This is a genomic window from Rothia nasimurium, from assembly GCF_035916755.1.
In the GTDB taxonomy this organism is placed as follows: domain Bacteria; phylum Actinomycetota; class Actinomycetes; order Actinomycetales; family Micrococcaceae; genus Rothia.
In genome coordinates, this window is the sequence record NZ_JAYWIX010000003.1 from 1 (window position 1) to 57,671 (window position 57,671).

General features: G+C 60.0%; 52 protein-coding genes (1 of these 52 running past the window's edge). 7 read left to right on the forward strand and 45 right to left on the reverse strand.

Annotation, left to right across the window (positions count from 1 at the left end; genetic code table 11):
* Nucleotides 1-32: 32 nt before the first annotated feature.
* The 5 genes from VSX42_RS03610 to VSX42_RS03630 all read right to left on the reverse strand — a co-directional run bounded on the left by VSX42_RS03610 (nt 33) and on the right by VSX42_RS03630 (nt 5,094).
* Nucleotides 33-434 carry a cytochrome c oxidase subunit 4 gene (locus VSX42_RS03610; RefSeq protein ID WP_326503007.1) on the reverse strand — a complete coding sequence of 134 codons (402 nt, stop codon included), beginning with the start codon at nt 432-434 and terminating at the stop codon, nt 33-35.
* A 9-nt stretch (nt 435-443) separates the two neighbouring features.
* On the reverse strand, nt 444-2,144 hold the full coding sequence (gene ctaD, locus VSX42_RS03615) for a cytochrome c oxidase subunit I (protein ID WP_326503008.1): 1,701 nt from the start codon (nt 2,142-2,144) through the stop codon (nt 444-446).
* 10 nt (nt 2,145-2,154) lie between these two features.
* Entirely contained in the window at nt 2,155-3,024 is an 870-nt protein-coding gene (gene coxB, locus VSX42_RS03620) for a cytochrome c oxidase subunit II (protein WP_237205234.1), read from the reverse strand.
* A 233-nt stretch (nt 3,025-3,257) separates the two neighbouring features.
* Complete coding sequence (locus tag VSX42_RS03625; RefSeq protein ID WP_237185683.1) at nt 3,258-3,614, reverse strand: HesB/IscA family protein; 357 nt, start codon at nt 3,612-3,614, stop codon at nt 3,258-3,260.
* Nucleotides 3,615-3,699: 85 nt separating this feature from the next.
* The gene (locus tag VSX42_RS03630; protein WP_326503009.1) at nt 3,700-5,094 is read right to left on the reverse strand and encodes a M20/M25/M40 family metallo-hydrolase; all 1,395 of its coding nucleotides are present in this window, start codon (nt 5,092-5,094) and stop codon (nt 3,700-3,702) included.
* 100 nt (nt 5,095-5,194) lie between these two features.
* On the opposite strand from VSX42_RS03630, the gene VSX42_RS03635 reads away from it, so the two are divergent.
* Nucleotides 5,195-5,764: a DUF3043 domain-containing protein gene (locus VSX42_RS03635; protein WP_326503010.1), complete on the forward strand. Its 570-nt coding sequence runs from the start codon at nt 5,195-5,197 to the stop codon at nt 5,762-5,764.
* Nucleotides 5,765-5,868: 104 nt separating this feature from the next.
* Here VSX42_RS03635 and VSX42_RS03640 read toward each other — a convergent pair whose 3' ends face one another.
* The 12 genes from VSX42_RS03640 to hrcA form a co-directional block, all read right to left on the reverse strand.
* A complete protein-coding gene (locus VSX42_RS03640; protein WP_326503011.1) occupies nt 5,869-6,954 on the reverse strand; it encodes a quinone-dependent dihydroorotate dehydrogenase in 1,086 nt (361 codons plus the stop codon).
* Nucleotides 6,955-7,000: 46 nt separating this feature from the next.
* On the reverse strand, nt 7,001-7,780 hold the full coding sequence (locus VSX42_RS03645) for an isoprenyl transferase (protein ID WP_326503012.1): 780 nt from the start codon (nt 7,778-7,780) through the stop codon (nt 7,001-7,003).
* 3 nt (nt 7,781-7,783) lie between these two features.
* Nucleotides 7,784-8,551 (reverse strand): DNA repair protein RecO, encoded by a 768-nt coding sequence (gene recO, locus VSX42_RS03650; RefSeq protein ID WP_326503013.1) that lies wholly within the window; start codon nt 8,549-8,551, stop codon nt 7,784-7,786.
* 111 nt (nt 8,552-8,662) lie between these two features.
* The gene (gene leuA / locus VSX42_RS03655) at nt 8,663-10,405 is read right to left on the reverse strand and encodes a 2-isopropylmalate synthase (RefSeq protein WP_326503014.1); all 1,743 of its coding nucleotides are present in this window, start codon (nt 10,403-10,405) and stop codon (nt 8,663-8,665) included.
* A gap of 303 nt (nt 10,406-10,708) precedes the next feature.
* Nucleotides 10,709-12,118, reverse strand: a complete 1,410-nt coding sequence (locus VSX42_RS03660) for an LCP family protein (protein WP_326503015.1) — start codon at nt 12,116-12,118, stop codon at nt 10,709-10,711.
* 153 nt (nt 12,119-12,271) lie between these two features.
* Complete coding sequence (locus tag VSX42_RS03665) at nt 12,272-13,354, reverse strand: GTPase Era (RefSeq protein WP_326503016.1); 1,083 nt, start codon at nt 13,352-13,354, stop codon at nt 12,272-12,274.
* 39 nt (nt 13,355-13,393) lie between these two features.
* Nucleotides 13,394-14,671, reverse strand: a complete 1,278-nt coding sequence (locus tag VSX42_RS03670) for a hemolysin family protein (protein ID WP_326503017.1) — start codon at nt 14,669-14,671, stop codon at nt 13,394-13,396.
* Between the two features lie 3 nt (nt 14,672-14,674).
* Complete coding sequence (gene ybeY / locus VSX42_RS03675) at nt 14,675-15,181, reverse strand: rRNA maturation RNase YbeY (protein WP_326503018.1); 507 nt, start codon at nt 15,179-15,181, stop codon at nt 14,675-14,677.
* A gap of 4 nt (nt 15,182-15,185) precedes the next feature.
* Entirely contained in the window at nt 15,186-16,286 is a 1,101-nt protein-coding gene (locus VSX42_RS03680; protein ID WP_326503019.1) for a PhoH family protein, read from the reverse strand.
* Nucleotides 16,287-16,368: 82 nt separating this feature from the next.
* On the reverse strand, nt 16,369-17,127 hold the full coding sequence (locus tag VSX42_RS03685; protein ID WP_326503020.1) for a 16S rRNA (uracil(1498)-N(3))-methyltransferase: 759 nt from the start codon (nt 17,125-17,127) through the stop codon (nt 16,369-16,371).
* Between the two features lie 9 nt (nt 17,128-17,136).
* A complete protein-coding gene (dnaJ, locus tag VSX42_RS03690; protein WP_326503021.1) occupies nt 17,137-18,267 on the reverse strand; it encodes a molecular chaperone DnaJ in 1,131 nt (376 codons plus the stop codon).
* A 46-nt stretch (nt 18,268-18,313) separates the two neighbouring features.
* Complete coding sequence (hrcA, locus tag VSX42_RS03695; protein WP_326503022.1) at nt 18,314-19,306, reverse strand: heat-inducible transcriptional repressor HrcA; 993 nt, start codon at nt 19,304-19,306, stop codon at nt 18,314-18,316.
* 177 nt (nt 19,307-19,483) lie between these two features.
* On the opposite strand from hrcA, the gene VSX42_RS03700 reads away from it, so the two are divergent.
* Together VSX42_RS03700 and VSX42_RS03705 are read left to right on the forward strand one after the other, a co-directional pair.
* Complete coding sequence (locus VSX42_RS03700) at nt 19,484-20,341, forward strand: DUF3097 family protein (protein WP_326503246.1); 858 nt, start codon at nt 19,484-19,486, stop codon at nt 20,339-20,341.
* 159 nt (nt 20,342-20,500) lie between these two features.
* Nucleotides 20,501-20,917 (forward strand): DUF4870 domain-containing protein, encoded by a 417-nt coding sequence (locus tag VSX42_RS03705; RefSeq protein WP_326503023.1) that lies wholly within the window; start codon nt 20,501-20,503, stop codon nt 20,915-20,917.
* Nucleotides 20,918-21,007: 90 nt separating this feature from the next.
* On the opposite strand, the gene hemW is transcribed toward VSX42_RS03705, so the two are convergent.
* Together hemW and lepA are read right to left on the reverse strand one after the other, a co-directional pair.
* Nucleotides 21,008-22,258, reverse strand: a complete 1,251-nt coding sequence (hemW, locus tag VSX42_RS03710) for a radical SAM family heme chaperone HemW (protein WP_326503024.1) — start codon at nt 22,256-22,258, stop codon at nt 21,008-21,010.
* Nucleotides 22,258-24,114: a translation elongation factor 4 gene (gene lepA, locus VSX42_RS03715; RefSeq protein ID WP_326503025.1), complete on the reverse strand. Its 1,857-nt coding sequence runs from the start codon at nt 24,112-24,114 to the stop codon at nt 22,258-22,260. The genes hemW and lepA overlap by 1 nt, the downstream gene beginning before the upstream one ends.
* A 143-nt stretch (nt 24,115-24,257) precedes the next feature.
* On the opposite strand from lepA, the gene VSX42_RS03720 reads away from it, so the two are divergent.
* Nucleotides 24,258-24,983: a type II toxin-antitoxin system PemK/MazF family toxin gene (locus VSX42_RS03720; protein WP_326503026.1), complete on the forward strand. Its 726-nt coding sequence runs from the start codon at nt 24,258-24,260 to the stop codon at nt 24,981-24,983.
* Nucleotides 24,984-25,237: 254 nt separating this feature from the next.
* Nucleotides 25,238-25,501 carry a 30S ribosomal protein S20 gene (gene rpsT / locus VSX42_RS03725; RefSeq protein ID WP_185172890.1) on the forward strand — a complete coding sequence of 88 codons (264 nt, stop codon included), beginning with the start codon at nt 25,238-25,240 and terminating at the stop codon, nt 25,499-25,501.
* Between the two features lie 101 nt (nt 25,502-25,602).
* Here the strand turns inward: rpsT and holA are convergent, their stop codons facing one another.
* The 6 genes from holA to leuS form a co-directional block, all read right to left on the reverse strand.
* Nucleotides 25,603-26,610, reverse strand: coding sequence for a DNA polymerase III subunit delta (gene holA, locus VSX42_RS03730; protein ID WP_326503027.1), 1,008 nt, complete (start codon nt 26,608-26,610; stop codon nt 25,603-25,605).
* 54 nt (nt 26,611-26,664) lie between these two features.
* Nucleotides 26,665-27,594, reverse strand: coding sequence for a ComEC/Rec2 family competence protein (locus VSX42_RS03735; protein WP_326503028.1), 930 nt, complete (start codon nt 27,592-27,594; stop codon nt 26,665-26,667).
* On the reverse strand, nt 27,591-28,901 hold the full coding sequence (locus VSX42_RS03740; RefSeq protein WP_326503029.1) for a ComEC/Rec2 family competence protein: 1,311 nt from the start codon (nt 28,899-28,901) through the stop codon (nt 27,591-27,593). Before VSX42_RS03740 ends, VSX42_RS03735 begins: the two co-directional genes overlap by 4 nt.
* Nucleotides 28,902-29,179: 278 nt before the next feature.
* Nucleotides 29,180-29,854, reverse strand: coding sequence for a ComEA family DNA-binding protein (locus VSX42_RS03745; protein ID WP_326503030.1), 675 nt, complete (start codon nt 29,852-29,854; stop codon nt 29,180-29,182).
* A gap of 438 nt (nt 29,855-30,292) precedes the next feature.
* Nucleotides 30,293-31,201 carry a DegV family protein gene (locus VSX42_RS03750; RefSeq protein ID WP_326503031.1) on the reverse strand — a complete coding sequence of 303 codons (909 nt, stop codon included), beginning with the start codon at nt 31,199-31,201 and terminating at the stop codon, nt 30,293-30,295.
* Nucleotides 31,202-31,326: 125 nt separating this feature from the next.
* Nucleotides 31,327-33,765 (reverse strand): leucine--tRNA ligase, encoded by a 2,439-nt coding sequence (leuS, locus tag VSX42_RS03755; RefSeq protein WP_326503247.1) that lies wholly within the window; start codon nt 33,763-33,765, stop codon nt 31,327-31,329.
* 232 nt (nt 33,766-33,997) lie between these two features.
* Here leuS and VSX42_RS03760 point away from each other — a divergent pair, with 232 nt between their 5' ends.
* Nucleotides 33,998-34,915, forward strand: a complete 918-nt coding sequence (locus VSX42_RS03760; RefSeq protein ID WP_326503032.1) for an alpha/beta hydrolase — start codon at nt 33,998-34,000, stop codon at nt 34,913-34,915.
* A 1-nt stretch (nt 34,916) separates the two neighbouring features.
* A complete protein-coding gene (locus VSX42_RS03765) occupies nt 34,917-36,029 on the forward strand; it encodes a glycosyltransferase family 1 protein (protein ID WP_326503033.1) in 1,113 nt (370 codons plus the stop codon).
* Between the two features lie 50 nt (nt 36,030-36,079).
* On the opposite strand, the gene VSX42_RS03770 is transcribed toward VSX42_RS03765, so the two are convergent.
* The 20 genes from VSX42_RS03770 to mltG all read right to left on the reverse strand — a co-directional run.
* Nucleotides 36,080-38,164 (reverse strand): primosomal protein N', encoded by a 2,085-nt coding sequence (locus VSX42_RS03770; protein ID WP_326503034.1) that lies wholly within the window; start codon nt 38,162-38,164, stop codon nt 36,080-36,082.
* 14 nt (nt 38,165-38,178) lie between these two features.
* The gene (metK, locus tag VSX42_RS03775; RefSeq protein WP_326503035.1) at nt 38,179-39,384 is read right to left on the reverse strand and encodes a methionine adenosyltransferase; all 1,206 of its coding nucleotides are present in this window, start codon (nt 39,382-39,384) and stop codon (nt 38,179-38,181) included.
* A 5-nt stretch (nt 39,385-39,389) separates the two neighbouring features.
* Nucleotides 39,390-40,688, reverse strand: a complete 1,299-nt coding sequence (gene coaBC, locus VSX42_RS03780; protein WP_326503036.1) for a bifunctional phosphopantothenoylcysteine decarboxylase/phosphopantothenate--cysteine ligase CoaBC — start codon at nt 40,686-40,688, stop codon at nt 39,390-39,392.
* Between the two features lie 13 nt (nt 40,689-40,701).
* Nucleotides 40,702-41,088, reverse strand: a complete 387-nt coding sequence (gene rpoZ, locus VSX42_RS03785; RefSeq protein WP_237206602.1) for a DNA-directed RNA polymerase subunit omega — start codon at nt 41,086-41,088, stop codon at nt 40,702-40,704.
* A gap of 156 nt (nt 41,089-41,244) precedes the next feature.
* Complete coding sequence (gene gmk / locus VSX42_RS03790; protein ID WP_326503037.1) at nt 41,245-41,820, reverse strand: guanylate kinase; 576 nt, start codon at nt 41,818-41,820, stop codon at nt 41,245-41,247.
* A gap of 8 nt (nt 41,821-41,828) precedes the next feature.
* Complete coding sequence (gene mihF, locus VSX42_RS03795; RefSeq protein WP_237193816.1) at nt 41,829-42,143, reverse strand: integration host factor, actinobacterial type; 315 nt, start codon at nt 42,141-42,143, stop codon at nt 41,829-41,831.
* Between the two features lie 243 nt (nt 42,144-42,386).
* Nucleotides 42,387-43,229, reverse strand: coding sequence for an orotidine-5'-phosphate decarboxylase (pyrF, locus tag VSX42_RS03800; protein ID WP_326503038.1), 843 nt, complete (start codon nt 43,227-43,229; stop codon nt 42,387-42,389).
* A complete protein-coding gene (carB, locus tag VSX42_RS03805; protein WP_326503039.1) occupies nt 43,229-46,534 on the reverse strand; it encodes a carbamoyl-phosphate synthase large subunit in 3,306 nt (1,101 codons plus the stop codon). The genes pyrF and carB overlap by 1 nt, the downstream gene beginning before the upstream one ends.
* 12 nt (nt 46,535-46,546) lie before the next feature.
* Entirely contained in the window at nt 46,547-47,710 is a 1,164-nt protein-coding gene (gene carA / locus VSX42_RS03810; RefSeq protein WP_326503040.1) for a glutamine-hydrolyzing carbamoyl-phosphate synthase small subunit, read from the reverse strand.
* A gap of 52 nt (nt 47,711-47,762) precedes the next feature.
* Nucleotides 47,763-48,293: a hypothetical protein gene (locus tag VSX42_RS03815; RefSeq protein ID WP_326503041.1), complete on the reverse strand. Its 531-nt coding sequence runs from the start codon at nt 48,291-48,293 to the stop codon at nt 47,763-47,765.
* 18 nt (nt 48,294-48,311) lie between these two features.
* The gene (locus tag VSX42_RS03820; RefSeq protein ID WP_326503042.1) at nt 48,312-49,619 is read right to left on the reverse strand and encodes a dihydroorotase; all 1,308 of its coding nucleotides are present in this window, start codon (nt 49,617-49,619) and stop codon (nt 48,312-48,314) included.
* 21 nt (nt 49,620-49,640) lie between these two features.
* Nucleotides 49,641-50,627, reverse strand: coding sequence for an aspartate carbamoyltransferase catalytic subunit (locus VSX42_RS03825; RefSeq protein WP_326503043.1), 987 nt, complete (start codon nt 50,625-50,627; stop codon nt 49,641-49,643).
* 2 nt (nt 50,628-50,629) lie between these two features.
* Nucleotides 50,630-51,250: a bifunctional pyr operon transcriptional regulator/uracil phosphoribosyltransferase PyrR gene (gene pyrR / locus VSX42_RS03830; protein WP_326503044.1), complete on the reverse strand. Its 621-nt coding sequence runs from the start codon at nt 51,248-51,250 to the stop codon at nt 50,630-50,632.
* A 175-nt stretch (nt 51,251-51,425) separates the two neighbouring features.
* A complete protein-coding gene (nusB, locus tag VSX42_RS03835) occupies nt 51,426-51,836 on the reverse strand; it encodes a transcription antitermination factor NusB (RefSeq protein ID WP_135012288.1) in 411 nt (136 codons plus the stop codon).
* A gap of 5 nt (nt 51,837-51,841) precedes the next feature.
* Nucleotides 51,842-52,405, reverse strand: coding sequence for an elongation factor P (gene efp, locus VSX42_RS03840; RefSeq protein ID WP_326503045.1), 564 nt, complete (start codon nt 52,403-52,405; stop codon nt 51,842-51,844).
* Nucleotides 52,406-52,589: 184 nt separating this feature from the next.
* The gene (gene aroB, locus VSX42_RS03845; RefSeq protein WP_326503046.1) at nt 52,590-53,684 is read right to left on the reverse strand and encodes a 3-dehydroquinate synthase; all 1,095 of its coding nucleotides are present in this window, start codon (nt 53,682-53,684) and stop codon (nt 52,590-52,592) included.
* Nucleotides 53,681-54,301 (reverse strand): shikimate kinase, encoded by a 621-nt coding sequence (locus VSX42_RS03850; protein WP_326503047.1) that lies wholly within the window; start codon nt 54,299-54,301, stop codon nt 53,681-53,683. The genes aroB and VSX42_RS03850 overlap by 4 nt, the downstream gene beginning before the upstream one ends.
* A gap of 2 nt (nt 54,302-54,303) precedes the next feature.
* A complete protein-coding gene (gene aroC, locus VSX42_RS03855) occupies nt 54,304-55,518 on the reverse strand; it encodes a chorismate synthase (protein WP_326503048.1) in 1,215 nt (404 codons plus the stop codon).
* Between the two features lie 101 nt (nt 55,519-55,619).
* The gene (locus tag VSX42_RS03860) at nt 55,620-56,549 is read right to left on the reverse strand and encodes a hypothetical protein (protein ID WP_326503049.1); all 930 of its coding nucleotides are present in this window, start codon (nt 56,547-56,549) and stop codon (nt 55,620-55,622) included.
* Nucleotides 56,549-57,671, reverse strand: the 3' portion of a protein-coding gene (mltG, locus tag VSX42_RS03865; protein ID WP_326503050.1) for an endolytic transglycosylase MltG. It continues 95 nt past the right edge of the window; 1,123 of the gene's 1,218 nt are visible here — the last part of the coding sequence; its start codon lies off the right edge, out of view; its stop codon occupies nt 56,549-56,551. Before mltG ends, VSX42_RS03860 begins: the two co-directional genes overlap by 1 nt.

The window sequence follows — 57,671 nt, forward strand, 5'->3', positions numbered from 1 at the left end:
TTGGGGCCCCACCCTTTGTGCCAGGTAAGGCTTTAGTGGGCGTGGTCGCCGCGGTTGTATTCGTAAACCCAACCCAGAACAGCTGCTGCTGCGAAGGGGACGGCTACGAGTACGATCCACCAGTCGATAGCCAAACCTACAACAACGATGGTGCAAGCAACACCGATGAAGAGGGGCCACCATGACCACGGTGAGTAAAAGCCGTAGTCGCCAGCGCCATCAGCGATTTCACCTTCGAGGTTCTCGTAGGGCATGTCGGGGTGCTTCTTGTCGGTGAAGTTCAGGAAGTACCAGAGGAAGAGACACATCACGGCGGTAGCCAGAATCGCGGGGAAACCGGCCCACTCGGTGAAGTCAGTCATCAGACCGTAGACGATGCCAACGGGAATCAGGAAGACGCCGATGAAACCGAAAATCTTTGCAAGAAGTTTCACAGTGGCCTCCTAGTGTGCAGTTGCCTGGCGGGCTGCTGCAGCGATGTCGTTGTTGGTGGACAGTTCAGGGTGGTGCAGGTCAAGTGCAGGACGCTCTGAACGGATACGGGGCAGGGCGGTGAAGTTGTGACGCGGGGGCGGGCAAGAAGTTGCCCATTCCAGTGAGCCACCGAAGCCCCAGGGGTCATCAACCTCAACACGCTTGCCGTTGCGGGCGGTGGTGTAGACGTTCCAGAACCAGGGAATCATGGAGATTGCCAGAATCATGGAGCCTACAGTTGAGAGCTGGTTCATCCAGGTGAAGCCATCTTCAGGCATGTAGTCTGCGTAGCGGCGGGGCATGCCGTCGACACCGAGCCAGTGCTGGATGAGGAAGGTCATGTGGAAGCCGATAAAGAGCAGCCAGAAGTGGATCTTGCCCAGGCGCTCGTTCAGCATCTTGCCGGTGAACTTGGGCCACCAGAAGTAGAGAGCTGCGAACATACCGAAGACGAGGGTACCGAAGATGACGTAGTGGAAGTGAGCGACCACGAAGTAGGAGTCAGACAGGTGGAAGTCCAGCGGCGGGGTTGCCAGGATAACACCGGTGATACCACCGAAGAGGAAGGTAATCAGGAAGCCAATAACCCAGAGCATGGGGGTCTCAAAAGTGATGGAGCCCTGCCACATGGTGCCGATCCAGTTGAAGAACTTCACGCCGGTAGGAATACCAATCAGCATGGTCATGAAAGAGAAGAAGGGCAGCATGACCGCGCCGGTGACGTACATGTGGTGTGCCCACACGGTCACTGACAGAGCCGCGATGGCGATGGTTGCAAAAATCAGACCCTTGTAACCGAAAATCGGCTTACGTGAGAAGACGGGGATGATTTCTGAAACGATGCCGAAGAAGGGCAGAGCCAGAACGTAAACCTCGGGGTGACCGAAGAACCAGAAGAGGTGCTGCCAGAGGACGGCACCACCGTTTTCGGGGTCGAAGATGTGGCCACCGAGACGGCGATCCATACCGAGGGCGAACAGGGCGGACGCCAGCGGCGGGAAGATCATGATGATCAGGATTGCGGTGATTAGGGTGGTCCAGGTGAAGACCGACATGCGCCACATGGTCATGCCGGGGGCGCGCATGCAGAGGATGGTGGTCAGGAAGTTGACACCACCCATGATGGTGCCGAAGCCCTGAAGAGCCAGGCCGAAGATCCAGAGGTCACCGCCGACAGAGGGGCTGTAGGTGGTGCTGTTCAACGGAGCGTAAGCGAACCAGCCGAAGGACGCTGCACCCTGGGGGGTAAGGAAGCCAGCGATGGCTACCAATGAGCCAAACAGGAAGAACCAGAAGGCCAGGGAGTTCAGGCGGGGGAAGGCAACGTCGGGTGCACCAATCTGCAGGGGCACCAGGACGTTAGCAAAACCGGTGAACAGCGGGGTACCAAACATGAGCAGCATCAGAGTGCCGTGCATGGTGAAGAGCTGGTTGAACTGTTCTTTGGTTTCAAGAAACTGCATACCGGGGGTGAAGAGCTCCAGGCGCATAAGCAGAGCCATGACACCGGCAAAGCAGAAGAAAATAAACGCGGCGATCAGGTACATGTACCCGATGGTCTTGTGGTCGGTGGAAGTCAGCCAGTTGACGATGATTCGTCCCTTGGACTTAGGAACCACCCGCGGGACAACGCTACCGGTTGTCTCAGCTGAATACTCAAGAGTAGTCACGGGTTACCTCTTAGTTGTTGGTGTTCATGTTGGGGTTACGGTTGTATTCGTCACCCAGACGGCCAATGTTGCCTTCATCTTCCAGTGACTGGATGTAGGCGTCGTAGTCTTCCTGGCTGACAACTTCAACGTTGAAGAGCATCTCTGAGTGGTACTCACCGCAGAGTTCGGCGCACTTACCCTGGTAACGAGCGGGCTCGGAACCGGTGGTGAAGTACATGTGGTTGGTCATGCCGGGAATGGTGTCACGCTTCTCAAGGAAGGCGGGAATCCAGAAAGAGTGGATGACGTCACGGGACTTGAGCTGCAGGTCTACGGTTGAGTTGACCGGCAGGTAGAGGGTGGGGAGGGTTTCCTCAACTCCTACGTTGCCTTCTTTATCGAGGCGAGCCTGGACGCCAGCGAAGTAGACGTTTTCGTCGAGGTAGTTGAAGTCCCATGCCCACTGCTTACCGTAAACCTCGATGGTGACATCGGCGGTTTCAGACTTGGGAGCGGTGATTTCGCGCTCGGCACGGTCTGAGAAGGTGAAGAAGCTGACGATCAGGATGATCGGGATAGCGGTGTAGAAAATTTCCAGCGGAGCGTGGTAGCTCACCTGGCGGGGGTAGCCGGTTTCGTACTTGCGACGGCGGTAGGCGATGATGCACCAAAGCATGAGGCCCCAGGTCACAAGACCTACAGCCAATGCGGCGATCCATGTACCAATCCAGAGGTCCATGATGGTATCAGCGTTATCGGTTACACCACGCTGAGTGGGCAGCCAGCCCACTGATGCCTGTTCTGAACAACCGGTCAAGAGCAGCGCTGAAACGGCTGTGGCAGCGGCTACTGCCTTGCCCTTAAGCCCCTTGCTGCTGGTTCGATGCTGCGAACTCACAGACGGCCCTTCCTGTAGCGATGTGCGTGTCACCTGGTGCTGCGTGTGGACAGCATTAACCCAGGTGTTAATTCTTTCAATACGAGCTTACCCTCAAACGGGCGTTTCTGGTGACAACCTGTCAATGAACTGACGTGTCATTACATAAGTATTTCATGTTTGGGTGGGCTGAAACAGAAAAGTGGGGGTATGCCGGAGCATACCCCCACCTGTGAAGCGGTCTGGGCGGACGCTTAGTGGAAGGAATCTCCACAGGCGCAGGAGCCTTGGGCGTTGGGGTTATCGATGGAGAAACCCTGCTTCTGAATGGTGTCTTCGAAGTCGATGGTTGAGCCTTCGAGGTAGGGAACACTCATGCGGTCAACAATGACTTCTACGCCGTCGAAGTCGCGGACGGCGTCGCCATCGAGCACGCGCTCATCGAAGTAGAGCTGGTAAATCAGGCCTGAACAACCGCCGGGCTGCACAGCGATGCGCAGGCGCAGGTCGGTGCGTCCTTCCTGCTCAAGCAGGGAACGAACCTTACCGGCTGCAACCTCGGTGAGGTTAACGCCGTGGGTGGGGAGATCTTCAAGTACTGCCTCAGACATGAGCAATCCTTTCGTGGGTTGTTTTGATGTCAATCTTACGCCTCTTGGGTGCGGGGCGCGAGATGTTCGCAATCAAGTGAATTCCCTAGTTGGCGGTGTGAGCTGCTGCCAGCATGAGGGCTTCAGCCAGGATCGCCTTTTGGAAGTCAGGGATGAAGAGGGATTCGTTGGCGCTGTGGGCGCGGGTGTCGGGGTCTTCGATGCCGGTAATCAGGATATGGGCCTCGGGGTAGACCTCGGTGAGGGTCGCAATGAAAGGGATAGACCCGCCCATGCCGGTGGTGACAGGCTCAACTCCCCAGGCCTCCCCCAGCGCCGCCAGGGCTAGCTGGGCGCCGCTGCCAGAAAGGTTGGCCTGGTAGGGCTGGCCGGAGTCTTCGGCACGGTAAGTCACCTCTGCCCCGTGATAGTTGTGGCGGACAAAGTGCTCGGCAAGCGCCCGGTGGGCTGCATCGGGATCCTGGCCGGGGGCCAGACGAACGCTGATGCGCGCCTTGGCTGTGGCAGCAATAGTGTTTGAGGACTCGGCAATCGAGGTGATGTCCATGCCGATGACGGAGATAGCGGGCTGGGACCAGAGGCGGGAGGAGATGGAGCCCTGACCTGCCAGTTTCATGCTGTCGAGAATGCCAGAATCGGTGCGGAAATCAGCCTCAGGGTATTCAACGTCAGGTTCAGGTGCAGTAACCAAACCTTCAACTGCAACTGAACCTTGAGTATCGTGCAGGGTGGCTAGTAGCTGGATAAGGACGGTATTGGCGTCCAGCAGAGGCCCTCCGAACATGCCGGAGTGAACCGAGTGGCTGCTCACACGTACAGAAATATCACCACTCGCTACACCACGTAGGCCCGCGGTAAGGGCCGGTACACCGGTTTTCCAGTTAGCCGAGTCTGCTACAACGATGTAGTCGCCAGCAAGCTTGTCGCGGTAGGTATGCAGGAAGCTATCAAAGCTGGGTGAACCAGCTTCTTCCTCACCCTCGATAAAGAGGGTAACGCCAACTTTAAAGTCGTCGCCCAGTACTTCACGCGCAGCCTTAAAAGCGGCCAGATGGGCGATGACGCCGGCCTTGTCGTCCGCAGCTCCGCGGCCGTAGAGGCGATCGCCCTTGCGAGTGGCGACAAAAGGCTCGGTCTCCCAGAGGGAGCGGTCGCCAGCTGGCTGCACATCGTGGTGGGCGTACAGCAAGAAGGTGGGTAAACCAGGTGCAGCCGGTGAGTGGGCTACGACCGCAGGCATACCCTGCTGGCCTTCCCCGTAGGTTGCTGAGAGGATCTCAACGCTTTCAAAACCGGCGTCCTCAGCCAGGCTCTTCACCTTTTCAGCACTGCGCTGTACTTCGGTAAGATCAAAAGACTCCCAGGCGACAGAAGGAATGGCGACGAGCTCAGCTAGATGTTCAAGCTGAGCTTCAAAGTTCTCTTCGATGTAGGTTGCTAGAGCCGGGCGGGCAGAAAAATCAAAATCGTGTGTTGTCATACATCTCAGAATACGCTCTGACTGTATATCTACGCACGAACTTGGTTATTCTTAAGGAGTGTTTGGTCGTAATAAGAAATCATCAGAAAATGCTGGTTCTGTGGTTGCCGACGCTACCCCGGTAACAAACGAAACCCCTGAAACCACCCAGCCAGGGTATACCGCGCCCAAGGGGCGTCCTACCCCTTCCCGTAAAGAACGTGAAGCTGCCCGCCGCACTCCCCTGGTTCCCGCAGATCGCAAGGCTGCAAAGAACGCCCAGCGTGAAGCTGACCGTGAGTTCCGGGCAAAGCAGCAGCAGGCCCTGCAAACCGGCGATGAGCGCTACCTGCCCGCCAACGATCGTGGCCCCCAGCGCCGCTACATCCGTGACTACGTTGATGCCCGTTTCAACGTAGGTGACATCATGATTATCGTCATCCTGGCTGTCTTTATCGTGGGCCTTTTCTCCCCCAGCATGCAGCAGTACACCATCTTGCTGATGTGGGGCATGATTCTGCTCTGGGTCATCGACTACATGATTATGTGGCGCGGGCTCAAGAAGAAGTTGACCGAAAAGTTTGGCTCCATTGAGCCCCGCTCCGGCTTCTACGCCTTCAACCGCGTCATGATGCTTCGTCGCTTCCGCCTGCCCAAGCCTCAGGTTAAGCGCGGCGAATACCCCAAGTAAGGACAGAGCGGAGTAAATCCGCTAGCTTTCAACCTTAAATTCAAAGGGGCGCTACCTCTTGCAAGAGGTAGCGCCCCTTTGTGTCATGATCTCACGTGTCTAGTCTAGCGGGTTTTCCGCAATTTCAATAGTCCACGATTAATATGAGTTGCCCACAGGGGGCCTTCGTAGATAAAAGCAGAGTAACCCTGCACCAGATTGGCGCCCGCATCCAGGCGGTCGGCGACGTCCTGAGCGGTGGTAACTCCACCTACCGAGATAAGTGCCAGCTCGTCCCCCACCTCAGCTTTCAGCAGGCGGAGGACCTCAAGGGAACGCTTCTTGAGGGGCTCGCCTGAGAGGCCACCCGCACCAATTTCCTCAACCTTAGCTTGAGGGCTAACCAGGCCCAGCCCATCACGGGCAATCGTGGTGTTCGTGGCAATAATGCCATCTAGCCCCAGACGCAGAGCCATCGCGGCAACGTCCTTAATATCTTCATCGGCCAGATCAGGAGCAATCTTCACAACCAGGGGCACACGGCGGCCCTGCACTACGCGGTCGGCTTCAGCACGTATAGCCTCAAGTAGAGGTTCAAGAGTCTCAATCGCCTGAAGGTCACGCAGCCCCGGGGTATTCGGCGAGCTGACATTCACAGCGAGATAGTCAGCCTGGGGTGCAAGAACCCGAGTGCTCACCAGGTAGTCCTCGATGGCGTCCTCAAGGGCTACCACCTTGCTTTTACCGATATTGACACCAATGACGGGGCGTACCTTACCCCGATATTCGGCTTCAAGATCAGCGCGGGCAGCTGCAACACGAGGCCCAGCTGCTGCCGCACCGTCGTTATTGAAGCCCATTCGATTAATAATGGCCTTATCATCTACCAGGCGGAAAAGACGGGGCTGGGGGTTGCCCGGCTGAGCCTGACCGGTAATCGTACCGATTTCAATATGCCCAAAGCCCAGGTTGCCAAGCGCCGGAATTGCTTTACCGCCCTTATCAAAACCAGCGGCAACACCGAAGGGGGAAGGGAAAGTAAGGCCCATGACCTCGGTAGCCAGTGACGGGTGAGGCGCAAAGTAGCGACCCCCCAGACGAGAAATACCGGTGCGGCGAAGGGTCTGCACCCCCCACATGCCCACATGGTGCGCCTTCTCAGCGTCCATGGGTTTGAAGAAGAGTTTGAACAGGGTTGGGTAGATCCGCATATCGGACCCCTTTCAGCCGCGGCTTTCGCCTAGTGTGGGAGGAAACTTAGGGTTGGGTCACCTTATCAACAGCCCCACCGTAGCGGCGGTCACGGCGGGCGTATTCTTCTACCGCCTGCCACAGCACCGTACGGTCAACATCGGGCCAGAGCACGTTCATAAAGACCATCTCGGCATAGGCACTCTGCCAGAGAAGGAAGTTAGAGAAACGCTGTTCACCAGAGGTGCGGAGGAAAAGATCAACGTCGGGCAGGTCGGGCTCGTCGAGGTATTTCTGGAAGATTTTTTCGTTGATGTGCTTGGGCTTGAGGCGGCCGGCTGCTACGTCCTCGGCAATCAGTGCTGCGGCGTCCGCAATTTCTGCCCTACCCCCGTAGTTGACGCACATGGTCAGGGTGCATAGGGTGTTGTGCCTGGTTTCTTCTTCGCACTTTTCGAGCAGGTTGATGACCGACTTCCAGAGCTTGGGCCGCCGGCCAGCCCAGCGGATGCGAACCCCCCAGCTTTTGAGGGTCTCTAGCTGACGTTCTAGAACCTCAGAAGAGAACCGCATAAGGAAGGCGACCTCGTCGGGGCTGCGGCGCCAGTTCTCGGTTGAAAAGGCGTAGGCAGAAACATAGGGAATACCCATTTCGATAGCACCAGCTACTACATCGAGCAGGGCTGCTTCACCGGCTCGGTGGCCCTCATTGCGGGGTAGGCCGCGTTCGTTGGCCCAGCGTCCGTTGCCATCCATCACCACGGCCACGTGCTGGGGCACGAACTTGCGCGGAATCGCAGGGGCTACGGCTCCGCTGGGGTGGCTGTAGGGCTTCACCGGTGTCATCTACTAGATTTCCTTCTCTAGGGTAGTCAGGGTTTTGAGCGGCCGTTCAAGCTGCCACTGCACATAGTCCATGATATGCCGTTCTGCCCTCTGCCGGAGTGCGGGCGGGTGCTCGTTCAAAACGCCGGGCCAGTCGCCGGTGGCTAGAGCTGCTAAATAGGCCGGTTCTTCAGGAGCCAAGGGACTGAGCTGGGGGAAGTCCCCGGTGCGCGCACACCCGGTACACAGCACCCCCAGGGAGGGGGAAATATAGGTGAGGTTATCCAGACTACCGCAGGCGGCACAGGCACCAATGGCCATGCTCCAGCCCGCCCTGTGCAGGGCTCGTAGCAGGTAGGAATCAAGGACGCGGTGGGGCGGGTAGGTGCCCCGCGCTAGGGCTGAGAGGGCGCCGGCTAACAGCGTGAACTGCTCCTCTAAGCGCTCTTGCTCGTGGTTGAGAAGTTGCTCTGCCACCTCTGCTAAGACAGCCGCGACCGTGTAGCGGGTGTAGTCGTTGATAATCGGCCCCAAATAGGCACGGCGAGTAACAACCTGCGAAATTGTGGCGAGGTTTTTGCCGGGGACCGCCGAAATATCGACCAGCATAAAGGGCTCAAGCCGGGCACCAATCTTTGAGCTACTCTTGCGAACTCCCTTGGCTACTGCGTGCAGAATCCCCCGCTGCCGGGTAGCCAGGATAATAATGCGGTCGTGCTCCCCCAAATCCTGGGTGCGTAAAACAATAGCGCTATCACGAATGGTCTTAGTCGTAGATAGCGCTGAAGTCACGTCTTTATTCTCCCACATTCAGTGTGCCAGGTCTCTACCTTGGTCTGTTATACGGGGCACTGTCAAAAGGTGGGCCGTGCCGGTTGTCCCGGCACGGCCCACACTTATGCTCTACTCAGCAGCGTCGCGCAGTGCGCGGTTCACCGCTGAAATCATCGCCTTGAGTGAAGCACGGGTAGTTGAACTGTCGATACCGACACCCCACAGCACCCTGCTCCCCACCGCTGCCTCAATGTACGAGGCTGCCTGGGCGCTCGCAGCAGAAGCCAGGGTGTGCTCCGAGTAGTCGAGCACGCGGACGTCCACGCCCTCCTTGGCCAAAATTGACTGCAGGGCTTCGATGGGGCCGCTACCCTGACCCACTCGGTTGTAGGTATGGCCAGCAATATTCAGGCCAACCCGCATGGTGGTCTCGCCGTGCTCCTCAGAGTCAATGGAGAGCGATTCAATGCGGTACTTGCCCCAGCGGGCGTCCGCTTCCCTGCTCGGCAGGTACTCATCGGCAAAAATATCCCACAGGGCCTTGCTCTCAACCTCACCGCCCTGGGCATCGGTCTGAGCCTGCACAATAGCAGAGAACTCCTGCTGGGCGCGCTTGGGCAAATCGAGCCCAAAGTCCTTCTTGAGCAGATAGGCCACACCGCCCTTGCCCGACTGGGAGTTCACACGAATCACAGCCTCGTAGGTACGGCCCAGATCCTTGGGGTCAATGGGCAGGTAGGGAACAGCCCAAACCAAATCATCGACGCTCTTACCCTGCTCAGCAGCGTCCTTCTCCATGCGCTCGAAGCCCTTCTTGATGGCGTCCTGGTGCGAGCCTGAGAAGGCGGTAAAGACCAGGTTGCCGCCGTAGGGGGAACGCTCGTGAACGGGCAGCTGGTTACAGTACTCAACGGTTCGACGAATCTCGTCGATATCGGAGAAATCAATTTCGGGGTCGATACCCTGGGTGTACATGTTCAGACCCAGGGTAATCAGGTCAACGTTACCGGTGCGCTCACCGTTGCCAAAGAGGCAGCCCTCGATACGGTCTGCGCCGGCCAGATAGCCCAGCTCAGCCGCAGCTACACCGGTACCCCGGTCATTGTGGGGGTGCAGGGAGAGAATGACGTGCTCCCGGTTGGTCAGGTTGCGGCTGACCCACTCTACGGAGTCGGCATACACGTTAGGGGTAGCCATCTCAACGGTGGCCGGAAGATTGATGATAACCTCGTTGCCCTCTCCAATACCCAGCTCATCGGTGACAGCGTTGCAGACCCGCACCGCGTACTCCAGCTCGGTGCCGGTGAAGGACTCAGGTGAGTACTCGTAGGTGATCTTGGTGTCGCCAGCTAGCTGCTCTTCGTACTTCTTGCAGAGACGGGCACCGGTGAGGGCGATGTCCAAGATACCGTCCTGGTCCTGGTTGAAAACCACGCGGCGCTGCAGCACAGAGGTGGAGTTGTAGAAGTGGACGATAGCCTTGGGAGCCCCGTCGATGGCCTCAAAAGTCTTCTGGATCAGGTGCTCACGGCACTGCACCAGCACCTGAATGGTGACGTCGTTGGGAATGTGGCCCTCTTCGATGAGGGTACGTACGAAGTTAAAGTCGGTGGCTGAAGCTGAGGGGAAGCCGACCTCAATTTCCTTGTAGCCCATCTTGACCAAGAGCTTGAACATGGCTAGCTTGCGCTCGGTATCCATGGGGTCAATCAGGGCCTGGTTGCCGTCACGCAAATCGACAGCGCACCAGCGGGGGGCCTTTGTCATGGTCTTGTCAGGCCAGGTGCGGTCGGGCAGGGAAACCTGAATCTGCTGGTCAAAGGGCACATACTTGTGTGCGGGCATGGGTGAGGGCTTCTGAAAGTTTTTCATCGTGATGACCTTAGATGTTGAGAGCGGTGAGGAAGGGGGGGCGTCCCGGGTAGCACTGACCCGTATCGAAGCTACACCCGGGGCGCTTCGATACGGCAGATAAGGAGTACCAGTGTCATCTCACTCATACTGTCACGGTATCACGCAGAGACGGGGGGGGGCGGCACCCGCCCCCGCCCCCCCACGAGAATGAACCCCGGGGGGGGTGGGTAAATCACGCAACGTCCCCGTTAAGCCCGCGGCGGGGGGGGCGGACCCCCCGGCCCCCCCCCCGTCCACTATATGGAACCGCTGGGTGGGTGCTTAGTAGCTGAAGGACTGCTGGCAGGTTACCTGGTCGGCAGTCTGACCGGTAGCCCCGGCCGCGATTTCAGTGGTAGGAGCGGCGATAGTATCGCTCTCAGCCAGGTCCTCGCCCAGAATGACAGCTATACCCACATAAAGGTCTGAGGGAATCAGCGAGGTGATACCGAAGAGGTCAGCAATAGCCTGAGCCTCAGCGTCGTAGCCGTAGGGGTAGTAAATTGCCGACTCGGTGTAGACCGCATCAGTGGTATCTATCGTGACTGAGGTGAAGCCAGCCTGCTCAATCTTGGGAGCTAGCTCTTCGGCCCGGTTTTCATCACCGGTGGCGTCGGTGACACTCACCCCCAGGGAGTAGGCCAGTTCAACGGCAGGTGCGGACGATTCACTTGCGCTGGCAGTGGCAGCGGGGGCAGGCTCGACCAGGGATTCATCACTCTGAAGTTTGGTGAAGAAAGCCTCTGCATCAGCAGAGAGCTGGAGCTTGTTCTCGTCGTAGACGTAGGGCTCGTTCGGGACGGTTGCAAAGACGACCTTGCTCAGGTCGATGTTGGCAAAGATAGAGCCGATGCTTACCAGATTACCCAGGTTAGTCAGTTCCTTATCGACTGTGACGTTCTGGGTAATAGCTTCAGCGATGTTGAGTAGCATGGCCGGGTTAGTGAGAGTTCCTTCAGCCTGGACCTTCCGCAGCAGGGAGGCCAGGAAGCTCTGCTGAGCCTGGATGCGGGCGGTATCGCTACCGTCGCCGAAGCCGTGACGAGAACGTAGGAAGGCCAGGGCCTGTTCACCCTCAACACTTGAGGTTCCGGCGGGGAGCTTGAGCCCGCTGTAGGTGTCGTCAATCGGCTCGGTCACACAGACCTCAACGCCACCCACGACGCTCGATAGGGCTTTGACGGCGTTAAAGTCCACCAGCATGAAGTGGTCGATAGCCACGCCAGTGAGATTGCTGATTGTGGCCACGGTGCAGCCGGGACCGCCGCGTTCGAGAGACTCGTTAATCTGGGTTTCTTCGGTGGCCGGGTAGACTTCGCCCGTCTCAGCGTCGGTGCACTTGGGAATATCGACCATGAGGTCGCGGGGAAAGGAGATGACGTTGACGTTTGAACGGTCTTCGCTCACCTGAACCAGCATCATCACATCGGAACGGGCCCCGGATGCGGCGTCCTCAGCAGTACCGTAGGCCCCGTTGTTACCGGCACGGGTATCGGAACCAATCACGAGAATATCGAGAGGTCCACTGGCAAGGTTCGACGACAGCTCACCAATGTTCATCTCGGCGGTCTGCACGTTGCTGCGCAAACGCACCAGGGCAAAACCGCTAAAGGCAACCACCATAGCGAGAAGGGCAACGCACGAGAGTGCTATCCACTTGACCCGCTGGGACTTAAGGGGCTGGTTGCTCATATGACGCCCCAGGGGCGTAACAACTCGCTGCGGGGGCTGACCCTGTGGCGCCATAAAAGGTATCTCCGATTCGTCTACGGTACGGGGGTGACCGATTCTTCAGCCCAGCTTAGGGGTAAAACTGGGAGGAAACTCCTGATAAGAGGGGAAAACTTAGAAGCCCAGCTTGCCCAGCGCACGGGGGTCGCGCTGCCAGTCCTTGGCAACCTTCACGTGAATGGAGAGGAAGACCTTGGTACCGAGCAGGGCCTCGATGTTCTTACGGGCAGTTTGACCGATTTCTTTCAGGCGAGTTCCCCGCTTGCCAATGATAATCCCCTTTTGGGAGTCTCGCTCCACAAAGAGATTCACGTGAATATCGAGCAGGGGGTTATCCTCGCTACGGCCCTCGCGCAGTTCCATCTCTTCAACGGTGACGGCTACCGAGTGGGGCAGCTCGTCCTGCACGCCTTCCAGAGCCGCTTCTCGCACCAGTTCAGCTACCAGGGTGGCCTCAGGCTCGTCGGTCAGCTCGCCGGTGGGGTACAGAGGGGGTGAGTCAGGCAGGTAGGAGGAAAGGAGCTTCGCGACCTCTTCTACCTGGTAGTCCTTGACCGCAGAAACCGGGATGATATCTGCCCAGCCGCCACGGCCGTCATTAACGGGAACAGGCGCAGCCTTACCCTTCTCGCGAGTAGCGGCCGGGCCGCTGCCCTTACGGAAGGGAAGCTCCTCCCCCTTCTTCTTGCGTTCCTGACGTTCGCGGCGCTGCTGGCGGGCAGCCCGCTCAGCGCTCATAATCTCGTCGCCCAGCGCCGAAACGGCAAGAAGCTGCTCGGTCAGCTGCTCATGGCCCACCTTATCGGCCTTGGTGACGATAGCTACGATGGGCTTGTTGCCCGAGGCCGCTAGCTGCTGCGCAATGTAGCGGTCACCGGGACCGATTTTTTCGTCGGCAGGAATGCAGAAACCAATGACGTCGACCTCAGAGAGCGTCTGCGCCACCATGTCGTTCAGACGCTCACCTAGCAGGGTACGGGGGCGGTGCAGGCCGGGGGTATCAACCAGCACCAGCTGGAAGTCCTCACGGTGCACAATACCGCGGATGGTGTGGCGGGTAGTCTGCGGGCGGTTGGAGGTAATAGCGACCTTCTGCCCGACCAGCGCATTGGTGAGGGTTGACTTACCGGCGTTGGGGCGGCCTACCAGAACGGCAAAGCCCGCAGTATAGTCGTCGGGGAAGGAAGCAAACTCCATGCAGATACTCCAATGATGGGATTAAGTAATGTCTTGGCTTTACTTTACAGGGTGTTGCAGCGCGGGGTCTGCCCAAACAGAGAGTGTGCCAATCTTATTGCGGCGCCCACGAGAACCAATGGCCTTAATGTGAATGCCCTCAACAACAACTTCGCTGCCGATAATCGGTACCCGGCCCAGATGCTTAGCTAGCAGACCGCCGACCGTATCAACGTCTTCATCATCAAGTTCTAGGCCGAAGAGCTCGCCCAGCTCCCAGATGCTCAGGCGGGAACTAATCTTGAAGGTACCGTCCTCTTGCAGGGTAATTTCGGGCTTCTCGTTGTCGTACTCGTCAGAGATATCGCCGACCAGTTCTTCAATGAGATCTTCTAGGGTTACAAGACCGGCGGTTCCGCCGTACTCATCAACGACCACTGCGACGTGGGTAGACTCACGTTGCATTTCCTTGAGCAGATCCATCACGCGCTTGGATTCTGGCTCATAGCGGACCGGGCGCATGAGAGAGGTAATGCCCAGGCTCTCAAGGTTTGCCCCTGCCTCGCGTGAGGCGGCCAGGGCGTCCTTGAGGTAGAGCATGCCACGCACATCATCAAAGGACTCCCCCAACACCGGCACACGGGAGTAGCCCGACCGCAAGAAGAGGGAGATAGCATCGTCCAGGCTTTCGGTCACGTCAACCGTCACCATATCGGCACGCGGTACCATAATTGAGCGGATGCGGGTCTCATCGAGTTCAAAGATGGACTGCACCATCTCGGCCTCGTCGTCCTCAATAGCCTCAGAAGAGCTGGCGCGGTCAACGAACTCAAGAATCTCATCTTCAGTGAAGATGCCGGTAACCTGCTCGGAGTCCTTGGGGCTGACCTTGCGGGACAGGGCGGTGAGAGCGGACGAGAAGGGGCGGGTCAGCACGCCCAGCCCGTAGACCACCCCGGCCATCGCCGAGAAGACCTGGGTGTGCTTGGTGCGGCCTACCAGGCGGGGGGCGACCCCGAAGAAGGCAAAGACCACAACGGTCATGACCAGCAGGGTGACCAGGATGCTCACCCAGGTGCGGCTGAACAGGTCGTGGACCAGCAGGAAGAAACAGACGACCGAAGACACCTCAGCCAGAACCCGCCAGATACGCAGGGAGCGGAAGTAGGGCTCGGGGTCAGCGAGAATAGCCCGAATACTCTTGTTCTCGGGCTCCTCCCCCAGGCGCTGGGCCTCAGAGCGGGGCAGGTAGGTGTAGGACGACTCAACGGCGGTGAGCAGGTAGCCCACTAGGACTAAGAGTAGGACGGCGCAGGCCAGCAGAGCAGAAGAAAGCACCGGTTAGTGCCTCGTTTCTACAGGTGCCGGGCGCCCCAGGAACTCTTCAAGAATGGTGCGCTGAATACCGAACATTTCAGCCTCTTCTTCCGCCGTAGCGTGGTCATAGCCCAGGCAATGGAGGATGCCATGGGTGGTGAGCAGGCAGAGCTCATCGAGGGTGCTGTGGCCGGCGTCTGCCCCTTGGCGGGCGGCAACGGGCGGGCACAAGACAATATCGCCGAGGACGCCGGTGGCCGGCTCCTCGTCGGTACCGGGGGTCAGCTCGTCCATGGGGAAGCTCATCACGTCGGTGGGGCCGGGCAGGTCCATCCAATCGATGTGGATGCGCTCCATTTCGCTTTCGCCCACAATAGCGATAGACAGCTCGGTATCGGGTGAAACCTTCATGTGAGTAAAGGCGTGGGCTACCAGCTTCTCCAGCACACCGGTATCGACAGCCTCAAAAGACTCACGCACAAAGTCGCTCGCCTCTGCGCCGGGCTCTTCAATATCAAACTCAATATTCACGGGGCTAGGCCTTCTCTTCGGGGGTTACATCGATACCTGACTGCTGTAGTAGCTTTTCGGCCGCAGCCTCAATGGTCTGGCGCTTAACCTTGCGATTGCGGCGGCGCTCCATCGAGGTCTTGGCATCGTCCCACTTATCGTAGGCACTCACAATATCCGAGACCAGGGAGTGGCGCACCACGTCCTCGGCCTGCAGAACCGCGAAATGGATATCGTCAATACCCTCAAGAATCTGGCGAATCTGCTTCAGACCTGAGGCCTGACCACCGGGCAGGTCCACCTGGGTGACGTCACCGGTAATCACCATCTTGGAGCCAAAGCCCAAGCGGGTCAGGAACATCTTCATCTGCTCCACCGTAGTGTTCTGCGCTTCGTCCAAAATAATGAAAGCGTCGTTCAGGGTGCGACCGCGCATATAGGCCAGGGGCGCCACCTCAATTGTCCCGGCCTCCATCAGGCGGGGAATGGTCTCGGGGTCCATCATGTCGTGCAGCGCATCGTAAAGCGGGCGCAGATAGGGGTCAATCTTCTCGTTCAACGACCCGGGCAGGAAGCCTAGGCGCTCGCCAGCTTCAACAGCGGGGCGGGTCAGAATAATGCGGTTGACTTCCTTTGACTGGAGGGCCTGTACCGCCTTGGCCATGGCCAGGTAGGTCTTACCGGTACCTGCCGGGCCGATACCAAAGACCACCGTGTTGGCATCGATAGCATCGACATAGGACTTCTGGTTAATGGTCTTGGGGCGAATATTCTTGCCCCGGGAGCTCAGAATATTCTGGCTGATCGCGGTTGCTGGGTGTGAGAGGCTGGCGGTCATCATGCCCATGATGCGCTTGACCACCTCGCCGGTGACCTGGGTGTCGTTCTCTACCAAAATGGTGAGTTCAGCCAGCAGACGGACGGTGGTGGCTACAGTTTCTGAGGGGCCGGTAACGATGACGTCTAGCCCCTTGGGGCGAATGGCAAGACCAGGGAAGGCCTGCTCAACCAGGGTGATGTTTCCGTCGTGGGGGCCAAGCACCGCGACCATCTCTTCGGTTGACCGGAAGGAAAAGGTGCGGGCAACAGAGAGGGGGCGGCTGCTAGCCGTAGATGAGGTAGTCATAGATGCCCGTGCGGGCTGTCAGAGCTCCTTGAAATACAAAGCGTACGCGGTAGTTCTTACTTTACCTGTAGCAGAACGGGATTTACCAGCGTCCTAGCGCAACGTTGAGGGCAGAAATAGCGGCTGCACCGGCGGTGGAACTGCGGAGGATTTCTGGGCCAAGCAGCACCGTATGGGCCCCGGCTTCTGCGAGCAGGTCGAGTTCTCGGGGGCTGATACCGCCTTCGGGGCCAACGATAAAGTAGACCTCTTTCACCCGATCGGTCAGGTACTTTTCAAGAGCTTGGGTGAGACGGTAGTCTGCCTGCTCGTGGAGAACCAGGAAGAGACCGTCCTCCCCCAGCTCGTGGGCAAGATCGGCTAAATCTGCGGTCGAGTGCTGCTCGTAGACCGGGGGCAACAGGGCCCGGCGGGACTGCTTCGCTGCTGCCCGCACCGTATTCTGCCACTTAGCCCGTGCTTTGACGGCCCGCTCCATCTTCCAGCGCACAATCGATCGGTCGGCGCTCCAGGGCACAATACCGTGGGCACCCAGCTCGGTGGCCATTTCAATGGCCTGGATATCCCTATCCCCCTTAGCCAAGGCCTGCACCAGGTATATCTCTACCCCCACCGTATCTTCGGTGAGCTCGAGGACCTCAAGCACGGGGCCGTCCTGGCCCAGCTCAGTAACCCGGGTGATAGCGCGGTTGCCCTCACCGTCTACCACATCGAGCCCTTCCCCGAGTTCCGGACGTTTGACGAGGGCGTGGTGCCCCTCATCGCCAGTCAGGTGCAGGGTGGCACCTGGCGTCAGGGCAGCCAGCTCGTCAGGTTCGATGTAGTAGACAGCATTGCTCATGGAATCGTCCTATTTGAGGTGATCTTTGAGGCGGGAGAAGAAGCCGCCCTGCTTGTGGGTGACGGTTTCGCTGACCTGCAGGTCTTCGCCGCGAAGCTCGGAGAACTGCTTGAGCAGGCTCTTCTGCTCCTCGGTGAGGTCGGTGGGGGTGCGCACCTCAATCTGCACACGGATGTCGCCGCGGCCGCCGCCGCGCAGATGGGTAACGCCCAGGTCCTTGAGGGTCACCACGTCACCTGACTGGGTTCCGGTGGGAATCTGTACCTGCTGGGGGCCGTCGAAGGTGTCGAGGGTGATAGTGGTGCCCAGGGCCGCAGCGGTCATGGGCACACCTACGGTGGCTACCAGGTCATCGCCGTCCCGGCTGAAGGTGGGGTCGGGGTTGACGCGCAGCTCAACGTAGAGGTCACCGTTGGGACCGCCTGCGGTGCCGGCTTCGCCCTGGCCTGCCAGGCGGATGCGGGCGCCGTTGGTGACGCCTGCGGGAATTTTGATGGTGAGGGGCTTGCGTTCCCGCACGCGGCCTTCGCCGTAGCATTCAGCGCAGGGGTGCTTAATGACGGTGCCGAACCCGCGGCAGGTGGGGCACTCAACGGGCTGCACGACGGTGCCCAGAATTGACTGGACCTGGCGCTGCATATAGCCCTGGCCGTGGCAGGTGTCGCAGGTTTCGGGGTGGGTGCCCTCAGCGGTTCCTTCACCCTTGCAGAGGTCACAGGTAACGGCGGTATCAACGGTGATGGGCTTGTTGGTGCCGAAGACGGTATCTTTGAGGTCAATCTTGACGTTGATGAGGGCGTCCTGGCCCTGGCGGACGCGGCTCTGGGGGCCACGCGGGGTAGAGTTGAAGAAGGTATCGAAGATGTCTTGGAAGCCACCAAAGCCCCCGCCGAAGCCGCCTGCTCCTGCACCGAAGCCACCGGCGGTACCGTTTTCGTTGCCGGTCTGGTCGTAGATGCGGCGCTTTTCGGGGTCAGAGAGCACATCGTGGGCGAGGGAGACGCGCTTGAACTCCTCGGCAGCTTCTTCCGAAGGGTTGATGTCGGGGTGCAACTGGCGGGCCTTCTTGCGGTAGGCCTTCTTGATTTCTTCGGGGCTGGCATCGCGTGAGACGCCGAGGGTTTCGTAGTGACTGCTCACTGGTTCTCTCTTTCGATGGGCTGGTTTAAAGGGGGTAGGCGCAGGGCTAGGCCTGGCCCAAAATCTTGGATAGGTAGCGGGCTACGGCGTTGACCTTGGAGACGGTGCTGGTGTAGTCCATGCGGGTGGGGCCAACGACTCCCACGTGGGCAGCTCCCCCGGGCCCGTAGCTACTGGCGACGACAGAGGTCTCGGCCAGGGATTCGCTGCGGTTCTCAGAGCCGATACTCACGGCAAATCCGCGTTCATCGTGGTCTAGGTCTGTGAGTAGCTTGAGGAGCACAACCTGCTCTTCTAAGGCATCGAGCACCGGGGCGATGCTGCCTCTGAAATCTACGGTCGAGGCGGCAAGGTAGGAGGTGCCCGCAATCAGCACCTGCGATGAGGCCCCCTGGGCTGCGAGTATGCGCAGGGCCTCGGTGAGGGGGCCGAGCAGGTTATTGCCGGGGGTGGACGCCGGTGCTGCGGCTATGCTGTCGAGCGTACGGTTGGCGTAGAGGTCAAGGAGTTGCTGGCGGGCTACTGCAAGCTCTTCGGGGCTGTGGGCAAGGGTGAGGGTACGTTGGTTAACCTGGCCGGAGTCGGTGATAAGGATCAGCAGCACCGTGGCGCTTGAGAGGGAGACCAGCTCGATATGGCGCACGCTGGTAGCCGGGCCGGTGGGGTACTGCACCATAGCTACCTGGTGGGTGAGCGATGAGAGTAGACGCACACTGGTCTTCATCATCTCATCAACGCTTTCGGCGCTATCGAGCAGGGTGTGAATCGCCCGTTTTTCAGCGTCAGAGAGGGGTTGTAGGGACGATATCTGGTCAACGAAAAGGCGGTAGCCTCGGTCGGTGGGGACCCGCCCGGCACTGGCGTGGGGGGCTTGGATGAAACCCTGCTCTTCGAGAGCCGCCATATCGTTGCGGACGGTGGCGCTGGAAACCCCCAGCTGGTGCCGCTCGAGCAGGGTTTTGGACCCCACGGGCTCACGGGTGTGCACGTATTCTTCGACGATGGCTTGCAGAACTTGCAAGCGTCTCGGGTGGTTCACGGCACCTCCTGGGCTCATAGGTCTTCGCTAGGCGGGCGAAGAAGTCTGCGGGGCTATGTTAGCACTTGATGACCTTGAGTGCTAAGTTACCCGTTAACTCTAATACCACTGAACTAGAATCAGAACTCGGTACGCTGATGGCTAATGCCCCTGGATGAGAGAGTGAGAGACACACCGATGGACTACCGCGATACCTGGGGTCAGGCTGACCTCACCTCACACCGCCCTGCCCTGCCCAAGGTGCCTCTTACCCCCGGCATGGTGTTAGAGGACGCCGCCACCGGCTTTGTGGGGGAGGCAGTAACCCTGCGGGTTACGGCGTCCGGCCCCCAGGTGGGTCTCGAAGACCGGCGGGGCCGGATCAAGTTCTTCCCCCTGGGGCCGGGTTTTTTGCTTGAGGGTCGCAGCATTGACCTAACCAAGCCACAGCAGAAGCCTAAGACCGCTACACGGCAGGTTTCGCGGTCGGGGTCGGTTGCGGTGGAAAACGCTCCCGCACGGACGGCCAGGGCCAGCCGTATCTGGGTTGAGGGCGTGCATGACGCTGAGCTCATTGAAAAGGTCTGGGGCCACGACCTACGGGTTGAGGGTATCGTGGTGGAGCCCCTACACGGGGTTGATGACCTTGCCGCAGCCGTTGCAGGTTTTGGCCCGGCCCCCCACCGTAAACTTGGAATTCTGGTAGACCACCTGGTGGCGGGAAGTAAGGAAGAGCGCATAGCGAAAGAGGCCATGGCGGTGGCAGATGCCCGTGATAATGTGCTAATTGTGGGCCACCCCTTTGTGGATATCTGGCAGGCTGTCAAACCCCAGGTATTAGGCCTACAGGCCTGGCCCGAGGTCCCCCGCGGGGAAGACTGGAAGACCGGCATACTGCGGCGTTTCGGCCGGGCGGCAGAGACCCCCGAGGACGTCCGCGCCGGCTGGGATTCCATCCTCAAGAGGGTCAACTCCTACACCGACCTTGAACCAAGACTCTTAGGGCCGGTAGAACACCTCATTGACTTCGTCACCCTGGATGGGCCAGCAGGCTAGAGCGGGTACAGCCGGTGTGACAAATATCGTCCTGCTCCCCCATAAATTCGTAGGCTTCACATATACCGCCCTGCCCCGGCTTTGACTAAAATTGTGACTGGTAGGATTAAAAGCCTGCGCATCACTCATTCGCCCTTCAACCTCAAAAGAGAAGAATTCTTGAAGACCGCATCAGCACCTTCCTCGACCGCCTACAAGGGGTCACCTGCAACCGCTGCACACCTGTCTGTTAGCGCAGACCGAAATATCGCAACCGCTGCACACTTTGGGGGCGTGCTAGGTTGTATTCCCTCGGCCGTCATCTACTACCTCTACCGAGGCCGCGGCCCCTTCACCGAACAGGAATCTCGTGAAGCTCTCGACTTCACCCTGCTGCCCACCCTGGTTCTGGCTGTATCTATCATGCTCAGCAACATTCCGGCTATTGGCTGGCTCTTTGGCCTGATTGCTGCCCTGGCCTGGACTTACCTGGCTATCTCAGCTCTGATCGCCGGTGTAAAGGTAACCCGCGGCAACCCCTACCAGTACAAGGGCAATACCCGTCTTTTCAGCAAGCTCACTCGCCGCGGTAAGTAGGCACCCGGGCTGCTAGAACATGAAGGGGGGCGGTCTGACTCAGCTGAGCCAGACCGCCCCCTTCGTTTCCCCCTGGCAGGGCAAGACTAGTTAGCTGCCAATGTCGGGGAGGAGCTCCCTGGTCACCGCATCGCCCAGCAGGCGCCCCTGGAGGGTGAGCTGCACGCGTCCGCCCGCTCTCGCCTCGGAGTCAATCAAGCCCTGCCTCTGAAGCCAGTTCAGGGACGCCTCGATTCGGGCAGCATCGCCACCCTTCAGCAGGCGGGACATCTCTAGGCCGTCAATGACCCTGACCTGCAGCATGATGTCCTCAAACCTGCGGGTCTGCTCCCCCAAAACCTCACGGGCAGCAGCCGGGCTTTGACCAGCCCGGACTCGGTTGGCATAGGGTACCGGGTGCTTGAGGTTCCACCAGCGGGTGCCGTTCACATGTGAGTGGGCGCCAGGGCCAATTCCCCACCAGTCCTGGTTACGCCAGTAGGCATAGTTATGGCGGGAACGATACTCCGGTGACTTGGCGTAGTTCGACACCTCATACCAGTGGTAGCCGGCCTCATTGAAGATCCGCTCAGCCAGCAGGTACATATCCGCCATGAGGTCCTCGTCGGGCATGGTGTAGTCGCCCCGCCGAATCTGGGCAGCCAGTTTGGTACCCTCTTCAACGATGAGCGAATAGGCAGAGATATGGTCGGGGGCATACGACACCGCAGCTCGCACCGACTGCTCCCACTGGGCCAGGCTCTCCCCCGGCGACCCGTAAATTAGGTCAACCGACACCTGAAGCCCAACCTCTTTAGCCCAAGAAACCACCTTGGGAACATTCGCCGGAGTATGGGTACGGTCGAGCACCTGAAGCACTTCAGGTACCACCGACTGCATACCGAAGGACACCCGGGTAAAGCCACCGGCCTTCAGCGTCTTAAGGTCCTCGCGGGTCACCGAGTCGGGATTAGCCTCGGTTGTTACCTCAGCGCCCTCTTCTAGACCAAACAGCTCAACCGCTTCGTGCAGAATCTTCACAAGGTCAGTGGTGGGCAGCTTGGTGGGGGTGCCCCCGCCAAAAAAGACAGAGTAGAGCGGACGGTCAGCGACACCCGACTCGCGCAAAACCTGCCGGGCAAAGCGCAACTCAGCGATGGCGTCCTTGGCATAGGTACCCAAACCCACCCCGTTGCCGAAATCCTCGGTGGCATAAGTATTGAAGTCGCAGTAGCCACACCGTACCGAGCAAAACGGAACGTGCACGTAGAGAGAAAAATCGCGCTCAACGCCGTGGACGGCAGAATCAGCGGGGATTCTGCCGTCCAAAGGGGCCGGAGCGCCCAGAGGCTGGGCTGGCATTACTTCTTGCCCTTGTCCTTGCCTTCTTCACCGGAAGACAGGGCTGCGATGAAGGCTTCCTGGGGGACCTCAACACGGCCCACCATCTTCATACGCTTCTTACCTTCCTTCTGCTTCTCCAGCAGCTTACGCTTACGCGAAATATCGCCACCGTAGCACTTAGACAGAACGTCCTTGCGCATAGCGCGGATATTCTCACGGGCAATAATACGAGAGCCAATAGCAGCCTGAATCGGCACCTCGAACTGCTGACGAGGGATCAGCTCGCGCAGCTTGCCGGTCATCATCACACCATAGGAGTAGGCCTTATCGCGGTGGGTAATGGCCGAGAAAGCATCAACTTTCTCGCCCTGCAGCAGAATATCAACCTTGACCAGATCGGCTTCTTCCTCACCGTCAAACTTCCAGTCCAGGGAGGCATAGCCGCGGGTCTTGGACTTGAGCTGGTCGAAGAAGTCAAAGACAATTTCGGCCAGGGGCAGGCGGTAGCGCAGCTCCACGCGATCCTGGGAAAGGTAGTCCATGCCGCCCATGGTGCCGCGGCGGGACTGGCACAGTTCCATAATCGCGCCCACAAACTCGTTCGGGGCAATGATGGTGCAGGCCACCATCGGTTCGCGGATGGTAGCTACCTTACCCTCGGGGAACTCGGAGGGGTTGGTTACGCGCTGGGCGGTGCCGTCCTCAGCCACCACATCGTAGATAACGTTGGGGGCAGTAGAAATCAGGTCGAGGTTGAACTCGCGTTCCAGGCGCTCACGCACAATTTCAAGGTGGAGCAGGCCCAGGAAGCCACAGCGGAAACCAAAGCCCAGAGCCGCAGAGGTCTCAGGCTCGTAAATCAGGGCGGCGTCGTTGAGCTGTAGCTTATCGAGGGCGTCACGCAGGGCCGGGTAGTCAGAGCCGTCAATCGGGAAGAGACCCGAGAAGACCATGGGCTTGGGGTCCTCGTAGCCACCCAGCTCTTCTGCGGCAGGCTTGTGGGCACTGGTGACGGTATCACCCACGCGGGACAGGCGGACGTCCTTCACACCGGTAATCAAGTAGCCCACCTCGCCCACGCCCAGTCCGTCGGTCGGCTTGGGCTCGGGAGAAATCACACCGATTTCCAGCAAATCATGCTCGGCGCCGGTAGACATCATCTTGATCTTCTGGCGGGGTTCCAGCTTGCCGTCCACCACACGAACGTAGGTGACCACACCGCGGTAGGAGTCGTAGACAGAGTCAAAAATCATAGCGCGAGCGGGGGCATCAGCCTGCCCCTCGGGCGCGGGCAGCAGCTCAACGATGCGGTCCAGTAGCTCGGGTACACCCTCACCGGTTTTACCCGAAACTCGCAGCACATCCTCAGGCTCAACACCAATCAGGTTAGCCAACTCCTCAGCATACTTATCGGGCTGGGCTGCCGGAAGGTCAATCTTGTTGAGCACCGGAATAATGGTCAGGTCATTTTCCATAGCCAGGTAGAGATTAGCTAGGGTCTGAGCCTCAATACCCTGAGCAGCATCAACCAGCAGCAGGGCGCCCTCACACGCAGCCAGAGAACGGGAGACCTCGTAGGTGAAGTCCACGTGACCGGGGGTATCAATCATGTTTAGGGCATAGTTGACGCCGTCCACCTCCCAAGGCATACGAACAGCCTGGGACTTAATAGTGATACCGCGCTCACGCTCGATATCCATGCGGTCAAGGTACTGGGCCTTCATCTCGCGCGGAGTGACCACGCCGGTGGCCTGCAACATGCGGTCAGCCAGGGTGGATTTACCGTGGTCAATATGCGCAATGATGCAGAAATTACGGATAACGGAAGGGTCAGTGGCCGCCGGTTTGGGCGGGTTGGTCGCCAAGGGTGACACGTGTGTTGGGTCCTTTCACGACTCTCAGAAAGCTCATGGGAGCCTACCGGGTCTCTGACGGTAGAAATCAGTTAACCAGTTTCTCACATTTAGCCGGTGCGTGTCTGCTCGCGCGCCGAGGAGCAGCGATTATTGTAGTGACCATGAAGATCAACATGCGAACCATCCAGCAGGCACTGAACATCGGCCAGCGCATCTACCGAGAATGGAACAAGTACCAGAACCAGAAGAATAAGCAGCAGGGCACCGGCACCCGCCCCTCAAGCGGTGGGAACCAGGCAGGCACACGCACCCAGCAGCGTCCGGACGCCGGCAACGGCAATTTTGGTACGTTCGGCCCCGGCAGTAGCCAGCAGGCACCTGCCAGTCAGTCCACCGGGTCACCCCGCCCGTCGGCCCCCTCCAACCCCTACGCCACCGGCTACCCGGCAGGAAACGGGGCAGCAGCGTCCGCCCCCTCCACCGGAAGCTGGGAACAGGGCGGCTACCCCGGCGACTACTTCGGCTCGGTAGCCTTTGACTACTCCCCCGCTCTCGACGGCGACGCTGACCCCGGCGAAGTCGTCTGGGCCTGGGTCCCCTTCGAAGAGGACTACAGCCGGGGCAAGGACCGCCCTGTCCTAGTCATCGGACGCTCCGGTTCTTACCTGCTGGGGCTCATGCTCACCAGCAAGGATCACTCCAACTCCCGCACCACCGACCCCAACTACCTGGATATCGGCGCAGGTGTATGGGACAAGGAAGGACGCGACTCCGAGGTCAAACTCAACCGGGTCATCCAGCTCAACCCGACCGGCATCCGCCGTGAGGGAGCCATCATGGACCGGGCAACCTTCGACTTCATCGCCGAAGCCTACCGCCGCCGCTAAGAGACTTACTCAAAGGGTTTATACAGGCTCGCGCTCGCTGCGAGCCTGCTCTACCCAATCTGGCAGAGTCTAAGAAATTGTTGCTTATATCTCTGCCCTAAGCTGGGGCGGAGCTGATAAAGTTAACCCTTGTGTGTCCGATGGTCATCGGGCACTGCTGACTGGTTGCCATAGGCATCCCCACGCCGCTCAGTCGATGACCGGTCAGCGCAGCCCTCACCGACCAATTAGACAAAAACAGAAAGTTTTTAATCGTGGCTAACATCAAGTCCCAGAAGAAGCGCATCCTCACCAACGAGAAGGCTCGTCTGCGCAACAACGCAATCAAGTCAGATCTCAAGACCTCCATCCGTAAGGTCAACGAGGCAGTTGAAGCTCAGAACGTTGAAGCAGCAACTGAAGCTCTTCGTGTTGCGAACCGCAAGCTGGATAAGGCTGTTTCTAAGGGTGTTCTGCACAAGAAGAACGCAGCTAACAAGAAGTCCGGTCTGACCGTTCTCGTCAACAAGCTTTCCTAAGTTCTATATTCCGGCCCCTCTAGCCGGCGTCTAAGAGCGAAGTGACGCAAGGCCCCGCTCCCTTTCATGGGAGCGGGGCCTTGTGCTTTCTTGCCCTGTTGCTAGTGGGTTCTGGAGGCCTGGGAAATAGCCAACACGGCTTTTTCTAGGGGGTAGAAAGAGTCAAGATTCTCGCCCTTGAGCTGGGCATCGGTATCGGCCAGCAGGGCTAGGACGCGGGCCAGGTCGGCAGGTGCATACCTGCGGGAATCGCGCTGAGCAGCTTCTACCTGCCAGGGCGCCATCTTGAGGTCGCCCGCCAGCTGGTTGGAGTTACCGCGCACTCCGTGCACTTTGGCAATGTTCCGCATGCGGGCAGCCAGAGCACCCAGGATAGGGATAGGGTCGCTTCCGGTATCGATCGCCTGGCGGAGCAGTTTAATGGCTTCCCTGCTGTTGCCCGCTACCGCAGCATCGCCCACCTTAAAGGCGGTGACCTCGGTACGGCCGCCGAAGTAGCGGTCGATGGTGTCTACAGTGATGGTACCCGGTTCATCTGCAATGAGCTGGCGGGCAGCCGAGGCTAGTTCTGAGATATCACTGGTTGCCGCCGCGAGAGCTGTCGCTGCGGGTGGGTCAATCGAACGCTGGGCCGAGCGGAACTCGTAAATGACGAAGTCCAGCCGGTCGCGTTCATTTTTCAGTGCCTTACACTCGACTACCGGGTAGGACTTATTAGCCTTGATGGTATCAATAAGCTTTTTACCCCTGTTGCCGCCTGCATGGTGCAGCACCACCAGGGTGGAGTCGTGGGGCGCAGCGGCATAGGCAAGAGCGTCTTGCAGAAAGGCGTCGCTCATGGATGCCACCTGGGTGACCTCAATGATTTTGGGTTCGTCGAAAAGGGAGGGGCTGGCAAGGACGTCTAGCTGTCCGGCCCGGTAATCTTTGGCTGAGAGGCTGGTGAGTTCGTAGCTGCCGTGGGCCTCTTCAAAGAGCTGGCGGAGCCGCTGGGTAGCCCGGGAGGCAAAGTATTCTTCGGGGCCGTAGAGCAAAACGAGCGGAGCAAGCGGAACCGATCGCCAGCCGTTATCTGGCCCAGTTGAGCGGTTGCGGGGTGTGCGTGCCATGTATCCTCCTTGGGTGCCTTTCTATCTTGTCAGATAAAGCGCTTTTGTGCAGGTTTAGCCCGAGGCAGTCACTTCAATCCCCCGGTCACTGGTGGTCAGTGCCAGATGCCCCGAAAGGTCTGTGCGGGCAGCGGGGATAGAACTTCGGTTCAGGAAGCTGAGAATACTCTCATGCGGATGCCCGTAGCTGTTACCGGCTCCCACAGGGATGATCGCTAGGGAGGGGCTGGCTGCGATGATCAGGTCGGTGCCACTGCCCGCCGAGCCGTGGTGGGCAATTTTAAGGACGTCAGCAGGCAGCTGACCCGCTGATTCGGCAAGAAGCCGGTGGGCGGCGTCCGCTTCAAGATCCCCCGTGGTAAGCACGGTCAGCGGTCTCTGGCCGGTCTCCCTGGCAGGCAATGACCAGTGGATGACGAGGGAGGAATTGTTGATCCAGCTAGAGGAGCCGGTTGCGCCGGGAATCCGCTGGGCCTGCTCCGGGGGCCAGAGCACCCGGCCCAGGGGCTGACGGGTTACCTCGTGCCGCTCTGCGGTAACAGACTCTGCGGGGAAGGCCGAGCCCGCAGCAAGCCGATAGGTAGCTGTTCCTTGAGTGACCGGGGTTTGCTCCCCCTGTCTGCTGTAATGGGGCGACGTCACCAGCGTCGGCTGGGCGAAGTCACTTTGAACCTGTTGTAGCGCCCCATCGTGGTCGCTATGGGCATGGGTAATGAGCACAGCTTCCAGCTGGTCTACCCCGGCCCAGTCTAGGCAGGACTTGAGCGCCGAGTAATCGTCGCCGGTATCGAGAAGGTAGGCCGACCGCTGGCCGGTGCGGATTAGGTGGGCGTCCCCCTGGCCTACATCGCAGGTAATCCATTGCCAGTGCTCAGGGGCCCGGTGAGAAGCCGGCCAACGGTCGTGCAGCAGGAAAACCGCTAGACCTATCACGAGCGCTAGGAGGGCAAGGTCGACCAGGCTTTTGTTTCTCCTGCGGTTCACGGTCTGCCCCCTAGCAGTCGAGGCAAGCGAGCTGCGGGCAGGGAGTTGAGAGACCTGTCCGCTGAGAGAACTAGCCAGCTAATACCCACAACCCCCAGTAGGGTCAACCCTAGAGTAAGCGGTGAAAGCACTAGGGGTAGCTGACTTGCCGGTAGCTTGTGGCACCAGGCAGCAACCGCTAGCAGCCCCTGGGTAAGAAAGCCACCGATATTCATGAGGACATCGAGCAGGGGGTGGGCTAGCCCCAGGGCGTAGCCAATGAGGGCCAGCAACCCCAGCACGGTAATAGGTGCTACCAAAGGGGTGGCCAGAAGATTAGCTAGAACCGTATAGGGGTAGATGGACTCGGAAAGTATCAGGATAACCGGTGCGCACCAGAGGCTAGCTGCACAGGGTAGAGCTACCAGATCAGCGAGCAGAAGGGGCAGCCTCCTGCTGAGGAGGCGCGAGAGAGCAGGCGCCAGTATCAGGAGGGAAGCTGTAGCCACGACCGAGAGAATAAAGCCGTAGTGGGTGGCAAGGGGTGGCGCTGTCAGAAGAAGAGCCATCACGCAGGTTGAGAGGAAAGCCAGACGGTAGGCTCCGTGGCCGAGAATTAGACCTAGAGCTCCCAGCAGGCCCATCGTCCAGGCTCTGAGTACAGAACCGTCAAGCCCTACCAGCACAACGTAGGCAGATGACGCGGCTACTCCGACTGCTATGAGGGCAGGGCGCCGGGGCCACAGCGGGTAGAGCAGACGGTAGGCGACGATAAAAATCAGGGTAATGTTGGCCCCTGAAACAGCTGTCAGGTGCGTTAGACCGGCCACCCGCAAAGATGAAAGAGCCGGTGCAGGCAGGGAAGAATCATCGCCGTAGGCCATACCCAGGAGCAGGCCAGCCCGTTCGGCACCCAGCTGGTCCACTGCCCTATCGCGCAACCCGCTCTTGAGTTCGAAGAGAGGGGCTACAGAAGCCGGTTGCTCCAGTAGGCTCACAGCTCCCTGCAACCGGTAGTAGGTTCCGCTGACCTTCAACTCCCCTACCGCGCTGACAGTGCTTCCCGGAATAAAAAGTTTATCTATATAGACGGTGAGAGGTACCCGCTGGGCCCAGGCCCTAGTAGCCTGCCTTATTTCCACAGTTTCTACCTGCAACCTATACCCACCCGTCGGAGCAGGCCGGGCCTCAGTTACTTCGGCCATCACACGGATTCCCTGCCCGTTCAGGGCCTGCATCAGCTCCCACTGTTGAGGGTAGCCCTGGGCCTGAAGGACAACAGTCTGTAAGGCAGCGAGCAGGCAGGTTAGCGCCAGAGTATATGACACAGAGACCGGTACCTGGGCCCATGAACCTTTTACCTTCGCAATACTTTTCCGAACTATAAGCTGGGCGCCGCACCAGGAGCCCAGGGCAAGGCAAGCGAGCAAGGCTCCGGCCCACATTACCCACCAAGAGCCGGCAAGAATCCACAGGGCGGTAAAACACCAGAGACCCACAGCAGGTACCACAAGACGGGCATCGGTCAGACGCGGTTGCACCCGCCGATGTTCGGCCCGTTCAGCTTGAGCCTGTTGCCAGCTCCGTCCAACAACCAGAACCCTTTTCATACCGTCACCAGCGGGCGGAGAGCTTCCAGAGTGGCTGGCCCAATGCCCGACACCTGATCCAGCTCATCCACCGAGCTGAAACCCCCGTACTGCTCCCGCCAGCTAATAATCGATGCAGCCAGCACCGGGCCGACCTTCGGCAGGGTCTGAAGCTCTTCGGCGCTTGCCGTATTGATATTCACTAGCCCGGCGGCGTCCGCACCCCGGCCTGTTCCGTGGCCCGTCTCCGCCGAACCATGAGCGGCCTCTGCGGCACTCGCCGAGTTAGGCGGTGCCTCGCCCTGTACCGGAATATAGATCTGGCTCCCGTCACTAGCAGGGGCTGCCAGGTTAATCGCCGACGTATCCGCATCATCCCTGAGCCCGCCGGCAGCTGTGACCGCATCATTTACCCGGCTCCCAGAATCCAGCTCGTAGACTCCCGGAGTCTGCACCGCACCGGCAACATGAACCACCACAGGCGCACTTCCCCCATGAGCGGCAACTGAAGCAGCGTCCGCCCCGGTGCTCAACCCCTGCCCTGCCTCAACGCCCGGCACCGGGCTGCCCCCATCAGCCGGCACCACGTCACCCCCAGAAGGAGCCACAGGAACCGCCGACACAGACGAGCCGCCACCAGAAAAAACCACAGGCCACAGAGCAACCAGACCCAAGACAAGAGCAAGAATCACCAGAGCACCCGTAGGTACTCGCCACCGGGTCACCGAAGCCTGCGGACCAAGACCGGGAGCCTCTGAATCGGAAGACGCCAAAGCACGCTCAAGAAGCGCCCGATGTCGGGGACTCCGGGAGGCGCTCGCAGGAGCAGGGCCGTGGCGCCTGCTGCGCAAGAGATAATCGGTCTGACTCGGTTGATCTGCATAGGTATCGGCAGGTTCAACCGAAACAGACGGTAGGGTATCAGCGGGGTACCTAGAGTTCTGAGACATGGCCCCAGGCTAAGAGCTTCCGATCGTCTAGGCCAAGGCCGACGGCGCCTGTGGATAAAGCCTCTCCCACCGTCCTGCGGAAAATAGCCCCAGAAACCTCACAGGCGGTGCAGCTGAGTCACAAGATGACGCGACCCAGGCCCCTATCCACAGGGTCTCTGCACCATCTTGAAAATAACTCTAGAAAATAACGGCGGACAGGGCCCCTAAGCCCGCATGGGCAGAGAGCACCGGGGGCAAGGGCGTTACCACAGCCCCAGAGGCGATAGATCCCAGGGCCTGTTTAAACTCCCACGCCTGCTCCTCATTACCGCTGTAATGGATAGCAACCACCTGCCCCTGGCGGCGCAGCAGGTCGGCTGACTCCCTATCCTTCAGCGGCACATCTAGTGGTAATTCACCGGCCCGCTCGGCGCTAGCCTGTTCGGTCAAAGCCGCAAGCCGTTCAATCGCCTTAGCTGTAGTGCGGGGGCGCTCAACGTAGTGCAGTTTGCCATCGAGCACGGTAGCTACGGGCCGAATCTGAAACATCTGGCCCACCATAGCTAGAGCGGGGCTGACGCGTCCGCCCCGCTTAAGGGCCTCCAGGGTAGGAATAAAGAAAAAGAGCTCGGTAGAAGCACAAAGCTCCTCGGCCAAAGCGGTGGCCTGCTCTAAGTCCTGCTCTCGGGCAAGGATGCGGTGCAAGCGGAGCACGGGCTCGCCCAGCCCCATCGCGAGGTTGAGCGAGTCAACCACCACCACCGGCATATCGACCAGCTGCGCCGCTAAACGGGCCGCATCGCAGGTACCCGACAGTTCCCCCGATAAATGAACTGAAATAATCGCAGAGTATCCCTGGGCTGCCAGCTGCTCGTAGGCGTCCACCAGGGTACCCGGCGCAACGCCGGAGGTCAGCACCTGCTCCCCCTGAACATGAGCTAAAGCGATAGCGGCATCTATCTGATCGGCAGGTAGGTCATTCAAAGTGTTGTCGCCCACGGTGACCGGTAGCTCAACCAGACTAAACCCGCCTTCGGTCTTGAGCTGTTCAAGGGTAGTGGCGGGCAGGGCAGCAGATGAATCGGTGACCAGGGCTATAGAACGCACCTCACTACTCTACCGCCTAGCCAAGCCCTTGGAGTGACTCAGTCCATAGCAATCACTCAAAAGATAGAAAAATCGGGTACCCCTCGCTACGGAAGGAGCACCCGATGATACCTATCTAGATCTCACTAGATCACGATATTGACCAGCTTGGGGGCACGCACAATGACCTTGCGCACCTCAGCGTCGCCTAGGGCTCGCTGAACGGCCTCTGACCTCAGAGCCAGGGCTTCAAGGTCGGCTTCAGAAATATCCTTGGCGACCTCCAGACGGTCTTTGACCTTGCCCTTGACCTGCACGATTGCGGTGACGGTATCGTCTACCAGCTGGGCCGGGTCAACTTCGGGCCAACCCGCGGTCAGTACCGGGGTATCGTGGCCGAGTAGGTGCCAGGCGTCCTCTGCGGTGTAGGGGGCGTAGAGGGAGAGCAGGATGGCGATGGTCTCAGCAGCCTCGCGGACGGCCGGGTCAGCAGCACCTGCACCGGAGTCGATAACCTTGCGGGTAGCGTTGACCAGCTCCATAGTCTTGGCCACGGCAACGTTGAACTTGCCGTTCTCTACCAGGGCATCGACGTCGTGGACGGTGCGGTGCACCAGCTTGTGCAGGGCAGCGTCACCGGTTGAGCCCTCCGCCCCAACCTCGCTGGTGACGTCCTGGGCAATGCGCCAGGCGCGAGCCAGGAACTTCTGCATACCTGCGGGGGAAACGTCGGCCCAGTCGACATCGTCCTCGGGCGGGGAGGCGAAGACCATGACGGTGCGGACGGCGTCGACGCCGAACTTATCGAGCTGCTGGCCCAGGTCAACACCATTGCCCAGGGACTTGGACATAGCCTTACCCTGGTTGAGCACCTGGCCCTGGTTCATCAGGGCCTTGAAGGGCTCAGAGTGTTCAATCAGACCCAGGTCGCGGATGACCTTGGTGAAGAAGCGGGCGTAGAGCAGGTGCAGAATCGCGTGCTCAACACCGCCGACGTACATGTCTACCTGGTTCCACTTCTTCATCTGCTCGGGGTCGAAGACCGCCTCATCAAAATTGGGCGAGACGTAGCGCAAGAAGTACCAGGAGGAATCCACGAAGGTGTCCATGGTGTCTGAGTCGCGCTTGGCGTCCTTACCGCAGACGGGGCACGGAACGGTGTTCCAGTCGGTGGCAGCTGCCAGGGGCGACTGACCCTTGGGCGCCAGGTCTTCACCGGCCAGGTTATCGGGGAGCAGGACGGGCAGCTGCTCTTCCGGAACCAGCTGTTCACCGTGCTCTTCACAGTGGATGACGGGAATGGGGCAGCCCCAGAAGCGCTGGCGGGAGAGCAGCCAGTCACGCAGGCGGAAGTTGACCTTGCCGGTGCCCACTCCCTTCTCCTCAAGAGTCTCAATAGCCTTTGAGATGCCGTCAACCTTGTTCAGACCATCTAGCGGGCCGGAGTTGATGTGCACACCATCGCCGGTGGTAGCGACGCCGGTTTCTGCCGGGTCGTCCTCACCGGTGTCGAGAACGGTGATGACGGGAATATCGAACTTGCGGGCGAAGTCCAGGTCGCGCTGGTCGTGGGCGGGAACCGCCATCAGCGCGCCGGTGCCGTAGTCGGCCAGGGCGTAATCTGAGGCCCACAGGGGCAGCTTATCGCCGGTCAGGGGGTTGATGGCGTAACGGCCCAGGAAGACACCGGTCTTCTCGCGGTCGGTGGACTGGCGGTCGATATCCGACAGAACCTTGATCTCTTCGCGGTAGGCTTCCAGGGCTTCCCGTTGGTCATCGGTTACCAGGTCGAGGGCCAGGTCGGCGTCGGCTGCCACGATGAAGAAGGTTGCGCCGTAGAGGGTATCAGGGCGGGTGGTGAACACGTCTACGGTGGTGGCGGGCTTGTTACCGGCAGCCTCAATCTTAAAAGTAACCTCGGCACCTTCGGAGCGGCCGATCCAGTTGCGCTGCATAGCCAGCACGCGGTCGGGCCAGTGGCCCTCTAGCTCCTTCATGTCGTCCAGCAGTTCCTGGGCGTAGTCGGTGATCTTGAAGTACCACTGGTTCAGAGACTTTTTGGTCACGGGGGTGTGGCAGCGTTCGCACTCGCCGTTGACAACTTGCTCGTTGGCCAGCACGGTCTGGTCCTTGGGGCACCAGTTAACCTGGGAATACTTACGGTAGGCCAGGCCCTTCTTGTAGAACTGCTGGAAGAGCCACTGGGTCCACTTGTAGTATTCGGGGTCAGAGGTGTGCAGGCGGCGGGACCAGTCGGTCATGATGCCGTAGCGCTTGAAAGAGCCGGCCTGGGTCTCGATGTTCTTGTAGGTCCACTCTTTGGGGTGGGTGTTGTTCTTGATGGCTGCGTTTTCTGCGGGCAGGCCGAAGGAGTCCCAGCCGATGGGGTGCAGCACATCGTAGCCCTTTTGCTTCCAGAAGCGGGCGGTGACGTCGCCAATGGCGAAGGCTTCGGCGTGGCCCATGTGGAGGTCGCCGGAGGGGTAGGGGAACATATCCGCTACGTAGCGGGTTTCCTTACCTTCTTCGTTGGTGGGTTCAAAAACCTTGGTTTCTTCCCAGTAGGGCTGCCACTTGGCTTCCATGGAGCGGAAGTCCCATGTGGTTTCGTTCTGTTCGGTAGGTTCTACCTCAGCAGTCACCGTGTTTCCTGTCTGTCGAGTGGTGCTTGCGCTTTTTGGGCGCGCACAAGTCAAAGCTGTCAATGGTTTGATTCCTAGTGTACCGCGCTTGGGCTTGCTTTGCCCGGTGGCCGTTTGCCCACTGAGAAGTGGGTAGTGAGGCGGTACAGTGGTGGGGTAGAGAAAAGGAGTCACTATGTCTGCAAGCCCCCACTTGGCCCATGTTTTTGAGCCGGTACCTCAGCAGGTTCCTGCCGGGACGCGCTACGAGGGCTGGGTGGGCGGCACTTATAGCCGCTGGTGGATGTATGGAAAGGCGGACGCGGCTCCCCTGGTTTTGGTGCACGGCTTTAGGGGCGATCACCACGGCCTTGAAATCATTGCCACCGGCCTGAAGGATTTTTGTGTTTATATCCCTGATCTTCCGGGCTTTGGTAAGACTGCCCCGATTGAGGGGGCTGAGCATGCGGTGAGCACCTATGCTGCCTGGTTGGTCGATTTCATTGAGACTGCTGTGGGTAGCCCGGTGCACCTGGTGGGCCACTCTTTCGGGTCGATCGTAAGCTCTTATACTGCCCTGGTGCGCCCCCATCTGGTAGAGCGTTTGAGCCTGATTAACCCCATCTGCCAACCTGCCCTTGAGGGTGACCAAAAGGTGATGAGCCGCCTGGCAGAGCTCTATTACGGTGCTGGAGCTGTCCTACCTGCTCCCCTGGGTTTTGCCCTGCTGCGCTCCCGCCTGGTCACCAGATTGAGCAGTGAGTTCATGATGAAGAATCACGACCCCGCCCTGCGCCGTTTCATCAACGGCCAGCACGATGCCTACTTCGGTGCCTTTGCCTCCCGTGAGGCGGTTCTACAGGCTTACCGGGCCTCTATCAGTACCACCGCAGCTGATTTCACCCCAGCTCTGCCGATGCCGGTCCAACTCATTGTGGCGGAGAAAGACGACCTGGGTACCCTAGAACTTCAGCAGGCCATGGCCCGTAAACTCCAGCGGGGGCGGCTCGATATCATTCCCGAGGTTGGCCACCTGATTCACTACGAAACTCCCCTACGGGCTGCTTTCCTGATTGCCGACTTTCATTCCCAAGGCCTAGAGGAGGGCAAGTAGCATGAAACTCTTTGTTGATGCCCGTTATACCCGCATCGGTTTTCACGACGGGATTAGCCGCTACACTGCGTCCTTACTCTTAGCTCTCAAGGAGCTAGCGGACGCCGGTGACCGGCGCCTGCCCGAAGGCCTGGAGCTCACCATGGTCATTAGCGATCCGCGTCAGCTTGAGATGCTCCCCGACCTGCCGTCCGTGCAGATCTGTGTGCCGACGTCCGCCCTGGAACCCACCGCCGCCCTGCAGCTCAACCGCTACTCCCCCGACGTGGTCTTCTCGCCCATGCAAACCATCGGGCTGGGTGGGCTGGGCAGACAGTTCAAGCTGATTCTGACCCTGCACGATTTGATTTACTACTCCCACCCCACGCCGCCGGGCTTCCTCCCCCTGCCGGTTCGGCTGGGCTGGCGGGCCTTCCACACTACCTACGCGCCCCAGCGCTACCTGCTGAACCGGGCGGACGCTGTCGCTACGGTTTCGCAGACCACGGCGGCTTTGATGCGGGAGCACGAGCTAACCACCAACCCCATCACGGTGATACCCAATGCTCCCCAAGCCAAGGATTTTGTGACCCAGGAGCAGGCGCTCGAATTGGCCCCGGCCCGTACTAAAGACCTGATTTACATGGGCTCCTTCATGCCCTACAAGAACGTTGAAACCCTGCTGCAGGCCATGAAGTTCCTGCCGGACTATCGCCTGCACCTGCTCTCTAAGGCAGCCTCGGCGCGCCTGGAGGAACTGGCACCTCTAGCGGGTGAAAACGTGGTGTTCCACGGGGGAATCAGCGATGAAGACTACCGCCAGCTGCTAGGCACCGCCGCTGCCCTGCTGACCGCCTCGCAGGAAGAAGGCTACGGGCTACCAGTGGTAGAGGCCCAGTCGGCGGGCTGCCCCGTGGTGCTGTCGGATATCCCGATTTTCCGGGAAATTGCCCCCTCAGCCCGCTTTGCTGAGACCAGCTCCCCCTTCGCCTTTGCCCAGGAGGTACGCAATCTAGAAGACCGGCAAGTCCAGCAGACCAGCATTGTGAATGGTCTTGCGGACGCCGCCCGCTACACCTGGCAACAGAGCGCCCTCACCCTGCTGGATTTAGTTTCTTCCCTACATCGGCAGTAGAAGCTGAGCCGCCCCAGGGGCTTGCTCAGCTACCCAGTCACCGAGCAGACCTAGAGAATATCGAGCCCGTCGCAGCGTATCTGTACGGGCTCACTCTTTTTCAGGGCAGCTAGCGAGGCCTTGATGGAGCGCAGGTGGTGGGTGAGCTTGGCTCCCACAGCATAGGGGAAGAAGATAATGGCTCGGTAGAGGTCGCTGTCGGCCTCCCCCTCGTAGTAGCCGGTCGAATCGGCCAAGGGCATGGGGCCGTTGACGCGGGCCTCATCGGGCAGGGTAATAGCCTCCAAAAAGACCTGCACGGCACGCTCACTACCGGTAATGGCAGCGGTGCGGACGGCCGGGGGCAGGCCAATCTCGGCACGCTCGTCCATTTCCCAGAGGGCAAAGCCCATGGGGTCCCAGCGCACCAGGGCTTCAAGAGCTGCCGAGGGGCTGGCCGTGGTGACGACGCGGCCGCCCACGGCAAAGGAGCGCACCAGGGCTGCCGCGTTCAACCAGCGCCGAAGGGCGGTTTCAGGGGCACGCAGGGAATCGAACTGGAGCATCCGGTCAGCATCAAGCAGCAGGGCTGCCGCATAACCGCCCTCAGCTACCGGTTCGCCGCCGGGAGTGGCAATGACCAGGGCTGGTTCTGGGCCGATACGGGATTTGATGTTCTCGCCGCTGGAGGTTATCACCGGAACCCCGGGAAAGGCCCGACCAAGTTCTTCTGCGGTTCGCAGGGCACCGGCGATACCACTACGCCAGCGGTTATACCCGCAGTCAAGACAGTGCCAGTGGTGGGCCAGGTGGCCGCACCAGCCGCACTGGGGGGCACTTCCTCCGGCGGGCTGGGTCAGGGGGCCGCGACAGTTATCGCAGCGGGCGGGCATGCGGCAGCGCTGGCAGGCCAGGGCGGGGATGTAGCCGGCACGGGCCACCTGAATCAGTACGGGCCCCGTAGCCAGGGCGTCCTTGGCTACGGCGAAAGCCTGGTGGGGTATGCGGGCAATTGCCGCCAGGGGGTCGCGGGCCAGCTGGTAGTCATCGCCAGTGGGCATGACCCGGGGAGTAAAAGACCTGACCAGGGCCCTATCCGCCCCCAGGAAACTGGCCCAGCGGGTGCGGACCAGGCGGGCAGCCTCACTAGAGACCGCATAACCCAAAAAGAGGGCCGCCGTCTTTTCTAGGGTGGCACGCAACAAAAGAACGTCACGGGCCTGGCAGTAGGGGGCCCGCTGCTCAACCAGGGAAGAGTCCCCGTCGTCCCAGCAGGCAACCAGACCCAGGTTCGCTACGGGAGCGTAGGCGGCTGAGCGAGTACCGATCACGATACGCACCTGCCCGCTTTGGGCTTTCAGATAACTGCGGTAGCGGGGAGTGGGCTTGTCGTTGGCGGTCAACCGCACAAAAACACTCTCGTCTACAAGCTCTTCGAGGGCGGTTGTGAGCCGGTCAAGACTCTTATGGTCTGGCACAACAGCTAGGGCTCCCCTGCCGGTGGAGGCGGTAGCTACCAGGGCGGACGCCAGCAGCTGCTCCCAGCTCCGTTCAGGGTGGGAGGGCAGCACGGCCATCACCGCCCGGGCCTGATGGCCGGCAAGCAGGTCCTCACAGAACTCTGCCCCCTGGGCGTAATCAGTGAAGCCGTTGAGGTCGGGGCAATCTGGTGTGGGCGCTTCAGCCGGGACTTCGGCCTCTAAAAAAGCTTTTTCAACGCTAGCGACCCGCGGGGGTACAGCTAGGCGGAGCACATCGGACACCAGCCCCGCGTAGCGCTCCGCTAGGGCATCAGCTAACTCAAAGACCTCGGGTGTAACAACGGGCAGGGGAGAAATCACCTTGTGCAGGGGTACCAGGCGGGCGGGGGCGTCCGAATGTTCTACCCTCTCCCGCAACCAGCCGGTGACCTCTCTCCCCCCGAACTTAACCCGCACCCGTACCCCGGGCTGGGCCTCTTCATCAAGGGCCGCTGGCACCCGGTAGTCAAAGAGCCTATCGAGGTGGGGCACATGGGTGTCGATGTGCACGCGAGCAATCGGCAGCTGCACCGCGGCATCCTCGGCTGCCGTGGAGCCGACCAGGTGCGCATCGGGTATGTCGAATCCCTGCAACAAATCTGGTTGCAGGGATTCGGAGGTGGGTGCCGTTGTCATACAGACATTTTAGCTTAGAGGCCTACTGCCGCCTTGAGTTCGCTCACGCGGTTGGTTCGTTCCCAGGTGAATTCGCGCTCTTCTCGGCCGAAGTGGCCGTTGGCTGCGGTCTTGGCGTAGATGGGACGGCGCAGCTCCAGGTCGCGAATGATGGCCAGCGGGCGCAAGTCGAAGACCTCGCGGATAGCCTGTTCAATCTTGAAGATTTCGATCTTTTCGGTCCCGAAGGTTTCAACGTAGATGCCGACAGGGGCAGCCTGGCCAATAGCGTAGGCGACCTGAACCTCGGCGCGGTCGGCAAGGCCAGCAGCAACGATATTCTTGGCAACCCAGCGCATGGCGTAGGCGGCAGAACGGTCAACCTTAGAGGGGTCCTTACCTGAGAAGGCACCGCCACCGTGGCGGGCCATGCCGCCGTAGGTATCCACAATAATCTTGCGGCCGGTCAGACCTGCATCGCCCACGGGACCGCCCTGAACGAAGCGACCTGCGGGGTTGATGATGAACTTGGCCTGAGACGAGTCAAAGTCGAAGCTGGCCAGAACCGGCTCAATCACGTACTGCTGAATATCAGCGGCAAGTTGGTCGAGGTCGTAGTCTGCGGTGTGCTGGGTTGAGACCACAACGGTATCAATCATGACGGGTTTGAAGTTCTCGTCATAACCCAGGGTCACCTGGGTCTTACCGTCGGGGCGCAGGTTAGGAAGGGTGCCGTCCTTACGTACCCTGGTCAGCTGCTCAGCCAGGCGGTGGGCAACGTAAATGGGAGCGGGCATGAGCACTTCGGTCTCGTTGGTGGCATACCCGAACATGATGCCCTGGTCGCCTGCACCCTGGCGATCCAGATCGTCCGCTGCGGTGCCCTGGCGAGCTTCGAGAGAGTTGTAAACACCCGAATTAATGTCGGGTGACTGCTCGCCAATCGATACAGACACGCCACAGAATTCGCCGTCGAAGCCGTGGGTGGATGAGTTGTAGCCGATATTGAGGATAGTCTTACGCACGATACTGGGGATGTCGACGTAACCGTTGGTGGTCACCTCACCCGCTACGTGTACCTGGCCGGTGGTGACCAGGGTTTCAACCGCTACGTTAGAGAGCGGGTCAACGGTCAGCAGGGCGTCCAGGATTGAGTCAGAGATCTGGTCACAAATCTTGTCGGGGTGGCCCTCGGTCACGGACTCACTGGTGAATAAACGAAGATGATTATTTTCAGTCACGGTGTTTACTGTACTTCTCTCGGCCCGGTGAGGCTACTTGGTGAATGATTGTTGAATTCTTGCGCTATATGACGAAGTATTGCGCGGGAGACGTCGAGCTTGCTGCCCTGGAGGGTTACCTCGCGGTCATTCTGCCCCGAGAGCAGGGTAATAGTGTTGCTATCTGCTCCAAACCCCTGGGTTTCGCTCACGGTGTTTACCGCCAGGTAGTCGCAGCCCTTACGGTCTAGCTTGGCGCGGCCGTAGTCTAGCGGGCTGGTAGTGGCATCCCCGGTCTCGGCGGCAAAACCAACGATGGTGTGGGGTGCTCGCTGCTGGTTTTTCTCGCGGTAAAGCACGGCTTCTTTGAGGACGTCGGGGTTGCGCACCAGCTTAATCACAGGATCTTGGCCGGGGTCGTCCGTCTTTTTAATCTTGGTGTCCGCGTACTCTGCCGGCCTGAAGTCGGCCACCGCCGCGGTCATAATCAGGACGTCGGTGGCTACCAGGTGCTCAAACACGGCTTCATGCAGCTGCAGGGCACTTGATACCCGGGTGACCCGGTGCAGGTTACCAGGTATCTCAACCTCCACATGAGCTGCAATGAGGTGTACCTGTGCGCCGAGTTCAGTAGCGGCAGTAGCAAGTGCGATGCCCTGCTTACCCGAGGAACGGTTGCCCAAGAAGCGCACCGGATCAAGGGCTTCACGGGTACCGCCGGCTGTAATGAGCAGGCGCTGCCCAGCCAGGGGCAGCTCACCTGCCTCAACCGACTGGCCCTCCCCCGCGGCGTCCAGGTCCCAGCCCAAAAGAGCAAGAGCCTGAGTAAAGATATCTTCAGGTTCGGGCAGGCGCCCCACGCCGGAGTCGGGGCCGGTCAGACGGCCTACGGCAGGCTCGATCACGTGGTAGCCGTAGGATTTCAGGGTCGCTACGTTGGCCTGGGTAGCCGGGTGCTCCCACATCTGGGTGTGCATCGCCGGTGCCAGAATTACCGGAGCGTGAGTGGTCAGCACGGTTGCAGTCAGCAGGTCGTTAGCCCGCCCAGTCGCTAAACGGGCCATGAGGTCAGCTGTCGCCGGGGCAATAATCACAGCGTCAGCCTGCTCAGCCTGCCGCACGTGATTGACCTCGGGAACCCGCTCAAAGACGTCCACCGACACCGGGTTGCCGCTCAGGGCTTCAAGAGTAGGCTGCCCCACAAACTTGAGGGCAGCCTCGGTGGGCACCGCAATAACCTCGTGCCCGGCCTTACCAAAAAGACGAAGGAGCATTGCCGCCTTATAGGCAGCAATGCCCCCTCCAATGCCAATAACAACTCGCATGAGCTACTGCAGATTAGGCCTGATCTGCATCTTCAGCGTCGACGTATTCAACGAAGGGCTCGTCGATGTAGAAGTCGCCACCGGCCAGGAAGGCGCTGGGCTCATCCTCGTGCAGCAGGGTGCCGTTTTCATCGAACTGGCCATCGGCGATATGGCGGGCCTCAATCAGGCCTTCGTTGATTTCACGCATAGCCACAGAGAGCGACTTCTCGTTGGGCTCAGAATCTACCAGGGGGCCTACGTGATCGTACAGGTTCTCGTGAAGCTGTGAGTAGTAGGCGTTAATCTGGCGAGCACGGCGAGCACCAAAAATCACCAGACCGTACTTCGACTCAGCTTTTTGGATCAGAGCGTCTGCGCTGGGATTGATGATACCTTCATCGTTGTGTGCGTTTGCCACGTAAGACTCCATCTTGACTATGCTTGCTCACCACCGGCTCTACCGGTGGCATAAAACTCTACCTATACTATCGGTCAACCGTTTTTTTGTCACGCAAAAGGGCGGCGGTGCAGAGGTGATATTCCCCTAAACCGCCGCCCTAGCGACCCCCCTGGCTTACCTGCGGTGAGCACCCATGAGGCGCACGATTTCTTCTGCCGCTTCTGCCACGGTTTCGTTAATGACGGTGTAATCAAACTCGGGCTCGGCAGCCAGCTCAATTTTGGCGGTATCGAGGCGGGCCTCCTGCTCCTGGGGAGATTCGGTACCGCGGCCGATGAGGCGGGATACCAGTTCGTCCCAGCTGGGAGGAGCCAAGAAAATGAGCTGCGCTTCGGGCATGGCGTTGCGCACCTGGCGGGCACCCTGCAAGTCGATTTCAAGCAGGACGTGCTTGCCGGCGTCCAGCTGCTTCTGAACCATGGAGCGAATCGTGCCGTACTTGTAGGAGTTGTGCACGGTTGCCCATTCCAACATCTGACGGTTCTCTACCATCGACTCAAATTCTTCATCTGAGACGAAGTAGTAGTGCACGCCGTCCTCTTCGCCCGGGCGAGGGTCGCGGGTGGTGGCGGAGACAGAGAACCACACCTCGGGGTAGTGCTCACGAATGTAAGCAGAAACGGTTCCCTTGCCAACGGCGGTGGGGCCAGCTAGCACGGTTAGTTTAGGTGCGGCGGTCTGTTCAGCCATGGTTTCCCTTATCGGTCGAGAAGATTGATGAGTGCCTTACGCTGGTGGATACCAAGACCACGCAGACGGCGGGACGCAGCAATGTTCAGTTCGTTCAAAATGTTCTCGGTACGAACCTCGCCCACACCCGGCAGGGAGGTGAGCAGGTCGGTTACCTTCAGTCTAGCGACTGCTTCGTCAGTTTCGGCGCGCTTGAGAACTTCTGCAATAGTAATCTGCTTGTTCTTAACGGCGTCCTTGATTTCGGCGCGGGTAACACGGGCCTTCTTGGCCTTTTCGCGGGCGGCTGCGCGCTGTTCTTCGGTGAGGGGCTGAAGAGGCATAATCCTTGTCCTTCTGTGCGAGATGCCGTGTCAGGCAAAAGGGGTGGGGTGTGTTGGAATAAACATGCAACCAAGCAGCTTTGCTCATTCTTGGGGGGTGTTGCTTATCTATTTGCGAACCAACAATTACAAAATAGCATGTCAGAAACGGTTATGGAAGATAGTTACCCGTTGGTAACCTCTTTTAAAGAAAAATGGTGGGAATTTGAAACAAATTCCCACCATTGTTTGTTGGTAAAGACTCTACCGGGCGTTTACAAGCTCGTCACGAGCCTTTTCAGCGGCCTGACGCAGACCCTGAACCGATGGCCCGGCAGCCAGCACACCTCGGCTCGAGTTCACCAGAACCTGGTTCTCAATCCCGGCAAAAACGGTATAGAGGTCATGGGCAGTAGCCCCCTGGGCGCCAAAACCCGGCGCCAGAATGGGCCCGTTGAAGGTTGAGAGGTCAATCTCTAGCTTCTGCAGGGCATCAGCAACAGTGGCACCTACCACCAGACCGCAGGGGCCCATGGCCTCCCACTGGCGCTGGTCGTTCTCAGCCCGGGCCGCGGCGATGATCGATGCAGCGACAGAGGAAGTGCCGCCCACATGCTGCACGGTCTGCCCCTCGGGGTTCGAGGTCAGCGCCAGCACGAAGGTGCCCCGGTCATTGCGATCGGCCAGGTCAAGGGCCGGGCGCAGAGACTCAAACCCCAGGTAGGGGCTCAGGGTCACTGAATCGGTACCCAGCGGTGAGGTCTCCCCCAGCCAGGCGTCCGCATAGGCTGCCATGGTCGAGCCGATATCGCCGCGCTTGGCGTCGGCAACAACCAGAACACCGGCGTCCGCAGCATCCCGCTGCAACTGCTCGAGGGCAGCCAGGCCCGCCGAACCGTGGCGCTCAAAGAGCGCTACCTGGGGCTTGAGGGCTGTGGCTACCTGGCCACAAGCCTCAAGCACGGTCGAGGCAAAGGTGCTTAAGGACGCCACAGTGTCGGGCAACCCCCAGGCATCGAGCAGGGCGGGGTGGGGGTCAATACCCACGCAGAGGGAGCCCTTCTCCCCCATGGCCGCAGCCAGGCGATCACCAAAACCGCGCAACATTAGGCCTCCCGGGCTTTCAGGGCAGCCTCGATGGAGGCGCCGTGTTCCTGCAGACTCATCACATCCCAGCTGTATTCGCGTAGGGCGTTAATACCCTGAACCGTTGCACCGAATTCAGAGACGGTGGTCATCACGGGGCAGCCTACCGAGGTGGCCGCAGCGCGGATCTCGTAGCCATCGCCGCGGGCCTGACCGCCGGAGGGGGTGTTGAAAATCAGGTCGATGTCGCCATCGCGCACCATATCAACGATGGAGCGCTCCCCGCCCTTGGTTTCTGCAATCTTGGGAACGACCAGGGACTCCACCCCGTTGCGGCGCAGAACGTCTGCGGTGCCGCCGGTCGAGACAATCTCGAAGCCCAGCTGCTGCAGCATCTTCACGTAGATGATGGAGTTGCGCTTGTCGCGGTTAGCTACAGAGACGAAGACCTTACCCTCGGTCGGCAGCTTAGAACCTGCAGATGCTTCAGCCTTAGCGAAGGCTGTATCGAAGTGGCGGTCCAGACCCATGACCTCACCGGTTGAGCGCATTTCGGGGCCGAGCAGGGAATCAACCACGATGCCCTCGGGGGTGCGGAAGCGGCTGAAGGGCAGCACAGCTTCCTTGACCGCGATGGCGGTTTCGGCAGGCAGGGTGGCGCCGTCCATGGTAGCGGGCAGGTAGCCTTCGGCCTTGAGGTCGGCAATGGTCTTGCCAGTACCAATCAGAGCCGCTGCTTTAGCCATCTGCACACCGGTTGCCTTTGAAACAAAGGGGACGGTACGGGAAGCACGGGGGTTAGCTTCAATCACGTAGAGAATTTCAGACGCTACAGCGAACTGAATGTTAATCAGACCACGCACGCCCACGCCGGCGGCAATCTTGTAGGTTGCCTCCTTGACCTGCTCGATGACGTCCGGGCCCAGGGTGATGGGGGGCAGGGTGCAGGCGGAGTCGCCCGAGTGAATACCGGCCTCTTCGATGTGCTCCATGACGCCGCCCAGGTAAAGCTCTTCACCGTCAAAGAGGGCGTCGACGTCGATTTCGACGGCGTCCTCAAGGAACTTATCGATCAGAGCGGGCTGGGAGGGCGAAACCTCGGTAGCGTTCTCCAGGTAGCGGGCCAGCTGGGCTTCGGAGTAGACGATCTCCATGCCGCGTCCGCCCAGAACGTAGGAGGGGCGCACCAGCACGGGGTAGCCGATTTCGTCCGCAATTTTCTTGGCGTTTTCGAAGGTGTAGGCGGTGCCGTTCTTGGGGGAAATCAGGCCGGCTTCTTCCAGCACGCGGGAGAATTCGCCGCGGTCTTCAGCAAGGTCGATAGCCTCGGGTGAGGTGCCCAGAATCGGGATGCCAGCGGCCTTGAGTTCCTGGGCCAGCTTGAGCGGGGTCTGGCCACCGAGCTGCACGAAGACGCCCAGCAGGCCACCGGTACGACGCTCAGCTTCAACGATTTCGAGCACGTCTTCCAGGGTGAGGGGCTCGAAGTAGAGGCGGGTAGAGATGTCGTAGTCGGTTGATACGGTTTCGGGGTTGCAGTTGACCATGACAGTCTCGTAGCCGGCCTCGCGCAGCACCATGGAGGCGTGGACGCAGGAGTAGTCGAACTCGATACCCTGGCCGATACGGTTAGGTCCGGAGCCCAGAATCATGATTGAGGGCTTCTCGTGGTGGGCTACCTCGTCCTCCTGGTCGTAGGAAGAGTAGTGGTAGGGGGTGAAGGCCTCAAACTCGGCGGCGCAGGTATCAACGGTCTTGAAGACGGGGCGAATATTCAGGGCGTGGCGGATACCGCGCACCACTGCCTCGCTCATGCCGAGAATCTCACCGATCTGCGCGTCGGAGAAGCCGTGACGCTTGGCCAGGCGCAGGGTGGGCTCATCCAGGGTCTTAGAGGCGGCGATTTCTCCGGCAACCTCGTTGAGGAGCACCAGCTGGTCGAGGAACCAGGGGTCAATGGCGGTTGCCTCGTACATCTGCTCGACGGTAGCACCAGCCAGCAGGGCCCGCTGGACCTGGAAGATACGGTCGGTGGTAGCGGTCTTGCTCTGCTCAATCAGGGTGGCCAGCTCGTCCGCACCGAGTTCAGGGTTATCGAAGCGGAAGGTTGAGCCCTTCTGCTCCATGGAGCGCATGGCCTTCTGCAGGGCTTCGGTGAAATTGCGGCCGAGGGCCATAGCCTCACCGACCGACTTCATGGTGGTGGTCAGGGTGGGGTCTGCTGCCGGGAACTTCTCGAAGGCAAAGCGGGGAACCTTGACCACGACGTAGTCGAGGGTGGGCTCGAAGGAGGCCGGGGTCTTCTGGGTGATGTCGTTGGGGATCTCGTCTAGGGTGTAGCCCAGGGAGAGCTTGGTGGCGATCTTGGCAATCGGGAAGCCGGTTGCCTTAGACGCCAGGGCGGACGAGCGGGACACGCGGGGGTTCATCTCGATGACGATCACACGGCCGGTTGCCGGGTCGATGGCGAACTGGATATTGCAGCCGCCGGTGTCAACGCCGACCTCGCGAATCACGTTGATGGCGATGTCGCGAAGCTTCTGGTACTCGCGGTCAGTGAGGGTGAGGGCGGGTGCTACGGTGATGGAGTCACCGGTGTGCACGCCCACGGGATCGAAGTTTTCGATGGAGCAGACGACAACCACGTTATCGTTCTTATCTCGCATCATTTCCAGCTCGTATTCCTTCCAGCCCAGGATGGACTCTTCGAGCAGGACTTCGCTGGTGGGGCTGTACTGGATACCGGCACCGGCGATACGATGCAGGTCTTCTTCGTTGTAGGCCATACCCGAGCCCAGGCCTCCCATGGTGAAGGAGGGGCGCACTACCATCGGGTAGCCCAGTTCCTTGGCAGCTTCGAGGGCTTCTTCCATGGTGTGCACGATGACAGAGCGGGCAGATTCGCCACCGGCGCGCTCAACGACGCCCTTGAAGGCCTCGCGGTCTTCGCCCAGGTTGATGGCTTCGATGTTGGCGCCGATGAGCTCTACGCCGTACTTTTCGAGAATGCCCTGCTCATCGAGGGAGATAGCCGCGTTGAGGGCGGTCTGGCCACCGAGGGTGGGCAGAATGGCGTCGGGCTTTTCCTTGGCAATAATCTTTTCGATGACCTCGGGGGTAATCGGTTCGATGTAGGTGGCGTCGGCGAACTCGGGGTCGGTCATGATGGTGGCGGGGTTGGAGTTGACCAGAATGACGCGCACGCCTTCTTCTTTGAGAACGCGCAGGGCCTGGGTGCCCGAGTAGTCGAATTCGGCGGCCTGACCAATGACGATCGGGCCAGAACCGATGACGAGGATTGAGTTGAGATCGTTACGCTTCGGCATGGTTCGGTGTCCTTAGTTCTTCTTCTCGAGCATGAGATCGATGAAACGGTCAAAGAGGTAGGCAGCGTCGTGGGGGCCTGCGGCTGCTTCGGGGTGGTACTGCACCGAGAAGGCGGGAATATCGAGGCAGCGGAGGCCTTCAACCACCTGGTCGTTGAGACCCACGTGGGAGACTTCGACGCGGCCGAACTCTTCGTTGGGGGCAGTAACGGCGCCGTCCAGCGGGGCGTCTACGGCGAAGCCGTGGTTCTGGGCGGTGATTTCTACCTTGCCGGTGGTGCGGTCCATGACGGGCTGGTTGATGCCGCGGTGGCCGAAGGGAAGCTTGTAGGTACCGAAGCCCAGGGCACGGCCTAGCAGCTGGTTGCCGAAGCAGATACCGAAGAAGGGGGTGCCGGTACGCAGGACGGACTGCAGGAGCTGAACCTGGTCGTCCGCGGTTGCGGGGTCACCGGGGCCGTTGGAGAAGAAGACACCGTCGGGGTTCAGGGCGGTGATGTCTTCGAGGGTGGCGGTGGCGGGCAGCACATGCACGCGGACGCCGCGCTCGGCAAAGCGCTTCGGGGTCATGGCCTTGATACCCAGGTCGAGGGCAACCAGGGTGGCCTTGACATCGCCGTCCCAGCCCTGGTCAGCGGGCTCTACGATGTAGGCCTCTTCAATAGAAACGGAGTCCGCCAGTTTCTGGCCCTTCATTTCGGCTGCTGCCTGTACCTGGGCAACCAGGTCTGCCAGGGGAAGCTCGGCGTCTGCACCGGTGAAGATACCGGCGCGCATGGAACCGGCGCTGCGCAGGTGGCGGGTCAGGGCGCGGGTGTCGATGCCCTGGATGCCGACGATCCCCTGCTCTACCAGTTCCTCGTCGAGGGAACGCTCTGAGCGCCAGTTGGAGGGGCGGCGGGCGGCGTCGCGCACGGCGTAGCCTGCTACCCAGATTTTGCGGGATTCGGCGTCCTCGGTGTTGACGCCGGTGTTGCCGATATGGGGTGCGGTCTGAACCACGATCTGCCCCGCGTAGGAGGGGTCGGTCAGGGTTTCCTGGTAGCCGGTCATGCCGGTTGAGAAGACTGCTTCGCCAAGGGTCTTGCCGGGGGCGCCGTAGCTTTCGCCGCGGTAGAAGGTACCGTCTTCAAGGACGAGTATTGCTGCACGTAGGGTGGGTGCTGGGTGGGACATTCACACACTTCCTGTTGGTTGGTGTAGTCACCTGCAATCAGCAGGTGGAAACTTAGGGTCGGGCCAGGGTGTCGTGGCCGACGGTTGCCTGGGGCGCGATAGTCGCAACGGCATCGAGGATTGATTTTTTGTCAGCCGCATAGCGGGTGCGGAAGCCGGTATCGACGGGGTTGCCGTTGAGTGACCAGGAGAGGACGGCCAGGCCATCCTTCTCGACGAATTTACCGTTCATACCGGCTTCGGTGCGCACACCGATAATGTCGCTGGCGGGAATCCAGATATCTTGGGAGCCGTTGCGCATGATGATGACAGCGTCCTCGTAGACGAAGAAGACACCGGTTGATTTCACACCCAGGGTGTTGGTGGCGATACGGTCGAGCCAGTCCCCCATGACGGTAGTGGCAACGTAGGTGCCGGGTACCGCGAGCAGGGATTCAGCGTCGTCGTAGCGCTCAGGCACATCGAGCAGGGTGCCGGTGTGAACCTGACGCTGCTTCCTACTCTTCCAGCCCTTCCACATTGCCCAGAAGATGAGGGCGGCAACAAGGGCCAGAATCAGGGTGGGAATTAGCTTGTCAGACACGGGCACTCTCCTAGCGAGTTACTTAGCGGACGGGGTGTTCAGCGCACCGTCGAGAACGGTGGGGTGACCGCCGAAGAAGGTGGCTACGACCGAGCCGGGCACTTCCAAGCCCCGGTAGGGGTTGTTCTTGCCCTTGGTGGCCTGGGCAGCGGGGTCGATGACACGGGTTGCGGCAGGGTCGACTAACACCAGGTGGGCTGGCTCTCCCGCTTCGAGCGGACGTCCCTGGTCGGCTGCGAGGCCGATTTCGGCGGGCTTGGTGCTCATGATGCGGGCAACGTCGGCCCAGGTGATGTAGCCGGTATCAACCAGGGTCTTCTGGATGATAGACAGTGCCTGTTCAAGGCCGGTCATACCGTTGGCGGCGCAGGCCCACTCGCAATCCTTGGATTCAGCGGGGTGGGGTGCGTGGTCGGTGCCGATGATGTCGATGATGCCGTCGGCAACTGCCTGACGCAGGGCCAGCACGTCCTCTTCGGTGCGCAGGGGCGGGTTGACCTTGTAGACGGGGTCGTAGGTGCGCACCAGCTCATCGGTCAGCAGCAGGTGGTGGGGGGTGACTTCGGCGGTTACCTTGATGCCGCGTTCCTTGGCCCAGCGCACGATTTCGACGGAACCCTTGGTTGACAGGTGGCAGATATGCAGGCGGGAACCAACGTGTTCAGCCAGCAGCACGTCGCGGGCAATAATGGATTCTTCAGCAACAGCAGGCCAGCCAGCCAGACCCAGTTCTGCTGACACCTTGCCCTCGTTCATCTGGGCGCCTTCGGTCAGGCGGGGTTCCTGGGCGTGCTGGGCGATGACGCCGTTGAAAGTCTTGACGTATTCCAGGGCTCGACGCATCAGGGCCGGGTCCCAGACGCACATGCCGTCGTCTGAGAAGACGCGCACCTGGGCGCGGGATTCAGCCATCGCACCAATATCTGAGAGGCGCTCCCCTGCCAGGCCCACGGTAACAGCACCGATGGGCTGAACCTTAACCCAGTCGGAGTTCTTACCCAGCTCGTAGACCTGCTCCACCACGCCGGCAGTATCGGCAACGGGGTTGGAGTTAGCCATGGCGAAGACGGCAGTGTAGCCACCCAGGGCTGCCGCACGGGTGCCGGTCTCTACGGTTTCGGCGTCTTCCTGGCCGGGTTCACGCAGGTGGGTGTGTAGGTCGACCAGGCCGGGCAGAGCGATAAGCCCCTGGGCCTCAACAACCTGGGCGGAAGCGTCCTCAAGGTTCTCGCCAATTTCAGCGATGAGGCCGTCTTTGATCAGAATATCGGCGGTCTTCTCACCTAGCAGCGAGGCGCCCTTGATGAGGTAAACAGATTCAGTCATTGTTTCTCTTTCGTCCAGGGCTTAGGAGCCGGGGTAGAAGTCGTTGGCGGAGCCACCGGTCATGAGCAGGTAGAGCACCGCCATGCGTACCGACACGCCGTTAGTCACCTGGCGCAGGACCCAGGAGCGGGGTGAGTCTGCTGCTTCGGCGCAGATTTCGAGGCCGCGGTTCATGGGGCCGGGGTGCAGGATGGCGGTTTCGTGGGCGGACGCGTCGAGGCGGGCAAAGCGCTCGGGAGTCAGCCCCCACAGGCGGGAGTATTCCTCGGATGAGGGGAAGAAGGCCGCGTTCATGCGTTCTTTCTGGATACGCAGCATCATTACCGCGTCAACTCCCGACTCGATGGCGTCGTCGAGGTTGTAGTAAATCTCTGCCGGCCAGTTTTCGATATCTACCGGGAGCAGGGTGGGCGGGGCAACGAACTTGACGGTTGCTCCCAGGGTGTGGAGCAACCAGAGGTTGGAGCGGGCCACGCGGGAGTGCAGGATATCGCCCACAATCGCTACTCGCAGACCCTCTAGGGTGAGACCGCGGGTTATGGTGATGCCCTCAACCTGGGCCTTGAACTGGCGCAGGGTCATGGCGTCCAGTAGGGCCTGGGTGGGATGGGCGTGGGTGCCGTCACCGGCGTTGAGCACGGGTACGTCAATCCAGCCGGCTTCAGCTAGACGCTGGGGGGCACCCGATGCGCTGTGACGAATTACCACGGCGTCGGCGTTGATAGCTGCCAGGGTCTGAGCGGTGTCTTTGAGTGACTCCCCCTTAGAGACAGATGAGCCCTTGGCTGAGAAGTTGATGATGTCGGCCGACAGGCGCTTTTCGGCGGCTTCGAAGGACAGGCGGGTGCGGGTCGAGTCTTCAAAGAAGAGGTTGACCACGGTGCGCCCCTGGAGCACGGGGAGTTTCTTAACCTCGCGCTGGCCGACCTCGCCCATGTAGTCGGCAGTATCGAGAATGTTGAGGGCGTCGTCAAGGGAGAGATCCTTGGTATCGAGCAGGTGACGCACGGCTACTCCCCTCCTTCCTGGGCTGAGGTGGTGGAGTGGGCGGGCTGGGAGATGATTACCTTGTCGTCTTCACCGTCGATGGACAAGAGCAGTACCTTAACCGATTCATGGGTGCTTGTGGGCAGGTTCTTTCCCACGTGATCTGCGCGGATAGGGAGTTGGCGGTGGCCGCGGTCAACCAGCACAGCTAGGCGGACGGTTTCGGGGCGGCCGTAGTCCTTGAGAGCGTCGAGAGCGGCGCGGATAGTGCGCCCAGAGAAAAGTACATCGTCAACGAGGACGACGGTGCGACCCTCTATCCCTGATGCGGGCAGGCGGGTGGGCTCAGGCGTCCGCCCCGGCTTGGAGAGCAGGTCGTCGCGGTACATGGTGATGTCGAGCTGCCCCAGGGAAAAGGCCGGGTCGAAGTCTGCATCGGTCTGGGCAATTTTTTCCGCCAGACGCTGGGCCAGGGGGAAGCCCCGGCGTGGAATACCCAGAAGAACCAGGTTCTGGCTCCCCTTATTGGCTTCTAGAATTTCGTGGGCAATACGAGTAAGGGCTCGTTCGATGTCGGCTGACTCCAGGATCACCCGGTGGGCTCCTGTAGATAGGTCGGTAGATATACCGGTGCTATCGGTCATGTGCCGGCCTCCTTCCCCGCCTCACAGGACGGACTTAAAGGTTGCTGTCACACCTCAATGTATCACGTCAACCCTCACCTCGGCTGAATTTGAGATACATTTCAGTAGGTACCATTTAAATCAGAAAAACCCACCTCGTTGGTGGGTTTTTCTGATTTAAATGGTACCTATAGGCCTAGGCCAGCAGGGTGGGCTTCACCTGGCGCAGGCGGTCGAGCAGGCCATTCACAAACTTGGGTGAATCGTCGGTCGACAGCAGGCGAACCAGGCCGGTAGCCTCTGAGATAGCTACGGCATCGGGAATCTCATCGTTGAAGAGGAGCTCCCAAGCGCCGAGTCGCAGAGCCACACGGTCTACGCTGGGCATGCGGTCCATAGTCCAGTCCTGGGCGTAGGTTTCGATGTACTCGCGGATCTCTTCGTCGTGGTCGCGTACGCCACGAACAATCTGCTCGGAGTAGAGCGAAATCTGCGCTGAGGTGTAGGTGCGGCGGCGAATCAGGACGTCAATGACGTCATCGCCGCGCTGATCGGCCTCAAACAGGACTTCAAGGGCGCGAAGTCTAGCTTTGGTTCTTGAATTCACGGTATTTAGTCGTTGACGCGGCCGAGGTAGTCGCCGGTGCGGGTGTCGACCTTGACCTTGGTGCCGGTTTCGAGGAAGAGGGGAACCTGAATTTCGGCGCCGGTCTCGACGGTTGCGGGCTTGGTGCCGCCGGTAGAGCGGTCACCCTGCAGGCCGGGCTCGGTGTAGGTGATTTCGAGGACGACTGAGGCAGGGAGCTCGACGTAGAGGGGGGAACCTTCGTGCATGGCGATGGTTGCGGTCTGGTTTTCGAGCATGTACTTGGCGGCGTCGCCAACGGTGACCTCTGATACGTTAATCTGGTCGTAGGTCTTCAGGTCCATGAAGACGTAGTCGGTGCCGTCCTGGTAGAGGTACTGATAGTCGGAGCGGTCGACGGTTGCAATCTCGACCTTGGCGCCGGCGTTGAAGGTCTTATCAACTACCTTGCCTGAGGTGACGTTGCGCAGCTTGGTGCGGACGAAAGCGCCGCCCTTGCCGGGCTTGACGTGCTGGAATTCGATAACGGACCAGAGGTTGCCGTCAATCTTGAGAACGACACCGTTCTTGATATCTGCGGTAGTAGCCAACAGACTCTCCTCTAAACTGAAATTTTCAATAAGCGTTGCGGGGTAAACCGTAGACCAGTCTACCGTGTGCTTTGCGGGTTTGAGGAGTTTCTTGGTGAGACTCACACGAGATATTAGGGACCAGATTACTCTCAGTGGTATGTCAAGGCGTGAAGTACTTTGGGAGTAATCTGGTCCCTACTGATTAGGCGGCAATTTCCTGGTAGGTCATAAACAGGATCGAATCGTCGGGTACCTCGTAAATACGGGGCTTGCCCAGGCTCTCCAGCACCACGAAGCGCAGCATGTTGCCGCGGGCCTTCTTGTCGCGGCGCATGGTTTCGAGCAGTTTGGGCCAGCGGTCTGCCGGGTAGGTGGTGGGCAGGTCGAGGGCGGTACAGATAGCGCGGGTTCGCTCAACTGTGGCCTCATCAAGGTAGCCAGCGGCGAGGGACAGTTCTGCGGCGAAAACCATGCCTACAGCTACGGCAGCCCCGTGGCGCCACTGGTAGCGTTCTGCGTGCTCGATGGCGTGGCCCAGGGTATGACCGTAGTTCAGGAATTCGCGGCGGCCCGACTCCTTCAGGTCTTCAGACACCACTTCAGCCTTAACCCGAATGGAGCGCTCGATGAGCTCTCGTACTACCTCAGACTGGGAGTCCCGAATCTTACCGGGGTTCGCTTCAACCAGGTCGAGAATCACCGGGTCTGCGATGAAGCCGCACTTAATGACTTCGGCCATACCGGTGAGCAGCTCGTGCTGCGGTAGGGTACGCAGCACACCCAGTTCGCAGAGGACGGCTGTGGGCGGGTGGAAGGCCCCCACTAGGTTCTTGCCCTCTGCGGTGTTGATGCCGGTCTTGCCGCCGACTGCGGCGTCCACCATGCCCAGCAGGGTGGTGGGGATGTGGATGACGCGGACGCCGCGTAGCCAGGTAGCTGCCACAAAGCCGGCAAGGTCGGTGACGGCACCGCCACCTACGGAAATAATCGCGTCGGTGCGGGTGAAGTCATTTTGGCCCAGTACCTGCCAACAGAAGGCCGCGACCTGAATGTGCTTGCCTTCTTCGGCGTCCGGAATTTCAGCCGAGTAGGCCTCAAAACCTGCTGTGCGCATCTGCTCCATCACCAGCTCACCGGTGGAGCGCAGGGCGCGGGGGTGGATGACGAGGATGCGCTGGGTTCGGTTGCCCAGGATCTCGGGGATAGCACCGAGCAGGTTGTGGCCTACGTAAACGTCGTAGTTTTCTGAAGGCTGGGTGCCGGTGACGGGTATGACGGTGGTGGGCTGGTCGCTCACGCTTGAGCCTTTCGGTTCTTGATGATGAAGTTCTGAATTTCGGCTGCCATGTCAGCTATTCCCCGGCCTCCGCAGGCATCCAGGGTGTAGCTGGCGAGCTCTTCGTAACGGTCCCGCCGGGCCTCAAATATTTCGGTCCATTTTTGTACCGGGTTGGGCTGGAGCAGGGGCCGGGTTTTGCTGTTCTGGATGCGGGGAGCTACGGTTTCAGCATCAACCTTGATGTAGATAACTGTCTCGTCTTTGAGCACCCGTGCCACCTCGGGGGTCATGGGGGCTCCCCCGCCCAGGGAGAAGATGGTGTTACGCCGGGCAGGTGAGGTCAGCACCTCCCGGATAACATCGGCCTCGATACGGCGGAACTCAGCTTCACCATAGTCGGCAAAGATTTGTGACACCTCACCGTATTTTTCGACGATGAGGTGGTCAGAGTCGAGGAACTCGTAGCCGTAGAAGCGCGCGAGGTGCGTGCCTATATAGGACTTACCCGCCGCCATGGGGCCGATGATCACGACCGGGCGGGATTTTTCGATATAGGTTTCTTGCACCTCGCGCACCTGGTTGGGTGCGAGCACCTCGGTCATGTCGATCGCGTGGTCACGTGATCGGGGGGTCATGGTTAGGCGTCCCACCCTGCTACGTTGGATTCCCAGGCCAGGGATTCGGGGATGGCTGCCAGGTAGGAGTCCATGTTGCGGCGGGTTTCGGTGATGGAGTCGCCGCCGAACTTTTCGAGGGCTGCTTCTGCCAGCACTAGGGCGACCATGGCTTCTGCGACGACGCCGGCTGCGGGCACGGCACAGACGTCTGAGCGCTGGTGGTGGGCGCGGGCAACTTCACCTGTGGAGGTGTCGATGGTGGCCAAGGCCTTGGGCACGGTGGCAATGGGTTTCATGGCAGCGCGTACACGCAGCAGATCACCGATAGTCATACCGCCTTCAATACCGCCTGCGCGGTTTGAGACGCGCTGGACGCCGTGCTCACCGGGTACGATTTCGTCGTGGGCGCGGGTGCCGGGGCGCTTGGCGGTTTCAAAGCCGTCGCCTACTTCTACACCCTTGATAGCCTGAATACCCATGAGGGCAGCGGCCAGGCGGGCATCGAGGCGGCGGTCCCAGTGCACGTAGGAGCCGAGTCCCGGGGGGAGGCCGTAGGCCAGAACTTCTACTACACCGCCTAAGGTTTCGCCGTCCTTGTGGGCCTTATCGACGGTGGCGACCATTGCTTCGGAGGTTGCAGCGTCGAAGCAGCGCAGGGGGTCGGCGTCGAGGGCAGCAACATCGCGAGGGGTAGGACACGGGGCGTCGGCGGGGGCTGCTACCTCAGCGATAGCGGTGGTGTGGCTGACCAGTTCTACGCCAAGAGCCTTAAGAATCTGGGCTGCAACGACTCCCAGGGCTACGCGGGTTGCGGTTTCTCGGGCGCTGGCACGTTCGAGGACGGGGCGGGATTCGTCGAAGCCGTACTTCTGCATACCGGCGAAGTCTGCGTGGCCGGGGCGGGGTCGGGTAAGGGCTGCGTTGCGGGCGCGCCCCTCAATCAGGGCGGGGTCAACGGGGTCTGATGACATGACATCAACCCACTTGGGCCATTCGGTGTTGGCAATTTCGATAGCCACGGGCCCACCCTGGGTTTTACCGTGGCGCACCCCGCCCAGGATGCGCACGCGGTCCTCTTCGAACTTCATGCGGGCACCACGGCCGTAGCCGAGGCGGCGGCGGGCTAGAGCATCGCGCACCATCTCGCTGGTGAGTTCGACACCTGCCGGTACGCCTTCAATAATTCCTACCAGGGCTTCGCCGTGGGATTCACCGGCTGTGAGCCAACGTAGCATCTCTAACCTTCTTTACGTTTGCCTGTGGGTCTTGTGTTCTAAGATTTCCAAAAATAGCGGTCGATGGCAAACCACCGCTCCACGATTCGGTACGCCATATCTCAAGGGGTGAGGCCCACCAGCTGGCTGACCGACTCAGGTTCAAAGCTCGTGATAGGAAGACCGACCGCCTGCCGCATAGCAGCTAGCACCTCTTCTTGCCGGGGTAAGGGCAGGGACCTTGAATGGCCGGTAAAGAGCTTAACCTGGTCTACTGCCTGGTACATCAGCATCTCAAGGCCGCTGGTCACGGACCCTCCACGGGCCTCCCACTCCCCCGCTAGAACCGAGGGCCAGGGGTCATAGGAGACATCCAACAGGTAGCCGGCAGATTCACCCTGTTCAGCGGTAGCCAGCAGCCCGTCGGCTGCTCCCGCAGGCAGGGTACAGATGGTCACATCAAATTCCGCGTAGCTTTTTGCGAATCTGTCAATTGGCAGGAAGTCAAGGTGCAGACCCAGGCGGGTGGCAGCGTCCGCAACCCCCTGAGCACGGCTAGCGTCGCGCACAAAGACGCGGACGCCGTCCGCCCCCATAGCGCGCAAGGCGGCAAGGGCGGCGGTGGCGGTACCGCCGCCACCAATAATCGCAGCCCGCGCGGGCTTGCCGACGAAGCCGGCCTGGCGCAGGGCATTGATGATACCCGACACGTCGGTGTTATCGCCCCAGGAGGTCAACAGACCATCAGCATCGTGCCGCCAGTAGACGGTGTTAACAACGCCCACTGCTTGGGCAAAGGGGGTCAGGTGATCCAGGTGCTCTCTGACCGCTGATTTCAGCGGCATGGTGACAGAAAAGCCGCGGGTACCCTGCTTGGGGGTGTAGCGGGCAAAGACGTCGGCTAGCTGGTCCTCGCGGGTGTCCAGCCGCTCGTAGTCCATCTCGATGCCAAGAGCCAGGTAGGCGCCCCGGTGGAGTAGGGGTGACTTGCTGTGCTTAATGGGGTGCCCCAAGACAAAAGCCTTGGGGCACTCGGTAACCTGCTGACTCATTAGGAGCAAACACCCTCGTGAGCTTCACAGAACTCGTTGTAGACTTCCACGTTCTTCAGGTGCTCCTCGTAGGTTTTGGCGAAGAGAGTTTCACCGGTGAAAAGATCAACGGTGACCCAGAAGTAGTAGTCGTTCTTCTCGGGGTTCGCCGCAGCCTTAATGGCAGCCAGGCCCGGTGAACCGATAGGGCCTACGGGCAGGCCCTGGTAGTAGAAGGTGTTGTACTTGTTGCTGGCGTCCTGCTTCTGCTCGTTAGAGATGTGGTAGCTCTGAATACCCAGGCCGTAAGCAACGGTTGCATCGGACTGCAGGAAGCCGCTGGTCTCACCATCGGGGTTGTTCAGCCGGTTCTCAATAGCACCGGCAATCGGGTAGTAGTCAGCTTCGCGACCCTCAAACTCAAGAATTGAGCCGACGGTGATGACGTGGAAGATCTGGTCATCGCCAGATACCCCAGCCTCTTCCAGAGCCTCGAAGGTGTTATCTACCATCATCTGCAGAATCTCTTCAGCACCGGCGTCCTTGGGGAAGCGGTATTCGCCGGGGAAGAGGAAGCCCTCGATGGTGGGGAACTTAGACGGAATGCCAAAGCGGGTGGGGTCGGTGGACAGGGCTTTGAATTCCTGGGCGCTGATACCTGTACCGGTGGCCAGAGCTTCGAAGGTCTTGTCCATACGCCAGGTACGGGCAACAGCCACATAGTTGGTGTTAGCCTCGTCAAAACGCAGGAGCTCGCTGAGGGCAGATGAACTGCTCATTTCTTCCTGCATCTTATACTCACCGGGCTGGAAGTACTGGCCCTGGCCGTTATTGGAGTATTCCTCCAAGAAACGGTCGGCGTTTGCAATAATGCCCTGCTCTTCCAGGGAGTTAGCGATGCTAATAGCCGATGCGCCTTCGGGAATAGTGAAGGTGACTTCGGTGCCGTTGCCCTCGCCCGCGTAATCCTTACGTTCGAACCAGCCGTATCGGGGGGCCAGAATCGATACGATCAGCACCAGGGCTACCGCAAACACAAGGCCTGCAGAAATCACAAAGTTGCGGGAGCGACGGCGGGTGCGGTCACGGTCTGCTGCGGTGTATTCCTCTTCGTCGACGGCGGTGAAGAACCCACCGTTAGCT

Excerpts from the sequence above, each read along its gene's own strand:
- VSX42_RS03625 (WP_237185683.1), bottom strand. The coding sequence starts at position 3,614 with ATGTCTGAGGCAGTACTTGAAGATCTCCCCACCCACGGCGTTAACCTC.
- VSX42_RS03630 (WP_326503009.1), bottom strand. The coding sequence starts at position 5,094 with ATGACAACACACGATTTTGATTTTTCTGCCCGCCCGGCTCTAGCAACC.
- VSX42_RS03640 (WP_326503011.1), bottom strand. The coding sequence starts at position 6,954 with ATGCGGATCTACCCAACCCTGTTCAAACTCTTCTTCAAACCCATGGAC.
- VSX42_RS03645 (WP_326503012.1), bottom strand. The coding sequence starts at position 7,780 with ATGACACCGGTGAAGCCCTACAGCCACCCCAGCGGAGCCGTAGCCCCT.
- leuA (WP_326503014.1), bottom strand. The coding sequence starts at position 10,405 with ATGAAAAACTTTCAGAAGCCCTCACCCATGCCCGCACACAAGTATGTG.
- VSX42_RS03660 (WP_326503015.1), bottom strand. The coding sequence starts at position 12,118 with ATGAGCAACCAGCCCCTTAAGTCCCAGCGGGTCAAGTGGATAGCACTC.
- VSX42_RS03665 (WP_326503016.1), bottom strand. The coding sequence starts at position 13,354 with ATGGAGTTTGCTTCCTTCCCCGACGACTATACTGCGGGCTTTGCCGTT.
- VSX42_RS03680 (WP_326503019.1), bottom strand. The coding sequence starts at position 16,286 with ATGACTACCTCATCTACGGCTAGCAGCCGCCCCCTCTCTGTTGCCCGC.
- VSX42_RS03685 (WP_326503020.1), bottom strand. The coding sequence starts at position 17,127 with ATGAGCAATGCTGTCTACTACATCGAACCTGACGAGCTGGCTGCCCTG.
- VSX42_RS03700 (WP_326503246.1), top strand. The coding sequence starts at position 19,484 with ATGGACTACCGCGATACCTGGGGTCAGGCTGACCTCACCTCACACCGC.
- hemW (WP_326503024.1), bottom strand. The coding sequence starts at position 22,258 with ATGCCAGCCCAGCCTCTGGGCGCTCCGGCCCCTTTGGACGGCAGAATC.
- VSX42_RS03720 (WP_326503026.1), top strand. The coding sequence starts at position 24,258 with ATGAAGATCAACATGCGAACCATCCAGCAGGCACTGAACATCGGCCAG.
- holA (WP_326503027.1), bottom strand. The coding sequence starts at position 26,610 with ATGGCACGCACACCCCGCAACCGCTCAACTGGGCCAGATAACGGCTGG.
- leuS (WP_326503247.1), bottom strand. The coding sequence starts at position 33,765 with ATGGAAGCCAAGTGGCAGCCCTACTGGGAAGAAACCAAGGTTTTTGAA.
- VSX42_RS03760 (WP_326503032.1), top strand. The coding sequence starts at position 33,998 with ATGTCTGCAAGCCCCCACTTGGCCCATGTTTTTGAGCCGGTACCTCAG.
- VSX42_RS03765 (WP_326503033.1), top strand. The coding sequence starts at position 34,917 with ATGAAACTCTTTGTTGATGCCCGTTATACCCGCATCGGTTTTCACGAC.
- VSX42_RS03770 (WP_326503034.1), bottom strand. The coding sequence starts at position 38,164 with ATGACAACGGCACCCACCTCCGAATCCCTGCAACCAGATTTGTTGCAG.
- coaBC (WP_326503036.1), bottom strand. The coding sequence starts at position 40,688 with ATGCGAGTTGTTATTGGCATTGGAGGGGGCATTGCTGCCTATAAGGCG.
- gmk (WP_326503037.1), bottom strand. The coding sequence starts at position 41,820 with ATGGCTGAACAGACCGCCGCACCTAAACTAACCGTGCTAGCTGGCCCC.
- mihF (WP_237193816.1), bottom strand. The coding sequence starts at position 42,143 with ATGCCTCTTCAGCCCCTCACCGAAGAACAGCGCGCAGCCGCCCGCGAA.
- pyrF (WP_326503038.1), bottom strand. The coding sequence starts at position 43,229 with ATGTTGCGCGGTTTTGGTGATCGCCTGGCTGCGGCCATGGGGGAGAAG.
- carB (WP_326503039.1), bottom strand. The coding sequence starts at position 46,534 with ATGCCGAAGCGTAACGATCTCAACTCAATCCTCGTCATCGGTTCTGGC.
- carA (WP_326503040.1), bottom strand. The coding sequence starts at position 47,710 with ATGTCCCACCCAGCACCCACCCTACGTGCAGCAATACTCGTCCTTGAA.
- VSX42_RS03820 (WP_326503042.1), bottom strand. The coding sequence starts at position 49,619 with ATGACTGAATCTGTTTACCTCATCAAGGGCGCCTCGCTGCTAGGTGAG.
- pyrR (WP_326503044.1), bottom strand. The coding sequence starts at position 51,250 with ATGACCGATAGCACCGGTATATCTACCGACCTATCTACAGGAGCCCAC.
- VSX42_RS03850 (WP_326503047.1), bottom strand. The coding sequence starts at position 54,301 with ATGACCCCCCGATCACGTGACCACGCGATCGACATGACCGAGGTGCTC.
- aroC (WP_326503048.1), bottom strand. The coding sequence starts at position 55,518 with ATGCTACGTTGGCTCACAGCCGGTGAATCCCACGGCGAAGCCCTGGTA.
- VSX42_RS03860 (WP_326503049.1), bottom strand. The coding sequence starts at position 56,549 with ATGAGTCAGCAGGTTACCGAGTGCCCCAAGGCTTTTGTCTTGGGGCAC.